The sequence below is a fragment of the Clostridium disporicum genome (assembly GCF_001405015.1).
GTDB lineage: Bacteria > Bacillota > Clostridia > Clostridiales > Clostridiaceae > Clostridium > Clostridium disporicum_B.
This window is the reverse complement of record NZ_CYZX01000002.1, coordinates 57672-115342: the sequence shown is the minus strand read 5'-3', so window position 1 is coordinate 115342 and position 57671 is coordinate 57672. Positions and strand designations below refer to the sequence as shown.

General features: G+C 29.9%; 59 protein-coding genes (2 of these 59 cut by a window edge). 4 read left to right on the top strand and 55 right to left on the bottom strand.

The features are described from left to right. From pyrH to ARA56_RS01710, 7 genes are all read right to left on the bottom strand, one after another. Positions 1 to 535: the 5' portion of a UMP kinase gene (gene pyrH / locus ARA56_RS01740; RefSeq protein ID WP_055263318.1), read on the bottom strand. The gene continues 176 nt to the left of window position 1, outside the view; the window shows 535 of its 711 coding nt (coding positions 1-535); it begins with the start codon at positions 533 to 535; its stop codon lies off the left edge, out of view. A 70-nt stretch (positions 536 to 605) separates the two neighbouring features. Continuing rightward, the gene (tsf, locus tag ARA56_RS01735) at positions 606 to 1517 is read right to left on the bottom strand and encodes a translation elongation factor Ts (protein WP_055263316.1); all 912 of its coding nucleotides are present in this window, start codon (positions 1515 to 1517) and stop codon (positions 606 to 608) included. A gap of 84 nt (positions 1518 to 1601) precedes the next feature. After that, a complete protein-coding gene (rpsB, locus tag ARA56_RS01730; RefSeq protein WP_055263315.1) occupies positions 1602 to 2303 on the bottom strand; it encodes a 30S ribosomal protein S2 in 702 nt (233 codons plus the stop codon). Positions 2304 to 2565: 262 nt separating this feature from the next. Continuing rightward, a complete protein-coding gene (gene codY / locus ARA56_RS01725; protein ID WP_055263313.1) occupies positions 2566 to 3342 on the bottom strand; it encodes a GTP-sensing pleiotropic transcriptional regulator CodY in 777 nt (258 codons plus the stop codon). A gap of 143 nt (positions 3343 to 3485) precedes the next feature. After that, on the bottom strand, positions 3486 to 5570 hold the full coding sequence (topA, locus tag ARA56_RS01720) for a type I DNA topoisomerase (RefSeq protein ID WP_055263311.1): 2085 nt from the start codon (positions 5568 to 5570) through the stop codon (positions 3486 to 3488). 52 nt (positions 5571 to 5622) lie between these two features. Beyond that, a complete protein-coding gene (dprA, locus tag ARA56_RS01715) occupies positions 5623 to 6678 on the bottom strand; it encodes a DNA-processing protein DprA (protein WP_055263309.1) in 1056 nt (351 codons plus the stop codon). Positions 6679 to 6700: 22 nt separating this feature from the next. Then, a complete protein-coding gene (locus tag ARA56_RS01710; protein WP_055263307.1) occupies positions 6701 to 8227 on the bottom strand; it encodes a YifB family Mg chelatase-like AAA ATPase in 1527 nt (508 codons plus the stop codon). Positions 8228 to 8337: 110 nt separating this feature from the next. On the opposite strand from ARA56_RS01710, the gene ARA56_RS01705 reads away from it, so the two are divergent. Then, the gene (locus tag ARA56_RS01705; protein WP_055263305.1) at positions 8338 to 8709 is read left to right on the top strand and encodes a YraN family protein; all 372 of its coding nucleotides are present in this window, start codon (positions 8338 to 8340) and stop codon (positions 8707 to 8709) included. On the opposite strand, the gene ARA56_RS01700 is transcribed toward ARA56_RS01705, so the two are convergent. The 19 genes from ARA56_RS01700 to pta all read right to left on the bottom strand — a co-directional run bounded on the left by ARA56_RS01700 (position 8706) and on the right by pta (position 25844). Beyond that, entirely contained in the window at positions 8706 to 9524 is an 819-nt protein-coding gene (locus ARA56_RS01700) for a ribonuclease HII (RefSeq protein WP_055263303.1), read from the bottom strand. The genes ARA56_RS01705 and ARA56_RS01700 overlap by 4 nt on opposite strands. Before the next feature lies 1 nt (position 9525). Continuing rightward, positions 9526 to 10398, bottom strand: a complete 873-nt coding sequence (gene ylqF / locus ARA56_RS01695) for a ribosome biogenesis GTPase YlqF (RefSeq protein ID WP_055263301.1) — start codon at positions 10396 to 10398, stop codon at positions 9526 to 9528. Between the two features lie 147 nt (positions 10399 to 10545). Beyond that, positions 10546 to 10896 (bottom strand): 50S ribosomal protein L19, encoded by a 351-nt coding sequence (rplS, locus tag ARA56_RS01690; RefSeq protein WP_055263299.1) that lies wholly within the window; start codon positions 10894 to 10896, stop codon positions 10546 to 10548. A 113-nt stretch (positions 10897 to 11009) separates the two neighbouring features. After that, on the bottom strand, positions 11010 to 11723 hold the full coding sequence (trmD, locus tag ARA56_RS01685; RefSeq protein WP_055263297.1) for a tRNA (guanosine(37)-N1)-methyltransferase TrmD: 714 nt from the start codon (positions 11721 to 11723) through the stop codon (positions 11010 to 11012). After that, positions 11713 to 12210, bottom strand: a complete 498-nt coding sequence (gene rimM / locus ARA56_RS01680; protein ID WP_055263295.1) for a ribosome maturation factor RimM — start codon at positions 12208 to 12210, stop codon at positions 11713 to 11715. The genes trmD and rimM overlap by 11 nt, the downstream gene beginning before the upstream one ends. Before the next feature lie 102 nt (positions 12211 to 12312). Beyond that, entirely contained in the window at positions 12313 to 12552 is a 240-nt protein-coding gene (locus tag ARA56_RS01675) for a KH domain-containing protein (protein ID WP_032118141.1), read from the bottom strand. Positions 12553 to 12596: 44 nt separating this feature from the next. Then, on the bottom strand, positions 12597 to 12842 hold the full coding sequence (gene rpsP, locus ARA56_RS01670) for a 30S ribosomal protein S16 (protein ID WP_032118140.1): 246 nt from the start codon (positions 12840 to 12842) through the stop codon (positions 12597 to 12599). 41 nt (positions 12843 to 12883) lie between these two features. Beyond that, positions 12884 to 14233, bottom strand: a complete 1350-nt coding sequence (gene ffh / locus ARA56_RS01665) for a signal recognition particle protein (protein WP_055263293.1) — start codon at positions 14231 to 14233, stop codon at positions 12884 to 12886. A 20-nt stretch (positions 14234 to 14253) separates the two neighbouring features. Beyond that, positions 14254 to 14583, bottom strand: a complete 330-nt coding sequence (locus tag ARA56_RS01660) for a putative DNA-binding protein (protein ID WP_055263291.1) — start codon at positions 14581 to 14583, stop codon at positions 14254 to 14256. A gap of 246 nt (positions 14584 to 14829) precedes the next feature. Further along, positions 14830 to 15738 (bottom strand): signal recognition particle-docking protein FtsY, encoded by a 909-nt coding sequence (gene ftsY / locus ARA56_RS01655; protein ID WP_055263289.1) that lies wholly within the window; start codon positions 15736 to 15738, stop codon positions 14830 to 14832. Between the two features lie 10 nt (positions 15739 to 15748). Continuing rightward, positions 15749 to 19306, bottom strand: coding sequence for a chromosome segregation protein SMC (gene smc, locus ARA56_RS01650; RefSeq protein ID WP_055263287.1), 3558 nt, complete (start codon positions 19304 to 19306; stop codon positions 15749 to 15751). Positions 19307 to 19550: 244 nt separating this feature from the next. Then, positions 19551 to 20585 (bottom strand): elongator complex protein 3, encoded by a 1035-nt coding sequence (locus tag ARA56_RS01645; protein ID WP_055263285.1) that lies wholly within the window; start codon positions 20583 to 20585, stop codon positions 19551 to 19553. Then, entirely contained in the window at positions 20578 to 21276 is a 699-nt protein-coding gene (rnc, locus tag ARA56_RS01640; protein ID WP_055263283.1) for a ribonuclease III, read from the bottom strand. Before rnc ends, ARA56_RS01645 begins: the two co-directional genes overlap by 8 nt. 112 nt (positions 21277 to 21388) lie before the next feature. Further along, on the bottom strand, positions 21389 to 21619 hold the full coding sequence (gene acpP, locus ARA56_RS01635; RefSeq protein ID WP_032118133.1) for an acyl carrier protein: 231 nt from the start codon (positions 21617 to 21619) through the stop codon (positions 21389 to 21391). A gap of 76 nt (positions 21620 to 21695) precedes the next feature. Next, positions 21696 to 22694 carry a phosphate acyltransferase PlsX gene (plsX, locus tag ARA56_RS01630; RefSeq protein WP_055263281.1) on the bottom strand — a complete coding sequence of 333 codons (999 nt, stop codon included), beginning with the start codon at positions 22692 to 22694 and terminating at the stop codon, positions 21696 to 21698. Positions 22695 to 22751: 57 nt separating this feature from the next. After that, positions 22752 to 22937 (bottom strand): 50S ribosomal protein L32, encoded by a 186-nt coding sequence (gene rpmF, locus ARA56_RS01625; protein ID WP_005213472.1) that lies wholly within the window; start codon positions 22935 to 22937, stop codon positions 22752 to 22754. Between the two features lie 12 nt (positions 22938 to 22949). After that, positions 22950 to 23450 carry a YceD family protein gene (locus ARA56_RS01620; RefSeq protein WP_055263279.1) on the bottom strand — a complete coding sequence of 167 codons (501 nt, stop codon included), beginning with the start codon at positions 23448 to 23450 and terminating at the stop codon, positions 22950 to 22952. Positions 23451 to 23618: 168 nt separating this feature from the next. Continuing rightward, entirely contained in the window at positions 23619 to 24818 is a 1200-nt protein-coding gene (locus ARA56_RS01615; protein WP_055263277.1) for an acetate kinase, read from the bottom strand. Positions 24819 to 24839: 21 nt separating this feature from the next. After that, complete coding sequence (pta, locus tag ARA56_RS01610; RefSeq protein WP_055263275.1) at positions 24840 to 25844, bottom strand: phosphate acetyltransferase; 1005 nt, start codon at positions 25842 to 25844, stop codon at positions 24840 to 24842. A 216-nt stretch (positions 25845 to 26060) separates the two neighbouring features. On the opposite strand from pta, the gene ARA56_RS01605 reads away from it, so the two are divergent. Together ARA56_RS01605 and ylbJ are read left to right on the top strand one after the other, a co-directional pair. Further along, positions 26061 to 27266 (top strand): nucleotidyltransferase, encoded by a 1206-nt coding sequence (locus ARA56_RS01605; protein WP_055263273.1) that lies wholly within the window; start codon positions 26061 to 26063, stop codon positions 27264 to 27266. A gap of 51 nt (positions 27267 to 27317) precedes the next feature. After that, positions 27318 to 28493 (top strand): sporulation integral membrane protein YlbJ, encoded by a 1176-nt coding sequence (ylbJ, locus tag ARA56_RS01600; protein ID WP_055263271.1) that lies wholly within the window; start codon positions 27318 to 27320, stop codon positions 28491 to 28493. On the opposite strand, the gene ARA56_RS01595 is transcribed toward ylbJ, so the two are convergent. The 6 genes from ARA56_RS01595 to ARA56_RS01570 all read right to left on the bottom strand — a co-directional run bounded on the left by ARA56_RS01595 (position 28479) and on the right by ARA56_RS01570 (position 34327). Next, a complete protein-coding gene (locus ARA56_RS01595; protein WP_055263269.1) occupies positions 28479 to 29015 on the bottom strand; it encodes a hypothetical protein in 537 nt (178 codons plus the stop codon). The genes ylbJ and ARA56_RS01595 overlap by 15 nt on opposite strands. Before the next feature lies 1 nt (position 29016). After that, a complete protein-coding gene (gene coaD, locus ARA56_RS01590; RefSeq protein ID WP_055263267.1) occupies positions 29017 to 29508 on the bottom strand; it encodes a pantetheine-phosphate adenylyltransferase in 492 nt (163 codons plus the stop codon). A gap of 12 nt (positions 29509 to 29520) precedes the next feature. Further along, a complete protein-coding gene (gene rsmD / locus ARA56_RS01585) occupies positions 29521 to 30075 on the bottom strand; it encodes a 16S rRNA (guanine(966)-N(2))-methyltransferase RsmD (protein ID WP_055263265.1) in 555 nt (184 codons plus the stop codon). Between the two features lie 139 nt (positions 30076 to 30214). Beyond that, the gene (gene recG, locus ARA56_RS01580; RefSeq protein WP_055263263.1) at positions 30215 to 32245 is read right to left on the bottom strand and encodes an ATP-dependent DNA helicase RecG; all 2031 of its coding nucleotides are present in this window, start codon (positions 32243 to 32245) and stop codon (positions 30215 to 30217) included. A 79-nt stretch (positions 32246 to 32324) separates the two neighbouring features. Further along, positions 32325 to 33965 carry a DAK2 domain-containing protein gene (locus ARA56_RS01575; protein ID WP_055263261.1) on the bottom strand — a complete coding sequence of 547 codons (1641 nt, stop codon included), beginning with the start codon at positions 33963 to 33965 and terminating at the stop codon, positions 32325 to 32327. An 11-nt stretch (positions 33966 to 33976) separates the two neighbouring features. Continuing rightward, the gene (locus ARA56_RS01570) at positions 33977 to 34327 is read right to left on the bottom strand and encodes an Asp23/Gls24 family envelope stress response protein (RefSeq protein WP_055263259.1); all 351 of its coding nucleotides are present in this window, start codon (positions 34325 to 34327) and stop codon (positions 33977 to 33979) included. A gap of 217 nt (positions 34328 to 34544) precedes the next feature. Between ARA56_RS01570 and rpmB the strand changes: the two genes are divergently transcribed. Continuing rightward, positions 34545 to 34736 (top strand): 50S ribosomal protein L28, encoded by a 192-nt coding sequence (gene rpmB, locus ARA56_RS01565; RefSeq protein WP_005213497.1) that lies wholly within the window; start codon positions 34545 to 34547, stop codon positions 34734 to 34736. Between the two features lie 276 nt (positions 34737 to 35012). Here the strand turns inward: rpmB and ARA56_RS01560 are convergent, their stop codons facing one another. The 23 genes from ARA56_RS01560 to ARA56_RS01450 form a co-directional block, all read right to left on the bottom strand. Next, the gene (locus tag ARA56_RS01560; protein ID WP_055263257.1) at positions 35013 to 35651 is read right to left on the bottom strand and encodes a thiamine diphosphokinase; all 639 of its coding nucleotides are present in this window, start codon (positions 35649 to 35651) and stop codon (positions 35013 to 35015) included. Position 35652: 1 nt separating this feature from the next. Next, positions 35653 to 36300: a ribulose-phosphate 3-epimerase gene (gene rpe / locus ARA56_RS01555; RefSeq protein WP_055263255.1), complete on the bottom strand. Its 648-nt coding sequence runs from the start codon at positions 36298 to 36300 to the stop codon at positions 35653 to 35655. Beyond that, on the bottom strand, positions 36300 to 37163 hold the full coding sequence (gene rsgA, locus ARA56_RS01550) for a ribosome small subunit-dependent GTPase A (protein WP_055263253.1): 864 nt from the start codon (positions 37161 to 37163) through the stop codon (positions 36300 to 36302). The genes rpe and rsgA overlap by 1 nt, the downstream gene beginning before the upstream one ends. 183 nt (positions 37164 to 37346) lie before the next feature. After that, positions 37347 to 39371, bottom strand: a complete 2025-nt coding sequence (gene pknB / locus ARA56_RS01545) for a Stk1 family PASTA domain-containing Ser/Thr kinase (protein ID WP_055263251.1) — start codon at positions 39369 to 39371, stop codon at positions 37347 to 37349. A gap of 2 nt (positions 39372 to 39373) precedes the next feature. Further along, positions 39374 to 40084: a Stp1/IreP family PP2C-type Ser/Thr phosphatase gene (locus tag ARA56_RS01540; protein WP_055263249.1), complete on the bottom strand. Its 711-nt coding sequence runs from the start codon at positions 40082 to 40084 to the stop codon at positions 39374 to 39376. Positions 40085 to 40101: 17 nt separating this feature from the next. Further along, the gene (rlmN, locus tag ARA56_RS01535) at positions 40102 to 41133 is read right to left on the bottom strand and encodes a dual-specificity RNA methyltransferase RlmN (RefSeq protein WP_055263247.1); all 1032 of its coding nucleotides are present in this window, start codon (positions 41131 to 41133) and stop codon (positions 40102 to 40104) included. Positions 41134 to 41144: 11 nt separating this feature from the next. Then, positions 41145 to 42461: a 16S rRNA (cytosine(967)-C(5))-methyltransferase RsmB gene (gene rsmB / locus ARA56_RS01530; protein ID WP_055263245.1), complete on the bottom strand. Its 1317-nt coding sequence runs from the start codon at positions 42459 to 42461 to the stop codon at positions 41145 to 41147. A gap of 10 nt (positions 42462 to 42471) precedes the next feature. Further along, positions 42472 to 43164 carry a zinc metallopeptidase gene (locus tag ARA56_RS01525; protein WP_055263243.1) on the bottom strand — a complete coding sequence of 231 codons (693 nt, stop codon included), beginning with the start codon at positions 43162 to 43164 and terminating at the stop codon, positions 42472 to 42474. An 18-nt stretch (positions 43165 to 43182) separates the two neighbouring features. Beyond that, the gene (gene fmt / locus ARA56_RS01520; protein ID WP_055263241.1) at positions 43183 to 44109 is read right to left on the bottom strand and encodes a methionyl-tRNA formyltransferase; all 927 of its coding nucleotides are present in this window, start codon (positions 44107 to 44109) and stop codon (positions 43183 to 43185) included. A 12-nt stretch (positions 44110 to 44121) separates the two neighbouring features. After that, entirely contained in the window at positions 44122 to 44565 is a 444-nt protein-coding gene (def, locus tag ARA56_RS01515) for a peptide deformylase (protein ID WP_055263239.1), read from the bottom strand. Between the two features lie 11 nt (positions 44566 to 44576). Then, entirely contained in the window at positions 44577 to 46784 is a 2208-nt protein-coding gene (gene priA / locus ARA56_RS01510; protein ID WP_055263237.1) for a primosomal protein N', read from the bottom strand. Positions 46785 to 46862: 78 nt separating this feature from the next. Further along, complete coding sequence (gene coaBC, locus ARA56_RS01505; protein WP_055263235.1) at positions 46863 to 48056, bottom strand: bifunctional phosphopantothenoylcysteine decarboxylase/phosphopantothenate--cysteine ligase CoaBC; 1194 nt, start codon at positions 48054 to 48056, stop codon at positions 46863 to 46865. A gap of 2 nt (positions 48057 to 48058) precedes the next feature. Then, the gene (gene rpoZ, locus ARA56_RS01500; protein ID WP_055263233.1) at positions 48059 to 48277 is read right to left on the bottom strand and encodes a DNA-directed RNA polymerase subunit omega; all 219 of its coding nucleotides are present in this window, start codon (positions 48275 to 48277) and stop codon (positions 48059 to 48061) included. Then, entirely contained in the window at positions 48258 to 48893 is a 636-nt protein-coding gene (gene gmk / locus ARA56_RS01495) for a guanylate kinase (RefSeq protein WP_084758926.1), read from the bottom strand. The genes rpoZ and gmk overlap by 20 nt, the downstream gene beginning before the upstream one ends. Further along, on the bottom strand, positions 48893 to 49162 hold the full coding sequence (gene remA, locus ARA56_RS01490) for an extracellular matrix/biofilm regulator RemA (RefSeq protein WP_032118106.1): 270 nt from the start codon (positions 49160 to 49162) through the stop codon (positions 48893 to 48895). The genes gmk and remA overlap by 1 nt, the downstream gene beginning before the upstream one ends. 13 nt (positions 49163 to 49175) lie before the next feature. Continuing rightward, the gene (locus tag ARA56_RS01485) at positions 49176 to 50057 is read right to left on the bottom strand and encodes a YicC/YloC family endoribonuclease (RefSeq protein ID WP_055263229.1); all 882 of its coding nucleotides are present in this window, start codon (positions 50055 to 50057) and stop codon (positions 49176 to 49178) included. Positions 50058 to 50227: 170 nt separating this feature from the next. After that, positions 50228 to 51613, bottom strand: a complete 1386-nt coding sequence (locus tag ARA56_RS01480; protein WP_055263227.1) for an NCS2 family permease — start codon at positions 51611 to 51613, stop codon at positions 50228 to 50230. 282 nt (positions 51614 to 51895) lie between these two features. Continuing rightward, a complete protein-coding gene (locus ARA56_RS01475; protein ID WP_055263225.1) occupies positions 51896 to 52867 on the bottom strand; it encodes an asparaginase in 972 nt (323 codons plus the stop codon). A 179-nt stretch (positions 52868 to 53046) separates the two neighbouring features. Beyond that, positions 53047 to 53448, bottom strand: coding sequence for a PBECR3 domain-containing polyvalent protein (locus ARA56_RS01470; RefSeq protein WP_055263223.1), 402 nt, complete (start codon positions 53446 to 53448; stop codon positions 53047 to 53049). A 153-nt stretch (positions 53449 to 53601) separates the two neighbouring features. After that, positions 53602 to 55080 carry a stage IV sporulation protein A gene (gene spoIVA, locus ARA56_RS01465; RefSeq protein ID WP_055263221.1) on the bottom strand — a complete coding sequence of 493 codons (1479 nt, stop codon included), beginning with the start codon at positions 55078 to 55080 and terminating at the stop codon, positions 53602 to 53604. 187 nt (positions 55081 to 55267) lie between these two features. Next, positions 55268 to 56260, bottom strand: coding sequence for an NAD(P)H-dependent glycerol-3-phosphate dehydrogenase (locus ARA56_RS01460; protein ID WP_055263219.1), 993 nt, complete (start codon positions 56258 to 56260; stop codon positions 55268 to 55270). Between the two features lie 5 nt (positions 56261 to 56265). Then, entirely contained in the window at positions 56266 to 57582 is a 1317-nt protein-coding gene (gene der, locus ARA56_RS01455) for a ribosome biogenesis GTPase Der (RefSeq protein ID WP_055263217.1), read from the bottom strand. Then, positions 57582 to 57671 carry the 3' portion of a DUF512 domain-containing protein gene (locus ARA56_RS01450; RefSeq protein WP_055263215.1) on the bottom strand. 1245 nt of this gene lie beyond the right edge of the window, so only the last 90 of its 1335 coding nucleotides appear in the window; the start codon falls outside the window, past its right edge; its stop codon occupies positions 57582 to 57584. Before ARA56_RS01450 ends, der begins: the two co-directional genes overlap by 1 nt.

Genomic DNA, 57671 nt, shown 5'->3' with positions numbered 1-57671 from the left:
ATTTTTTTGCATCTGCAAACTTATTTGGATCTTTATCGTATACACCATCAACATTTTTTGCTAATAGAATTACATCTGCTTCTATTTCTGCTGCTCTTAATGCTGCAGCTGTGTCAGTTGAAAAATATGGATTACCTGATCCTGCTCCAAATATTACAACTCTTCCTTTTTCTAAATGTCTAACTGCTCTTCTTCTTATAAAAGGTTCTGCAATTTCTTTCATTTCTATAGCTGTTTGTACTCTAGTTAAAACTCCAATTCCTTCTAAAGCATCTTGAAGTGCTAAAGCATTTATACATGTAGCTAACATTCCCATATGATCAGCGGTAGTTCTGTCCATTCCTTCACCAGTTCTACCTCTCCATATATTTCCTCCACCTACAACTAAACCAACTTCTACGCCCATATCTACTAAAGATTTGACTTCTCTAGCAATTCTTCCAACTGTTTCGAAATCAAATCCAAAACCATTTTCTCCTGATAAAGCTTCACCTGAAACCTTTAACATAACTCTTTTATAAGCACATTTCTCCATGGAAATACCTCCCGCAATCTGTATAATATAATTTCTAAAAAAAGAGAACACAAAAGTGTTCTCCTTGATATTACATACCCATAGTCTTAGCTACTTCTGCTGCGAAGTCTTCTTCAACCTTTTCGATACCTTCTCCTCTTTCGAATCTAGCGTATCTAGTGATAGCTATTGGAGAACCAACTTCTTTAGATTTTTCTTCTAAGAACTTAGCTATTGATTTATCTCCATCTTTAACCCATGCTTGATCTAAAAGACAAACTTCTTTATAGTACTTTTGAATTCTTCCCATAACCATTTTTTCAACGATATTTTCTGGTTTTCCTTCATTTAATGCTTGAACTCTGTAGATTTCTTTTTCTTTTTCTAAAGATTCGTTATCTACTTGTTCTCTGCTTAAGAATAGAGGATTTGCAGCCGCAACTTGCATACAAACTTCTCTAGCAACTTCTTCTAATATAGCGCTATCAGTGTCGCAAGAAACTTCTACCATAACACCAATTCTTCCGCCACCGTGTATGTAGCTAGCTATCGCACCATTTTCTATGTTAAATTTAACGAATCTTCTAACTGTCATGTTTTCACCTAATTTAGCGATTAAAGCTGTTAAAGCTTCTTGAACAGTAGTTTCTCCTTCAAATTTTTCAGCAACTAATTCTTCAACAGTTGTAGCTGAAGTGTTAGCAGCCATTTCTGCAACTTTAGTAGCAAAGCTAACAAATTCATCGTTAGCAGCAACGAAGTCAGTTTCACAGTTAACTTCTACCATACCAGCAGTTTTCTTATCAGCGCTTACGAAAGTCTTAACGATACCTTCAGCAGCAACTCTACCAGCTTTTTTAGCAGCAGCAGCTAATCCCTTTTCTCTTAAAAATTCAACAGCTTTTTCTATGTCACCTTCAGTTGCAACTAAAGCCTTTTTGCAGTCCATCATTCCTGCACCAGTCATTTCTCTTAATTCTTTAACTGATTTAGCAGTTATCATCCTAAATTCCTCCTTAACATTAAATGTAAACCATATTTTAGGCTAAAAGGTAAATGAAGTTTCCCTCACCTACCTTTTAAAATATTATTCAGCTAATTGTTCACCTTGTCTAGCTTCGATAATTCCATCAGCAAGTTTAGCAGTTATTAATTTAACAGCTCTTATTGCATCATCGTTACCTGGAATTACGTAATCTACTTCTTCAGGGTCACAGTTTGTATCAACTATAGCTACAACTGGGATTCCTAATATCTTAGCTTCAGATATAGCGTTCTTTTCTTTTCTTGGGTCTACTACGAACATAGCTCCAATATTGTTAACGTCTAAGTTTCTGATACCACCAAGGTTGTTTTCTAATTTTTCCATTTCACCTTTTAATTTGATAACTTCTTTCTTAGGTAAAACTTCGAAAGTTCCGTCTTCTTCCATTTTTTGTAACTTTTCTAATCTTGCTATTCTAGTCTTTATAGTCTTGAAGTTAGTTAACATACCACCTAACCATCTGTTGTTAACGTAGTGCATGTTTGATCTTATAGCTTCTTCTTGGATAGCTTCTTGAGCTTGTTTCTTAGTTCCTACGAAAAGGATATCTTTTCCTTCTGCAGATACTTCTCTGATGAAGTTATAAGCTTCTTCAACCTTTTTAACTGTTTTTTGAAGATCGATTATATATATTCCATTTCTTTCTGTGAATATATAAGGAGCCATCTTAGGGTTCCATCTTCTAGTTTGGTGTCCAAAGTGAACTCCAGCTTCTAATAATTGTTTCATTGATATAACTGACATTCTGTTACCTCCTGGTTTTTTCCTCCATAGTCTTCATTTTAATAAAGTTTCCTAAAAAGGCACCGACTTTATTTATTGGACTATGTGTGTATTTTGTTACCTAGGATAGTATAACACAAGCTATATATCCTAGCAATAAAAATTTTTCAACTTTTTTATCTTTATAAAATAATTCACTACGTTTATTATTATTACCTAAAACTTTTAAAAATAATTCTAAATAATTTAATAAAAAAAGCTGTGATTTTCACAGCTTTAACAATTATTTCATTTTTTTAAGTTCATGAATTAATTTTTCATTTAATATTTTTATATGAGTTCCCTTCATTCCTAAAGATCTTGACTCAATTACTCCTGCACTTTCAAATTTTCTTAACGCATTAACAATTACACTTCTAGTAATTCCTACTTTGTCAGCGATTTTTGAAGCAACTAATAACCCTTCATTTCCTTCTAACTCATTAAAAATATGTTCAATAGCTTCAAGTTCTGAATAAGATAAAGTTCCAATTGCCAGCTGAACTACAGCCTTCTTTCTTGCTTCTTCTTCTAATTCATCTTGTTTAGCTCTTAATATTTCCATTCCTACTACTGTAGCACTATATTCTGCTAAAACCAAATCTTCATCTGTAAATTCTTCACCAAATCTAGCTAAAAGTAGAGTTCCTAACTTTTCTCTATTTCCAATTATCGGAACAACAGTTGAAACTTTATCTTTCATTGGACATTGTCCTTCACCCTCAAAGACACATAATCCCTTATTTTTGATATTAGCTATAGTTTGTGATGCACTTAATAAGTCATCATTGTATATTCCAGGGAACATTTTATCATTAACTACATACTTTCTCATTATTTCACATTCGAAGTTTTCTAGAAATGTATGTCCCAAAATTTTTCCTTTTCTACTTATTATATAAACATTAGCACATAAAACTTCACTTAAAAGTGCACATATATCTTCAAATGCTACTGGTTCAGTTCCACCCTTTTGTAATATTCTATTTAGCTTTCTCGTTTTATCTAATAATGATGACATAAATATCATTCCCCTCATTTAACCTTTAATATTCAACATTTTCTAACCATTATAATTCTCATAGATATAATCATAGTATCATAAGCAATTAAAGATTTCAACATTTTTTACACTTTTTCGACATAGTTGAAATGAGGGTCTTTTTATTCTGTTTTTTCTTCTAACTTTTTAGTTTCATTGCATTCAGTATTAGAACACTGAGCATATTTACCTTTTGTTTTACTAAACTTTAAGACCATGTATGATCCACATTTATCGCATTTTTCATTTAAAGGCTCATTCCAACTTACAAAGTCACAATTAGGATAATTAGAACATCCAAAGAATTTTTTACCCTTCTTACTCTTTCTAGCCAAAATTTTTCCTCCACATTTCGGACACGGTACATCTAATTCCTCTACTATAGGCTTAGCATTTTTACATTCTGGATAACCAGGACAAGCTAAGAAATCTCCGTATCTTCCATGCTTTATAACCATCATTCTTCCACACTTATCACATGGAACATCACTTACTTTATCTTCAATTACTACTTTTGAAACTTCTTTTTCAGCTTTATCAATAGCAACTTTTAATGGTCCAAAGAATTCAGCTACTACTTTAGTCCAAGACTCACTGCCCTCTTCAATATTATCTAATTTATGTTCCATTTCAGCTGTAAAATCTACATCCACAATTTGCTTAAAATAATCTGAAAGTATATTATTAACAATAAACCCTAATTCAGTTGGTATTAAATTTTTCTTTTCTCTTACAATATATTCCCTACTTAAAAGAGTAGATATTGTCGGAACATAAGTACTTGGACGTCCTATTCCTTTTTCTTCTAACAATTTAACAAAAGAAGCTTCTGTATATCTTGCTGGTGGTTGAGTAAAGTGCTGATTTCCATCAACTGAATGAGAATCTAAAATCTCATTTTCCTCTAACGTAGGTAATAAAACATCACTTTCTTCATCTTCAGTAGTGTAATCATACACTTTCATAAACCCATCAAATTTCATCGTTGAACCAGTGGCTCTAAATTTATAATCACCATTAGTTATATCTATACTATTAGTATTTAATTCACAGCCTGCCATTTGACTTGCTACAAATCTTTGCCAAATTAGTGTATATAACTTATATTGTTCTGGAGTTAAATTATCTTTTGCAACTTCTGGTGTAATTTCAACATATGATGGTCTTATAGCTTCATGCGCATCTTGTATATTCTTTTTGCTTTTATAATTTCTTGGAGTAGCTGGTATATATTCAGCTCCATAACTATTTGTTATAAAGTCACGTGCCTTTCCTTGAGCTTCTTCTGAAATTCTTACAGAGTCAGTTCTCATATAAGTAATCAAACCAACAGTTCCATATCCTTTAACTTCAACACCTTCATACAGCACCTGTGCTATAGACATTGTTCTTTTTGTTACGAAGTTTAGCTTTCTAGAAGCGTCTTGTTGTAAAGTACTAGTTGTAAATGGCGGTAAAGGATTTTTAGTTTTTTTACCTTTTTTAACAGCTGTAACTTTATATTTATCATTTGATAAGTCTTCAATTATTTTTTCAGCCTCATCTTTAGAATCTATCTCTATCTTTTTATCTTTATATCTTAACAATCTAATAGGAAATTTCTTTTTATCTTTTTTTAGTACTACATCTACTGTCCAATATTCCTTTGGTATAAATGCTTTTACTTCCTCTTCTCTATCACAAATAAGTTTTAAAGCTGCTGATTGCACTCTACCAGCACTTAGACCCCACTTAACATTTTTCCATAAAATAGGACTTATTTCATAACCAACTAATCTATCTAACACTCTTCTAGCTTGTTGAGCATCAACTAGATTTTGATCTATTGCTCTCGCTTCTTTTATAGAAGATTTTACTGCTGTTTTAGTTATTTCGTTAAATACTATTCTACAATTCTCTTCTGGAGATATCTTTAAAACATTTGCTAAATGCCATGAAATAGCTTCTCCTTCTCTATCGGGGTCGGTTGCAAGATATATTTTATCTGCTTTTTTAGCACTCTTCTTTAATTTATCTAACAAATCACCTTTTCCTCGTATTGTGATATACTTTGGCGTAAAGTTATCCTCTATATCAACACCTAATTTACTTTTAGGTAAATCTCTTACATGTCCCATTGAAGCTTCAACAATATAATTTTTCCCTAAATACTTTCCTATTGTTTTAGCTTTAGCAGGTGATTCCACTATAACAAGTTTTTGACCCATTTCACAAACTCCTATTTCATTTATTTCAGGAGTTCTTCACCCCCATTTATCATTAATTTATTCTCGCATAATAATTGCCTGGTAAGCAAATTAGTTCATTTCTATTTTGCATTTCAAATAATAACTCAAACAAAGCCACTCTGTCAATATTTACACATTCTATTATTTTATCTAAATGAATCGGTTCGCTACTTATCACATCACTCAAAAGTAATTTTATGGTATTTTTTTCTATATTTTTTCCATCTTTTTTAATCACATTAAGAAAACAATATAAATCATCTAATTCTACAAATACCTTTGCTCCATCTCTTATCAATAAATTACATCCTTTGCTATTGCTATTTAAAACCGGTCCTGGTACAGCCATAACATCTCTTCCATATTGTAATGCGTAATTTACAGTTATTAAAGAACCACTTTTAACTGTTGCTTCTACAACTATTACACCTTTGCTTAAAGCTGTAATAATCCTATTTCTCCTAGGAAAGTTATATGGCATTGGCTTTGTCATAGGTAAAAATTCAGATATCAACAGCCCATTTTTTTCTATTTCTTTGTAAACCATCTTATTTACTTTAGGATATACTATATCTATACCACAGCCTAAAACTCCAATTGTTTTTATTCCTCTATCTAGACACTCTTTATGTGCTATTGTATCAATTCCATAAGCTACACCACTAACAACTCCATAATCTATATTCCTTAGTTCTCCAACTATTTGCCTTGTTACAGCCTCTCCATAAGTTGTATTTTTACGTGATCCAACTATAGCAACCATATTATAATTTAATAAAGATAAGTTTCCTTTATAAAACAACACATAGGGTGGTTCATTAATTTCTTTTAAAGATTCTGGATATTGATCTGAATTTATTGTGACATAACTAATGTTATTTTTATTAATATATTGAAATAATTCAGTTCCCTGACTTAGCGAAGTCGATTTCAATTTTGTATATTCACTACCTTTATAAATATAGCAATTATCTATACTATCAATATTATTATAAATATTTTCTTCGTTATTATACTTTTTAATTAATTCTATTTTAGTTTCGTTAGAAATATTCGCCACTATAAACCATAATTCATACTCTCTCATTTAACTACTTCCCCTTTAAACTTTATATTATTTCACCAAAAGCATTCTTTCTATATTGCAAAGCTTCAATTATATGGTAATCAGCAATCTCATCACTACATTCTAAATCAGCTATAGTTCTTGCAACTTTAATTATCTTTACATATCCTCTAAGAGTTATATTGTATTTATTATAATATTGTTCTAGTACTTTCTTTCCTTTAGAACTTATGTTACATATTCTAAATACATCTTTACCAACAATCTCTGAATTATAATTATAAATTGTATCCTTTAATCTAAAGCTTTGTCTTTCAACAGCCTCTAAAACTTTCTGTCGCATCTTGTCAGAATCAATATAGTCTTTTTTGTCAGTAATTTCTTCGTATTTTATTCTAGGAACATAATTAAATAAATCGATTCTATCCATTAATGGCCTAGATATTTTATTTAAATATCGCCTTTTTTCATATTCTGTGCATTCACACAAAGAATTATTTTCATCTTCCATAAATCTTCCACATTTACAGGGGTTAAATGCTCCTACAAGAATAAATTTACTTGGCAATGTATAATTTTCTCTTAACCTCGAAATATTTATAATACCGTCTTCTAAAGGCTGTCTCAATACTTCTAGTAACTCATTGCTAAATTCTAGAATCTCATCTAAAAATAAAACTCCATTATGAGCTAAAGTTATTTCTCCAACCTTTATTTCGTTACCTCCACCAATAAGCGCAGTTTTAGTTGTAGTATGATGCGGAGCTCTAAACGGCCTTTCTATAAAATATCCTTTATTCCATAATCCAGAAACACTATATATCTTAGCAATTTCCTTTTGCTCCTCAATAGTTAATGGTGGTAATATTGATGGTAATGCTTTTGCCAGCATACTCTTTCCAGATCCAGGAGAACCAAATAAAAATATATTATGTCTACCTACAGCAACTATTTCCATAGCTCTTTTTGCTGTATATTGCCCTATAATATCTCCAAAATCCAACTTGAATTTTTCTTTTCCTTTATTAATTTGTTTCCTATTCTTATAGGGAAGCAAATCTTCATTTGTTATGAAAGAAACAACTTGCTCTAATGATTTAAATGGATAGAAATTTCCTAGAGTAAAATGTCTCATTTCACTTAAATTATCTAAAGGGAATATGTAATTTTTCTTCTTTTTACTATCACCTTCAAAAATAATAGGGATAGCCCCTTTTATACCTACTAACTCTCCACTTAATGATAACTCACCAAAAACTATGAATTTCTCAAGATCTCTCTTAATAATTTGATTAGACTCCATTAGAATTCCTAATGCTATTGGTAAATCTAATAGTGTCCCATTTTTCCTTACATCAGCTGGAGATAGGTTTATAGTTATTCTTCCTAATGGAAATTCATATCCACTATTAACTATAGCTGCTCTAACCCTTTCTTTTGACTCCCTAACTGATGCATCTGGTAAACCAACTATATTAAATGTTGGTAGCCCTTTCATAATATCCACTTCTACACTTATTAAAACTCCATCAAGTCCACGATGTGTTGCACTTATTATTTTTATTGCCATTTTTATCACCCTTCTAGGATTATTGACATAGAATCTTATCTTAAACACATATGATTTGAATAATTTTCTTTTTGTTTGGATAATATTTTAAAATATATAGGAGTGATATAATGAATAATTATAATAAAAATATAGGGAATTATGGAGAAAATTTAGCTTCCAAATATCTTATAAACCTTAACCATAGAATTTTAGAAATGAATTATAGAAACAGATTAGGTGAAGTAGATATTATTAGTACAATTAATGATATTATAATTTTTACAGAAGTAAAAAGTAGGTACACAAATTCCTATGGATTACCCGTGGAATCTGTTACCTACTATAAACAAAGACAAATAATAAAAGTCTCTTCTTATTACATTTTAATTAATAAACTTAACAAGTATAATATAAGATATGATGTAATTGAAGTACTGTTTAATAAATTTAATCAAGATTTTGCTATTAATCACATCAAAGATGCCTTTAGACTCTATTAATCCTCTAATATATTCTTTAAAAATGACATTCTATGTATTTTACAAGGCCCATATTCTTTAATTCCATCAATATGTTTTGATGTTCCATAACCAACATTTTCTTCAAATGCATAATATGGATATTTAACAGCATACTCTTTCATAAGCTTATCTCTATAAACTTTTGCAACTATTGATGCTGCTGCTATATTAGCTGATTTAGTATCCCCTTTAATCACTGACTTATTTGGGATATCTATCCCCTTAATAGTATATCCATCAGAAAGAACTAAGTCAGGCTTAATTTGCAACGAGTTTGTTGCTTCAAGAAATACCGCATTATTGCATACTCCTATGCCTCTTTTATCTATTTCTTCCGAATCACAACTTGCTATATGATAAGCTAATGCTTTCTCTTTTATTATCTCTGCTAGTTCTTCTCTTTTCTTTTCATTTAATTTTTTAGAATCATTTATCCATAATAATAATTGTTCATCTAAAACATTTAAATCTAATACTACAGCGCAAGAAACTATTGGTCCGGCAAGTGGTCCTCTACCAACCTCATCTACACCAGCAATTATGTTAAAGTCTCCAAAAGATTTATCAAAATCATACATGGCTCTAACTCTTTTTATTTCATCTAAAATTTTATTTTTTTCTTTTAGAAGTTTATTTCCTAATGCATTTACATTTTTTCTTGAATCTTTTAGTAGTAAATCGACTATAGAATCAAACTCTGCTGTTTTATAAGAAGAGCTTACATCAATGTTTGCTACCTCTTCCTTTATATCTTTAAATTTTAACGCTACTATATCACTATTTAGTAACTTCATACTAGTTTTCTCCTTTAACTAATATATCATCTGGACGTTCTAGTGATATATTACCTATTACTCCACCTCTAAACTCGTCAAGAAGTATCGTTGCTATTCTATCATAGTTAATTCTTCCACCTGACATTAAGCATCCTCTCTTTCTTGCTATAGCACTTAGAGTATCATATGGATCTTCGCATACTTCTTCTAATTTATATCTAGTCATTAATTCTTTAGCATAATTTTCTTGAAGCCTTTTTACTAAAAGATATGAAAGTTCCTCTGTATCCATAATCTCATCTTTTATTGCTCCTGTGAAAGCAAGATTTAATGCAGTTGTTTCATCTTCAAATTTTGGCCATAAAACTCCTGGCGTATCTAACATTTCAATCCCTAATGGTGTTTTAATCCATTGTTTACTCTTTGTTACCCCTGGCCTATCTCCAGTTTTAGCTATATTATTTTTCGCCATCTTATTTATAAAAGTAGACTTTCCTACATTAGGTATTCCAACTACCATGACTCTAGTCATTATCTTGACTAATCCCTTAGCTCTTAATCTATCATGTTTTTCTTTTAATAGAGCTTCTAATGCAGGTTTAATTTGATTTAACCCTTGACCTTTTAGACAATTGACTTCTATCGCTGTTACATTTTCCTTTGATAATTCCTTTATCCAAGCTTTTGTAACTTTACTTTCTGTTAGATCACTTTTATTTAAAAGAATTACTCTTGGTTTATTTCCACACAATTTATCTATATCTGGGTTTGCTGAACTCCTTGGAATTCTTGCATCTCTTATCTCTATAATCGCATCTACTAACTTTAAATTTTCTTTTATTTCCCTTTGAGTTTTTTTCATATGACCAGGAAACCAATTTATTGTAGCCATATTCTACACCTCTTCCTTAAATATGCATAAATTTAACTGCAATTTACTTTTTTAATACTCCTATCTCTATTCTTGACATATAAAAGTATTTTATTACAAGAAAAAGGGACTTAATACTAAGTCCCTTAATATCTTTATTAACTTAAATTATCTAGTTAATAATTCCTTAACTTTAGCAGCCTTACCTACTCTATCTCTTAAGTAGAATAACTTAGCTCTTCTAACTTTACCTCTTCTAGTGATTTCCATCTTTTCGATGATTGGTGCGTTCATTGGGAAAGTTCTTTCAACTCCAACACCGTAAGCAACTCTTCTAACTGTGAAAGTTTCTCTTAAACCACCGTTTTGCTTTTTGATAACAGTTCCTTCGAATACTTGGATTCTTTCTCTGTTTCCTTCTTTAACTTTTACGTGAACTTTAACGTTGTCTCCAACTCTAAAGTTAGGTAAGTCAGTTCTGATTTGTTCTGCTTCTATAGCTCTTAAAATTTCGTTCATTGTGCATTCCCTCCTAAATGATAAATTGACGTTCTTAACAAATATTTTGACAGAGGACCGCCCGTACTAGCACAAAACATATTCTAACATAAGTATAATTATATTTCAAGCTATTATTTTTTGCTATTTAATAATTTTATATCCTCTTTACTTAGAGTGATTTTTTTAAATAAATCACTTCTTCTCTCCTTAGTTACCAACAAAGATTGAAGTCTTCTCCACTTTCTTATATTTTCATGATGTCCAGATAATAATACATCTGGAACTCGTTCATCTTCAAAAATTTCAGGCCTTGTATACTGAGGATATTCTAATAATCCATCAGAAAAAGATTCATCTTGATGGCTTTCTTCTTTATTTAAAACTCCTGGCACAAGTCTTAAAATTGAATCAATAACTGGAATTGCAGCCATCTCTCCTCCAGTCAAAACAAAATCACCTAAAGAAATTTCCATATCAACTTCCTTAAAAGCTCGTTGATCTATTCCTTCATAATGTCCACATAAAAATATAAGTTCATCTTCTTTTGATAATTCTTCAGCCATTTTCTGATCAAAAGTTTTACCTCTTGGCCCTAAAAATATGACTTTACCTTTATTATTTTTCTTTACCGCCCTTATAGAATCTACTACTGGTTGTGCAGACATAACCATTCCAGCTCCACCACCATAAGGATAATCATCTACTTTTTTATGCTTATTTAAAGTATAATCTCTTATATTAGTTGCTTCAATGCTAATCAAGTTTTTCTCTCTTGCTTTTCCTACAATACTATGATTAAAAATATCAAACATCTCAGGAAATAAAGTAAGAATATTAATCTTCATCCATCCATTCTCCTATAGGTCTAATGATAATTCTTCTATCATCTATATTTATCTCTGTCACTATATCTTTTAATGCTGGTATCAAAACTTCTTTTGGCTTTCTAATCCAATATACATCGTTATTCTTTGTTTGAATTATATCATATACTTCACCAATTTCTTTTCCATCTGTATCAAACACAGTACACTCTCTTAAATCTGCTAGAAAGTAACAATCTTCATCTAACTCTACAGCAAATTCTCTTGGAATTTCCATAAATTTATTTTTCAACTTTTCAGCTTCTTCTACTTTATTAACTCCTTCAAGTTTAACAATAACTCTATCTTTTTGATATTTACAACTCTCTATCTTTACTTCTTTATTATCTATTAAAACATAATCTAAATCATCAAATCTACGTTGATCATCAGTTAAAGCCATAACTTTAACTTCACCTTTTAAACCATGAGTATTTACTATTTTTCCTACCTTTAATACTTCGCTCACTATTTTCACTCCTGTTTTATCTATTTTTCTATCTTCATCTATTAGTTATATCAAACTTTTTATAAAATATCAAAGATTAATAAAAAAAGAGCTAGGAAAATCCTAACTCTTTGCATCGATAATTTCAACTGCTACTTTTTTTTCTTCGTTTAATGCTGCGGCTTTTACTACAGTTCGAATAGCTTTAGCTACTCTACCTTGTTTACCGATAACCTTACCCATATCTTCAGGAGCAACCTTCAATTGAAGAATTAATGATTGCTCTCCTTGAACTTCATTTACATGAACTTCATTAGGATTATCAACTAATGACTTAGCGATTACTTCTACTAATTCTTTCATTAGGCTCTGATGTTAAACTAACACCAGACTTCACCTCCTAAAAATTACTTGTTAAGACCAGCTTTATCGAAAAGTCTCTTAACTACGTCTGTAGGTTGAGCACCATTCTTTATCCATTTTGTAGCTTTTTCTTCATCAATCTTGATTTCTGCAGGTTCTGTTATTGGATTGTAGTACCCGATTTCTTCGATGAATCTTCCATCTCTTGGGCTTCTTGAATCAGCAACAACAACTCTGTAGAAAGGAGCTTTTTTAGCACCCATTCTTCTTAATCTGATTTTTACTGCCATGTTTATTTCACCTCCTTTAAAGGATTAAAATTTATCTCAACTTAAAAAGGCAATTTGCCAAACAGTCCTTTTTTAGACCTTTTAGTCAATGATTTCATCTGCTTCATTTGCTTTCTCATCATTTCATGACCTTTTATAAGTTTGTTAACTTCTTGAAGTGATGTTCCTGATCCTTTAGCTATTCTCTTCTTTCTTGAAGAAGAACCAGCTAACAATTTAGGATTTTTTCTTTCCTTTGGAGTCATTGAATATATAATTGCTTTAACTCTTCCTAGTTGTTTCTCACTAGCATCAAAGTCAATATCCTTCATTTCTTTTGGAACACCTGGTATCATCTCCATAATTTTACTTAATGAACCTAATTTTTTCATCTGCTCCATAGCAGTTAAATAGTCATCATAAGTAAAATCATTCTCCATCATCTTTTGGCCAAGTTCCTTAGCCTCTTTTTCATCAATTGCTTCTTGGGCTTTTTCTATTAATGAAAGAACATCTCCCATTCCTAAAATTCTTGAAGCCATTCTATCTGGATGGAATACTTCAAAATCGCTCATTTTTTCACCTACACCAATAAATTTAATTGGTTTAGATGTCATATGTCTTATTGAAAGTGCAGCTCCACCTCTAGTATCTCCGTCTAACTTAGTTAAAATAACACCAGTTAAATCTAAAGAATTATTAAAGTTTTCTGCAACATTTACAGCATCTTGTCCTGTCATAGAGTCAACTACAAGCAAAATCTCTGATGGATTTACAGCTTTTTTTACATCTTCTAGTTCAGTCATTAGAGCCTCATCAATATGAAGTCTACCAGCCGTATCAATAATCACTACATTATTTCCATTTTCTCTTGCGTGCTTTATACCTTCAGTTGCTATTTCTACTGCACTTACTTTATCACCCATTTGAAATACTGGAACATCAATTTGCTTCCCAACAACTTCTAATTGCTTAATCGCTGCTGGTCTATATATATCACAAGCTACCAAAAGTGGTTTCTTGTTGTGATTCTTTCTTAATTGTAGTGCCAGCTTACCACACATTGTAGTTTTACCTGCACCTTGTAGCCCTACTAACATAATTACTGTAGGTCCTACGCTTGCAAATTCTAATTTGCTCTCACTACCACCCATAAGATCAGTAAGTTCATCATTAACTATCTTAATAACTTGCTGAGCAGGTGTCAAGCTTTCTAAAACTTCACTACCAACACATTTTTCACTAACATTCTTAACAAAAGTTTTTACCACTTTAAAATTAACATCAGCTTCTAATAATGCAAGCTTTACTTCCCTCATGGCTTCTTTAATATCTTTTTCAGTTATTTTACCTTTACCTCTAAGCTTCTTAAACGTACTTTGTAGCTTTTCGCCTAATCCTTCAAAAGCCATGTTAACCTCCTAATATGCCTTTATAGCTCTTCTAGAATCTCTTTATACCTATCATAATCTATTTTGTCAATAGAATATTTCATATCAATATCATCTAAAAGTGAAGCTATCTTTTTTTCTCTTTCTAACGACTTTTTTAGCAACATCAATTTACCTTCATAAGTTAGAAATTGTTTATAGCATCTTTTAATAAGGTCATGGATTGCTTGTCGGCTCGTTTGATTTAATTCAGCAATTTCAGCTAAAGATAAATCTTCATTATAATATAAATCCATAATACTATATTGTTTCTCTGTTAATAATGCACCATATAGATCCATTAATAAAGAAATCTCAACCCTATCTTCCATGTAATCACCTTACCCACATATGAGATTTTAACAGAAGTATTTATATGTGTCAAGTATTTTTACTTAACACTTTTTACTAATGTTTTCTCTCATATTTAAAAACGCTAAAATAGCTATTTTACTAGCATTTCATTCACTAATCCAACTAAATTTAATGTTACAAATTTATTTTAAAATTTAATTTTTTATTTTATTTAAACTAAAGCCAGTCTTCACTGACTTTAGTCATTAACTATTAATTCTTAATTAAAATAGTGCTTCTACAAAACTTTCTGCATCGAACTCTTGTAAATCCTCTATTCCTTCACCTACACCAATATATTTTACAGGTATATTTAAAGAATTTTTAATAGAAATTACTACTCCACCTTTTGCAGTTCCATCTAATTTAGTTAATATTATACCATCAACAGGACACACTTCCATAAATTGCTTTGCTTGAATCACAGCATTTTGACCTGTAGTAGCATCTAAAACTAATAAAGTTTCTTTTTTCACCCCTGAATATTCTCTCTCAATAATTCTATTTATTTTTCCAAGCTCATCCATAAGGTTCTTTTTATTATGAAGTCTTCCTGCTGTATCACAAATTAATAAATCTACATTTCTTGCTTTTGATGCATTAATAGCATCAAAAACTACCGCTGCTGGATCTGATCCCTCTCCATGCTTAACTATATCTACTTTTGCTCTTTCGCTCCACACTACTAATTGATCAATAGCTGCAGCTCTAAAAGTATCTGCCGCTGCTAATAGTACTTTCTTACCTGCTTGCTTATTTTTAGCAGCTAATTTCCCTATTGATGTAGTTTTACCTACTCCATTAACCCCTATAACTAGAACTACTTTTTTTCCTGACTCATCTACTACTTCATCAGTGCCCTTCATCATCTCTGCTATAACTTCTTTTAAAGCAGGTTGTACCATTTCAACATCATTAATCTTTTCTTTTCTTATTTTATCTTTAAGCCTTTCAATTATGTCCATTGTTGTATCCATACCTATGTCAGCCATAATTAAAATTTCTTCAAGTTCTTCATATAAATCTTCATCTATTGTTACTGCAAGTTTTAAAGTTTCATTTATCTTGTCCGTTAACGCATTTCTTGTTTTAGTTAATCCTGTTTTTAAGCTATCAAATAATTTTCCAAACATAATCTTCCTCCTAATTCTCTGTTAAGTCTACGGAAACAACTTTAGATATACCCTTTTCCTCCATTGTAACACCATACATAACATCACTTACTTCCATAGTACCTTTTCTATGGGTTATTACTATAAACTGAATATTATCAGAGAACTGTTTTAAAAACTCTGCATATCTAAATACATTAGCATCATCTAAAGCAGCTTCAATTTCATCTAATATACAGAATGGAGTAGGCTTCATCTTTAATATAGCAAACAATAATGCTATTGCAGAAAGTACCTTTTCTCCTCCTGACATAAGATTTATATTTTGAAGTTTTTTCCCTGGTGGCTGTACATTTATGACTATATTAGCATTTAGTTCATCACCCTCACCTAATATAAGCTCTGCCGTTCCACCTTTAAATAACTCTTTGAATGTTTCTCCAAAGTTCTCATTTAATATTTCAAAGTTTTCTCTAAACATTTTTTGCATTTTTATAGTCATTTCACTTATAACATCTAACAGCTCATTCTTTGCTTGTTCTAAATCCAGCTCTTGAGATGACATAAATTCATACTTTTCTAAAACTTCATCATATTCTAAAATTGCAGATAAATTTACAGTACCTATGGCGCTTATCTTACCTTTTAATCTACTTATCTCTTCTTTAACTTTTAAGATATTATCAATTTCTATAGCGATTTCCATAGCCTCTGCTAAAGTTAAATTAATTTCTCCGTTTAACCTACTAAATAGTCCCTCTTCTTCACTATCTAATTTTACCTTTTGAATTGTTCTCTTATTTAGTTCAGCTTCTAAAACCCTTACATCCTCTATTATTTCATTGGCTAAAGTCTCTTTTACTTTTAGTTCTTCTTTATATGAAATCTTTTTAATTTCATCTTCTTTAAAAACTTCCTCTAAAGATCTAATATTATCATTAATTTTTTCAATTATAGCTGTCTTATTTTTTATTCCATCTTCTAAAGCTTTAATATTATCTTGTTTTTCATTAATTTCCCATAAAAGATTTTTTATATTCTGTTCTCTTTCCGCAATATTTGTTTTTTTAGAATATAACTCATTTTTCTTACCTTGAATGCTTTCATCTAAGGTTGCTCTAGAAATTTTCATTTCTGTAGCCTTCTCTTTTAATAAATCTAATTCTCTTTTCTTAATATCATATGATTCTTCAAGAAGCTTTATTTTTTCTTTACTTTCAAAATTCTTTATACCTAATGATTTAAGTTCTTCATTTTTTACTTCTAATTGCTTATTTAAACTATCAATAAATATTGCTTTCTTTTTTAAATCATCATTTGAGTATTCTAGTGATTTTTTAATTTTTTCTCCTTCAATTACAAGGTTTTTTGTTTCTCCATCTAAAATAGTTAAATCAATATTCTTTTGATGAATTTCTTCTCTTCTATCAATTATATCTTCATCAATCTTTTTAATGTCTTCTTTTATCTGTTGTAAAAGTTCACTTTCTTTTTTATACTCACCTTTTAATTTTTCTACCTTAACTTCAATTTCCTCTATTTCTCTTTTTCTTCCTAAAAGATTACCACTCTTCCCTTGGATACTTCCTCCTGTTAAGGCTCCTCCTGGATTTATAACTTCTCCTGTTAAGGTTACAATTTTATAATTATGATTTCCAGCCTTTGAAATAACTAAAGCTGAATCCATATCTTTTGCTATTATTGTTCTACCAAGATTATAATCAACAATATCTTTATAATTCTTGTCTACAATTATCAAATCAGATGCTATCCCTATGTATCCATCAATCTTCTTTAAATTTTCAGGAACATTAAGCCTCTTACCTTTTATTATGTTAAGCGGCAAGAATGTAGCTCTTCCTAAATTTCTTGATTTTAAATATTGAATTAAAACCTTAGCATCTCTATCACTTTTAGTTATTACATTAGAAATAGCTGCACCTAATGCAATCTCAATAGCTATTTCATATTGTTTATCAACATTAAATATTTCACCTAATACTTTTATATCTCCAATATTTTGTACTTTCCCATCTGAGATATGTTCCATTAAATTTTTTACAGTTCTATTATATCCTTCATAATGTTTCTCCAAATTACTCAATGCGGAGTGAGTAGCTTCTAAACCGTTTATGTTTCTTGTAAGAACTTTTATTTGAGTTTCTTTTTGATTTAACTTGTTATGTGTTTTAGATAATTCTCTCTTAAGCTCTATTACGCCTTCTTCAAGAAGTTTTATATCATTTTTTGTCTTTAAAACATTCTCTCTTAACTTTTCAATAGTTGCTATATTAATAGTTAAATTACTCTTAAGATTATTAATAGATAGAACCAAAGCTTCCTTTTGTTCATTTGTGTTTAATATATCTTTTTCTATGGATTTTATATTATTTTTTATTTCAGAGTTTTTAGATAAGAATTCATATTCACTATCTTTTAATCTATTTAATTCTGCTTCTATTTTAGAAATATCTCTATTATTCTCCGAAATATTTCTTTCTACTTCTCTTATTGATAGTTCTTTCTGTCTTCTTTCTTCAAGCTTATCATCTATCTCTTTTTCTAAAAGTTCTTTTTCTTTATTTAAATCATTTAATTTAACTCTTATATCATTTATTTCTTTTTCTTCTTTTGCTATTAGGCTTTTAAAGTTAGATATTCTTTCTTTAAATAAATCTATGTCTTTTGAGTTTTTAGCCATAGATTCTTTTTCGCTATAATATCTTTCCCTCTCTTCTTTATTCTTTCTTTCTATTTCCTCTATAGCCTCTTCTAAAGAAACAATTTCACTCTTATATCTTGATATATTTTCTCTTTTTGAACCTATTTCACGTTCTCTTTCTTCAATTTCTTTTACTAGTATCTCTAAGTCTGCTTTTACTTTATTTAAATGATAAATTATTAAAGAGACCTCTTTAACCTTTAACTCATCTGCTAAAGATTTATATTTTATAGCTTTCTCTTTTTCTTCTTTTAAAGGTCCTAATCTTTCTTCGTAAGTTGATATTATATCTCTTATTCTTACAAGATTATTTTCTGTATTTTCTAATTTTTTTTCAGCTTCTTCTTTTCTAGCCTTATATTTAACAATACCTGCTGCTTCTTCGAATAAAGCTCTTCTTTCTTCAGGTCTTCCACTTAATATAGCATCTATTTTACCTTGCCCTATTAATGAATATCCTTCTTTACCTATACCTGTATCCATAAATAATTCTACTATATCTTTTAATCTACACTTTTGTTTATTTATTAGATACTCTGTCTCTCCAGATCTAAATATTCTTCTAGTTACTATTACCTCATTATATTCAATAGGTAATGAACCATCTGAGTTATCTAAACAAAGTGAAACTTGCGCTAGTCCTACCGGTTTTCTAAATTGAGTACCTGCAAATATAACATCCTCCATTTTTCCACCTCTTAGGCTTTTAACACTTTGTTCACCTAAAACCCATCTAACCGCATCTGATATATTACTTTTTCCACTTCCATTTGGTCCTACTACTGCAGTTATTCCTTTTTTGAAGTTTAGCTCTGTTTTATCTGCAAAGGATTTAAATCCACGTACTTCTAGTGACTTTAAAAACATTGGCACACTCCTTATCTATTTATATAAGTGCTGGTAATAATCCTAATATAAATGCTACCAACATAAATATCGAAATAATATAAACTAACTTTTCTCTAGTCTTCTTTTTCATTATTATCACTCCATTCATTCTTAGTTTATAGCAAAGATATAAAAATTTCAATAAATAGACTTATATCTTTATATAATAAAACTTTAGGAGTTAGGCAAATAAGCTAACTCCCTTATAATGATTGAAACTATACTAAATTTTAAACTCTTCTTTCTTTTCGATTACAGTTAATCTAATTCTATTTCTTTTAACTTTATTTTCAACTTTAACAAAAACTTTTCCACTTCTATTATTAGTGAATTCTTTAAAATATTCCTTTTTATTTGTATATAGCTTACTTACATCTTTAGGATTAATTTCTATAATAATATCCTTATCACAAGGCGCTTTCTCTTTTAAGCTACTACATATTAAATTTCCTTCAACAAGTTCTCTAAATGCTGGATGGAAAGGTCCATCGATAATATCTTGCCCCCATGTTATAGATTCTGTTGGTTGAAGTCCTATTCTTATCACTTTAATTTTAGCTTCTTTATAAAGCTTTAACATCTCAGTAGATATATCTACTGCTTCTTTCAAGGAATATGGTATATACTCTCCTCTTTCATACATCTTCTCCATCGGAGTATCTTTGATTATAAGTGCTGGATATATTCTACATATATCAGGCTTCATACTAATAGAAGCTTTTGTTGTATATATATCCTTCTCAAAAGTATCTCCAGGTAATCCTGGCATAATTTGATGACCTAATGTAAAATTATACTCTTTTATAAGTATAGATGCTTCTTTTACTTGTTCTGCAGTATGTCCTCTACCAGCTTTTATTAGAACTTCATCATCTAAAGATTGAACTCCAAGTTCAATAATATCAACTTTATATTCTTTTAAATAATCTAAGATGTATCTATTTATAGCATCTGGTCTAGTTGATAGTCTTATATTATGAATTAAACCTCTATTTTTATATTCTAACGCTACACTTAGTAATTCTTTTTGCTTTTGTACCGGTATTGCTGTAAATGTTCCTCCAAAAAAAGAAACTTCTAAAGTTGCTCCTTTTGCATCTATAGTTTCTAAGTAATCATCTATTGTTTTTCTAACATCACTTTCTGTAACTTCATCCTCAACAACTCTAGCTATTCTATCTTGATTACAAAATACACATTGATGTGGACAGCCTTGATGAGATATAAAAACAGGTATAATATAGTAGTTCTTACTCATTTATATCCTCCAAAATCTTTAGAGCTGACTTAGCTGCATTTTGTTCCGATTCCTTTTTGCTATAACCTTCGCCTTTACTAAACTCTTTATTATCTATTATTAATTGAGTAAAGAATTTTCTTCTATGAGGTGGTCCCTCATGTTTAATTAATTCATATACTATAGATATTTCACCATTTCTTTGCAATAGTTCTTGAAGTTTAGTTTTATAATCTAATATTATGTCATTATTAATTGCTCTTTTAATTATTTTTTCAAACCTACCTAAAATATAATCTTTAGTAAATTCTAACCCCTTATCTAGGTATATTGCAGCAATTAAAGCTTCTACAGCATCAGCTATAAGAGATACTCTCTCTCTTCCTCCTGTAAGCTCTTCACCTTTACTCATTCTTAAAAAATATCCTAAATTCAGTTCTCTTCCAATTTCATACAGTGAATTTTCACAAACTATTAAACTACGAATCTTTGTTAATTCACCTTCAGTTTTATCCTTATAATTTAGAAATAGATATTCAGTAATACATAATTGTAAAATAGAATCACCTAAAAATTCTAATCTTTCATTGTATGCTTCATCTCTATGTTGATTAGCATATGAAGAATGTGTCAATGCAGTCATTAATAAACTCGGTTCATTAAATTTTATCCCTACTACATCCTCCACTTCTTTTTGATAAAAGTTATTCATCTTGTACAGCTCCTTACAAGTATATTCTTCAACTTGCTTCTATTTCTAAACAAATTCAAGAATAGACTAATTTTGTTTTAAACATTAAATCCCGCAATATTGCGGGATTTAATTATTCCTCACCATGTTCTTTCATAAACTTAACTATATCAGCCACAGTTACGAAAGTTTCAGCTTCTTCATCTGGAATTTCCATCTCTAATTCATCTTCTAAAGCCATAATAAGTTCAACTATATCTAATGAATCTGCATTTAAATCTTCAATAAAAGCAGATTCCATTGTGATTTCTTCTTCATCGATACCTAATTTTTCAGATATTATTGATCTAATCTTTTCAAACATATTCTCACCTCCTAAATTCACCCACTTAGATAATATTATATATTAAGTTACTCGTCAATATTAAAAGCAATATAAATTACTTGTTTTCTAAACCTTCTTTTATCTTATCTAGTACCTTACTATCATAAAAATTCTTTGTTTGTCTTATTGCACTTTTGAAAGCTTTAGCATCAGAACTTCCATGAGCTTTTATACATATACCATCTACACCTAAAAATGGTGCTCCACCATATTCTTTATAATCAAACTTCTTTTTAATATTTGAAAAAACAGGCTTTAATAAAACTGCTCCAATTTTTGATTTTATTCCTGTTGATAAAATCTCTTCTTTAATTATATTTAAAAGATTTGATGCAGTACCTTCATACATTTTCAATACTGTATTACCTACAAATCCGTCACATACTAAAACTTGAGTGTCTCCATCTGAAATATATCTAGGTTCTACGTTACCTACAAAGTTTAATCCATCCTCTTGCTCTAATAAACTATAAGTAGCTTTAGTTAATTCGTTTCCTTTTTCAGCTTCAGCACCTATATTTACAAGTCCTACCTTAGGATTATTATTTCCCATAACACCCTTATAATACTCTTTTCCCATATACGCAAAATTAATTAAATGCTCTGGCTTACAATCAACATTAGCACCACAATCAACTATCATAAATGGCCCATTTTTTCCTGGCATTATTGGCGCAAGTGCTGGTCTCTTTATTCCTTTAATTCTACCTACGACAAAAGTACATCCAGCTAAGAAAGCTCCTGTACTTCCTGCAGAGATAACAGCATCACATTCTTTATCTTTAACAAGGTTTAAAGCTTTACAAATGCTTGAATCCTTTTTCTTTCTGATAGCCATAACTGGATGCTCATTATTAGTTATAACTTCAGTAGCATTTACTATCTTTATTCTATCTCCAATATAATTACACTTTTGTAACTCTTCTTTAATCTGTTCTTCTGGTCCTGTTATGAAAAATTCTATATCCTTAAATTCTTCTGTAGCCTTTACAACACCTTCTACTACAGCCTTAGGTGCATGATCTCCACCCATACCATCTATAGCTATTTTCATTTGGTTCACCCCTTTATTTCTTTATATATAAAAGAAAAGAAAGTCATATGACTTTCTTTATTCTTCAGTTGAAGCAACAACTTCTTTACCTTTGTAGAATCCACAGTTCTTACAAACTCTGTGAGCCATCTTCATTTCGTGGCATTGTGGACATTCAACTATTCCTGGTAAGCTTAACTTAAAAGTTTGAGCTCTTCTAGAATCTCTTTTTGCTCTATATGTCTTTCTCGCTGGATTTCCCATTATTACACCTCCTTATTCCCCAAACAACTCTTTGAGCTTTGCTAGCCTAATATCGACATCATAATTGTTACAACTACATTTGTCAACATTTAAATTGGCTCCACAATTGGAACAAAGACCCTTACAGTCTTCAGCGCAAAGTCTCTTGATAGGTAAGGTTGAAATAATACTATTTTCAACAATTAGGGATAAATCTAAAGTATCCCCTTCTACAAATATAATCCCTTCTTCATCTTGAAGTTCTTTATTATTTGTAAACCTTTCTTCTATATCAATATCTATTGGATAGATAAAGGTATCTAAGCACCTTGAACAATTAAGTTCTAATTCTGTCTTGATAGTGGCTTCTAATTCAAGAACATCATTTCTTGATACTATTTGTCCCTCTACCTTAACAGGTTTGATTGCTTTAATGATTTCTCCTTCAAACTTTATAGGTTCTAAATCAAGTGAGAAATCAACCGCTTTCTTTCTTCCATCTTTGACAAGTAAATCTAAAAATTGTACTTCCATAATTATAAGCTCTGGATTTTACTCCTCATATCTTAAAGAAGATATATTATACATTACGTATAGCTTGAGCAAAGCACCATTTTCACTCCTTAGGCTTTAATTTACCCATTTCAAACACAATTTATTATATCTACGCCGACATTAAAAGTCAAGCTATTTATATAATAATTACTTTGATATTAATTCTAAAGTATCTCTTGCAATCATTAACTCTTCGTTAGTTGGAATTATAAATGCTTTAACAGTAGAATCTGCTGTAGATATTTCTCTTACTTTTCCTCTAACTTTATTTGCTTCTGTATCACATTTAACACCTAAGAATTCTAATCCTTTAAGTATTTCTTCTCTTGTTTCTGGTCCATTTTCACCAACACCAGCTGTGAATACTATAGCATCAACTCCACCCATAGCAGCAGCGTATGCACCTATAGTAGTTCTTACTTTGTAGTGGAATATATCTAAAGCTAATTGAGCTCTGTGAACTTTTTCTTTATAAGCAGCATCTTCAATATCTCTAAAGTCTGAGCTTATTCCTGAAATTCCTAATACTCCTGATTTTTTATTTAATAAATCTGTAACTTCATCAGCAGTTAATCCTTCTTCTTTCATTAAGAAAGTAACTATAGCTGGGTCTATACTACCTGATCTAGTACCCATTGCTAAACCTTCAAGTGGTGTGAATCCCATAGAAGTTTCAACTGATTCTCCATTTTTAACTGCACATACACTTGATCCATTTCCTAAATGACAAGTTATAATCTTAAGATCTTTTATATCTCTACCCATAACTTCTGCAACTTTTTGAGAAACGTATTTATGAGAAGTTCCGTGGAATCCATATTTTCTAATTCCGTGCTTTTCATATAATTCATATGGTAAAGCATATAGGTAAGCTTCTTCTGGCATTGTTCCGTGGAAAGCAGTATCAAAAACAGCTACCATTGGAGTGTTTGGCATTAATTCTTCACAAGCCTTGATACCTATCATATTAGCTGGATTATGTAATGGAGCTAACTTAAAGCATTCTTCAATATAGTTTTTAACTTCATCGTTTATAACAACTGACTTGTTGTATTTTTCTCCACCGTGAACAACTCTATGTCCTACAGCATTGATTTCTTCCATAGATGAAATAACTCCGTTGTTTTCATCTACTAAAGCTGCTAAAACTAATCTTATAGCATCTTTATGATCTTTCATAGCTTCTTTAACTATATATTTTTCTCTTCCTTCAACTTTTTGAGTTAAAACAGAACCTTCGATTCCTATTCTTTCAACTAATCCTTGAGCTAAAGATTCTTCTGTAGCCATATCGATTAATTGATATTTTAATGATGAGCTTCCGCAATTAATTACTAATACTTTCATTTATAAACACCTCTTAATATATTACTTATTTTGAGCTTGAGCCTGAACAGCTGTTAGCACAACTACATTAACTATATCTTCTGAGCTACATCCTCTTGATAAGTCATTTATTGGTTTAGCAAAACCTTGACACATAGGTCCTATAGCTTCAGCACCAGCAAATCTTTGAACTAATTTATATCCAATATTTCCTGATTGTAAATCTGGGAACACTAATACATTTGCTCTTCCAGCAACTTTGCTATTTGGAGCTTTTTGAGCAGCAACTTTTCCAACTATAGCTGCATCTAATTGCATTTCTCCATCGATCATTAAATCTGGTCTTAATTCTTTTGCAAGTTCAGTAGCTTTTCTTACCTTTTCAACTAGCTCATGATCAGCACTTCCCATAGTTGAGAATGATAACATCGCAACTCTTGGTTCTACCTTACATAAATTTTTAGCAGTATCTGCAGTAGCTATAGCTATTGCTGCTAATTGTTCATATGTAGGATTTGGATTAACAGCACAATCTGCAAATAATAACATACCATTTTCTCCATATGGTGAATCTGGTACCATCATTATGAAGAAGCTTGATACAACTGATACCCCTGGAGTTGTCTTGATGATTTGAAGACCTGGTCTTAAAAGATCTCCTGTAGTGTGTATAGCACCTGATACCATACCATCAGCATCATCTAACTTAACCATCATAGTACCAAAATATAGTGGATCTCTCACTATTTTTTCAGCTTTCTCCATTGTCATACCTTTATTTTTTCTTATTTCATAAAAGGCTTTTACATACTCATCAATCTTTTCATAACTGTTAGGATCAATTATTTCAACACCAGATAAATCAACATTAAGCTCTTTAGCCATATTCATTATATTTTCTTGATTACCAATTAGTATTGGATAAGCTAACCCTTGGTTCTTAATTTCTTCAGTAGCAATTATAGTTCTTTGCTCTTCACCTTCTGGTAAAACTATTCTTTGCTTATTTGCTTTTGCAGCTTCGAATAATTTATTCATAAGTTCCATTTTAATTTCTCCTTTCGTAGTCACAAGGACGAATCATTCATTATCTAATATACTCCTATATAGCTATATTTTTCAATAGAAATTTACTTTAAATATTTAATTCTTTATATTATTAATTTTCTGAATATTATGTATTATATCATTTTACTATAACTTATTTTACTTTTTTTATCTTATGTTATAATGATTTTATATTTCCCTAAAAGGAGCGCTAATATGAATATTACAGGTATAATTACAGAATATAATCCATTTCATAACGGTCATTTATATCATATTACCGAGGCAAAGAAAGCTACAAACTGTGATGGAATAGTATGTATAATGAGCGGAAATTTTGTACAAAGAGGTGGTCCAGCGATAATCGATAAATGGAAAAGAACCGAAATGGCTCTAGAAAACGGAGTAGATTTGGTACTAGAGTTACCGACTTTTTACGCAGTTTCTTCTGCTGAAATTTTCGCTAGAGGTGCTGTCTCTATTTTAAATTCTCTAGGAGTCGTAGATAATCTTTACTTTGGTTCTGAATGCGGAGACGTGGATTCACTTTATAAAATTGCTAAAATTTTAACTACAAATAATGACTCTTTTAACAATATGTTAAAAAACAATCTTAAAGAAGGAATTTCTTTTGCTAAAGCTAGAGAAAAATCACTAATAGATTTTTCAAAGGATGATTCTATTAAAGATGTTATTTCATCTTCAAATAATATATTAGGAATAGAATATATTAAAGCTATTCTATTAGAAAAAAGCAAAATAAAACCATATACTTTAAAACGTGAAGGCAGCAATTACAATGAAACTAATATAGAAAGTACTTTCTCTTCTGCTACATCTATTAGAAAAGCACTTTCTGATAATGAATACTCTATTAACACTTTGAGTTCAGTAATGCCAGAACCATCATATAATATTTTAAAATCCCTAAAAAACGATGGATACACTTTTTCTTTTGATGAAGATTTATATAAATTTTTAAGATATAAAATCTCAACTAATTGCGTAAATTTTAACAATCTTTATGAAGCATCAGAAGGTTTAGATAAGAAAATATTAAAAGAAGTTATAGACAGCACTTCTTATGATGATTTAATTCTTAGAGTAAAAAGCAAAAGATATACTTACACAAAAATTTCAAGATTACTTACTCAAATCTTTATCGGCTTTGATAATTATAACTTTGATAAAAACACTATAAGTCAATATAATTTTGGACGAATTTTAGGGTTTAATTCAAAAGGAAGAGAAATTTTATCTTCAATAAAAAAGACCTCTTCTATACCTTTGATTACAAAAGTTCCTAAACACCCTAATAATCCATTATTGGAATTAGATATTTTAGCAACAAAAGCTTATTCTATTCTTAACCCAAATTTAAATCCAAAATCAGATTATTTAAAAAATCCGATAATAAAATAATAATATTATAAAGTCATAAGCATATAAATACTATAGATGGGAGGAGTTTCTATGCATAGTATTATATTCTTATGGCTTTCAATTTTTATTCTTATATTTGTATTACTAAAACTTCTTAATATAAATAAGAATTATTTTGTAAGCTTTTTAATTTCATTTTGTATTATTTTATTTGTATTAAATCTGAAAGATTGTATAAACGCTTCTTTAGTCGGTTTAAATTTAGTTATAAAAACTATATTACCAACTATATTTCCTTTTTCTTTTATATGTAATCTTTTAATTTGTTATGATGGGATATCATTATATTCAAAAATCCTTGGACCTTTATTATGTAGACCTTTAAAACTTTCAAAGAATTCTTCATTTCCTATAGCAGCAAGTGTGCTATGCGGTTATCCATTAGGTTGTAAGTATTGTTGCGATTTATACAATTTAGGATATATTAATAAGAAAGAATTCGAAAGATTATTAAATATAGCATCAAATGCTAGTCCTATGTTTTTAATAGGTTCTGTAGGAGCTACCATGTTTGGAAATACCAAATTAGGCTTTATACTTTTAATAGCTAACTATCTTTCTCCACTAATCATTGGAATTATTACTATTCCTAAAGGAGATTTTAATAAAAATTCAAAGGTTATGCATTCCGAATTCAAAAAAGTATCTATAGGCTCTGCTTTAAAAACTTCTATTGAAAACAGTGTAAACACAACATTACAAGTTGGTGCGTTCGTTATCATTTTTTCAATTATTATAAGCATAATAAAAAGTAATGCTTATATAAGCATTACTTTTAAAAATATAGAAGATTTTTTAAATATACCTTCATCTTCTTTATATGGAACTTTACTAGGTAGCATCGAATTCACTAACGGTTGTAAGCTTATCAGTTCATCTACATTACCGTTAATATTAAAGCTATCTATAATAAGTTTTATTTGTTCTTTTTCCGGATTATCTGTTATAGCACAAATAAGTTCTTTTATTGGAGACTTAAATATTTCATTATTTAAATACTCATTTTTAAAATTTATTCAAGGAATAATAAGTTTTATAATTACATTTATAGCATGTATCTTTTTTGTAAAAGATACCCCAGTATCAACTTTTCCAATTCAAACTTTTTATATAGATAATAAAATACTTCTTATTATCTACTGTATATTGATATTATCACTTATATGTACTTTTATAAGATATAAAAAGAATTTACATGTTTCTTAATTCAGCAATATTTTCTTTTATAATCTTACCAGTATCACTTAATTTTTCATCAATTTCTTTAGCAGCTTTTTCAAAGGATTCTTGCATTGCTGTTATAAGTTCAATCTTTTTATTTTCAACCTCTTTATCAAGTTCTAAAAGAATTTCATTAGAATATTCTCTTGAACCTACTCTAATAGCTTTGGCATCTCTTTGTGCTAAAGCTATTATTTCATTTGCACGAATTTTAGCTTCTTTAACTAAATCATGATTTTCAACTTTCTCTTTCATAAGTTGAGCACTTTCTCTTCTTGCAATCTCAAATTCCTTTTGAGCTTCTGAAAGTATTCTATCTTTTTCATTCATTACCCATTCAGCTTTTTTTAGTTGATCTGGTAAATAATTAATAACTTGGTCTATAACTTCCTTAAATTCTTTTTTATCAACCATAACCTTGCCAGTAATAGGCATTTTTGCAGAACTATCTAACATCTCTTGTAAATATTCTAACAAATCAATAATATTCAATTCTAGCTTATTCAAGCTACTCCCCCCCTAAATCTCTTATCTTATTATACACTTCTGTAATTATCTCATCAGGCACTAACCCACTTATGTTCCCACCAAACTTAGCTACCTGTTTTACAGATGATGAACTTAAATAAGAATACTCTGATGAAGTCATCATAAATAAGGTCTCAATATTCGGATCTAATTGAGAGTTCATAAGAGCCATTTGAAATTCATATTCAAAATCCGAAACCGCTCTTAACCCTTTTAAAATAACTTTAGCTTCATACTTCCTTGCTAAATCAACTAAAAGTCCATTAAAACATATAACTTCAACATTTGGCAAATGCATAGTTACTTTCTTTATTAACTCAACTCTCTCCTCTATACTAAATAAACCTTTTTTATCTATATTCACTAGTACTCCTACTATAAGTTTATCATATATTTTGGAGCCTCTAGTTATAATATCTAAATGCCCATTTGTAATTGGATCAAAGCTACCTGGATAAATTGCTACTTTCATTTTCTTTCTTTTTTACTCCTCAATTTTATATAAACATATTGTTGTATTACCATATTTTCTACTTTTAAATAAAGCTATATTATCATTTCCTTCATATATTTCCTCAATAGAATCAATTTTAGTTACTATAATTCCATCTTCATTTAATAACTTTCTATCATGAATTATCTTCATTGCCTCTGGTATCATTTCTCTACAATATGGTGGATCTATAAAAATAACATCAAAAACTTTATTTTTATCAGCTAGATACTTTAAAGCTTCATACGAATCTTTATTCAATGCATAACATGTATCCTCAAACTTAAGATTTTCAATATTCTGTTTCAATAAAGAAAATGCATCTTTGCTTCTATCTACCAAATAAACTTCTTTAGCACCTCTACTTGCAGCTTCTAATCCTAAACTCCCTGTTCCTGCAAAAACATCCACTACTACAGCATCTGGAATATGATTTTGTATTATGCTAAACATAGATTCCTTTACTCTATCTAGAGTAGGTCTTGTTTCCATCGTTGCTGGAGGTATTAATTTACGTCCTCTTGCTTTTCCTGCTATAATTCTCACTGTAATTCCTCCTTTTTTTTAACATTTTAATTCTATCATATAATTTTCCACTTAACAATTTATTTATTTAATCAAACACCTTCTCGTAACGTCTATTGTACGAGCTCGATTATCTCTAAATTAAAATTTGAACTCTGCTTTAATTAAAGCAGATATACTGACTCCATCTATCAAGTGATTCAGCTATCTCATTGCAAAGTCGTATCTTTTCTGGATCAGTTGAATTTAATAATTGCTTACCCTCTTCTCTTGCGCACCTTAAAATCGCTAAATCCTCATATATATTAGCTAATATTAATCCTTCATCACCACTTTGTCTCATCCCAAACATTTCACCTGATCCTCTTAACTTCAAATCTTGTTCTGATATATAGAATCCATCAGTTGATGAAGTCATGATTTCCATTCTTTTTTTAGTTACTTCACTTTTAGCTTTACCGATTAAAATGCAATAAGATTCATACTGCCCTCTTCCAACTCTTCCTCTTAATTGATGTAGCTGAGCTAAACCAAACCTCTCAGCATTTTCAATTATCATAACCGAAGCATTAGGAACATTTACTCCTACTTCAATTACTGTAGTTGAAATAATCACCTTTGTCTCATTTTTCTTAAATCTATTTATTATATCGTCTTTTTCCTTAGGCTTCATTTTACCATGCAAAATCTCAACTTCTACATTTCTAAAAATTCCTTCCTTTAGTTCTCTATATAACTTTTCAACAGAATTAAGCTCCATCTTTTCATCTTCTTCAATTAACGGACATACAATATACACTTGTCGCCCTTTATTAATTTCATCCATAACTAAAGAATAACCAGCATCCCTATCATTTTCTAAGAAGAATTTTGTTTCAACTGGTTTTCTTCCAGGTGGTAACTTATCAATAACCGATATATCTAAGTCAGAGTACACATATAAAGCCAAGGTTCTAGGTATAGGGGTAGCAGTCATAACTAATACATCAGGTCTTCTCCCTTTATTAATAAGTTTATTTCGTTGCTCAACTCCAAATCTATGCTGCTCATCTGTTATTGCTAGACCTAAATTTGCAAAATCTACATCTTCTTGAATTAATGCATGCGTTCCTATTACTATCATAGGAGTATCTGTTGCTATAAGTTCTTTTATTCTCTTTTTTTCCTTTAGCGATGTACTACCAGTTAAAAGTTCTATATGTACATTAAATGGTTCTAATAACTTTCTCGCTTCCAAATAATGTTGGTTAGCTAATATCTCTGTAGGCACCATCAAAGTAGCCTGATACCCATTTTTTACAACATTAAACATTGCTATAATAGCTACTACAGTTTTACCACTTCCAACATCTCCTTGTACAAGTCTATTCATAGGAAATGGGCTTTTTTGATCTCTAAGTATTTCTCTAACTACTCTTGTTTGAGCTTCAGTAAGACTATATGGGAGAGATTCTTTAAGATCTGTTAACTCCTTTGCCCATTCAAATTTTATTCCATTTTTACTCTTTAGCTTTCTTTTTAATATAAGCAACTTCATAGAATAATTAAATAACTCTTGAAATTTTAATCTTGTTATAGCTTTTTCTAATGCTTCTCTACCTGAAGGAAAATGAATATTTCTTATAGCAAAATCTAAATCAGTAAGCTTATACTTTTCTATTAACTCTTTAGGAAGATTATCTTCAATTTTCAAATCCTCTATACATTGATTTATAAGCTTTATTAAAATTTTATCTGTCATATCTCCTTTCAAGCTATATTTTGGTACAATTTCATTTTCTTTAGCAACTTTTACTCCAACAATAGGATTAACTATTTCTAACCTATTGCCTATCTTTTTATATTTCCCCAACAAATCATAACTTTCTCCAACTTTAAATGAGTTTTTTATAAATCTTTGATTAAACCATTTTCCATCTACAATATGCCCTAAATAATCAAATTTTATAGTAGTTATAAATTTTCCTGTTCTCGTCTTTACATCTCTTTCTATACTAGTACACTTACAAGTCAAAACCTGCTTTTCTTTTTCATCAATTTCATCAATTGATATATTACTTCTTAAGAACTCATAATCTCTAGGAAAATATAAAAGCAAATCAAAAATAGTAAAAATTCCACATTTATTAAGCTTCTCTTTAAGCTTTGGCCCCACACCTTTTAAACTTCCTATATCTTTAGTAACATCCATAAATACACCTCATCCCAAATTAAGTATATTTTAATAATTATACGCAAAAAGGCTGTGCATTTGCAACAGCCTTTTATTATTATTCTACTGACATTATGAAGTAATATAAAGGTTGATCTCCTTTATAGCATTGTACATCGAAGTCTTCATATTTCTCTTCTAATTCAGCTACAAAATCTTCTATTTTACTTTCTTCAACATCACTACCATAGAAAATAGTTATAAGTTCACTTTCATCATCTATCATAGACTCAAGTATTTCTTTAGCAACTTCAAAATAGTCATCTCCAACTTTTTTGATTTTACCTTCCACTAAACCTAACATATTTCCTTCTTTTATTTCGATACCATCCATTTCAGTATCTCTTACAGCATATGTTACAGAGCCTGTCTTAACCATATCAAGAGCTTCCATCATATTTGCTTCATTTACTTCTGCATCTTCCTCTGGATTAAACATAGTTATACAAGTTATACCTTGTGGAATACTCTTAGTAGGTATTACTCTAACATCTTTATCCGCTATTTCAGCTGCTTGATTTGCTGCCATTATTATATTTTTATTATTTGGAAGTATGAATATATGCTCAGCATTTAACTTTGAAATACACTCCATCATATCTTGAGTAGATGGATTCATTGTTTGACCACCTTCAATAACATAATCAACACCTAAATCTTTAAGAACACTAGTGATTCCACTTCCCATTGCAACAGATACAAAAGCATACTTCTTCTTTTCTACTTCTTCAGTTTCTTCAAGCTTATCTGCTAATAGTTCTTCTTTCTCAAGCATTTCTCTATGCTCTTCTCTCATGTTATCTATTTTAATTTTAGATAATTCACCTACTGCTACTGCTTTTTCTAAAACTAGTCCTGGATTATTAGTATGAATATGTACTTTTATTACATCATCATATCCAACTACTATCATAGAGTCACCTAATGGCTCAATTTCATCTTGGAATGCTTTAGCTTTCTTAGCATCACCTAATATAATAAATTCTGTACAGTATCCAAACTTAATATCTACATCATTAGCAGATCCAGCTCCAGCACCTGACATATTTGCATCTTTTACAACTACATCTTTTATTTCAGCTTTTATATCATCCTTAAGGGCATCATACATTCCTTGTAAAATTATATATAATCCCATACCACCTGAATCAACTACTTTAGCCTTCTTTAAAGCTGGTAAAAGATCTGGAGTCTTATCAAGCATTACCTTTGATGCATCAACAACAACTTTTAATAACTCTACCACATCTTGTTTTTCTTCTTTTACAGCTGCTTCAGCTGCTGCTCTTATAACTGAAAGAATAGTTCCTTCTGTAGGACGCATTACTGCTTTATACGCAGCTTTGCTCCCTTCTAAAAATGCTAACGCAAGTTCAGTAGAGTCTACATCATTTTTTCCTTCTAATCCTTTAGATATTCCTCTAAGAATTTGTGATAAAATAACACCTGAGTTTCCTCTAGCACCCATTAGGGCACCTTTAGCTAACTTTTTAGAAGTTTCTCCTATAGATTCTGAGTTTAAATTTTCAATTTCTTTAACTGCAGCCTTAAATGTCATAGACATGTTAGTTCCTGTATCTCCATCTGGAACTGGGAAAACATTTAAAGCATTTACAAAATCGCTTTCCTCTACAAGTCTATTGCTAGCATTAACAACCATATTATAAAAATCATGGCCGTTTATTCTTTCATATTTCATTATGTTACCTCCTAGACTCTAACCGCTTGAACGTTTACTGTTACTGAAGCCACACTTAATCCAGTATAATTTTCAACGCTATAACGAACCTTTTGTATTATATTATTTGCTATAACAGAAATCTTAGTTCCGTATTCAACCATAACAAATAATTCTATTTCTAATTTATCATCATCATTAAATTTTAATTTTACACCTTTACTTAAGTTTTCAACTCTTATAAGTTCCCAAAATCCTTCTGTAGCATTTTTAGAAACCATTCCAACAACGCCATAGCACTCCATAGTAGATAAACCTACTATTTTAGCAAGTACTTCCTCAGAGTAACGTATATTTCCAAGATTGTTTACATATCCAACCATATAGAATCCTCCTTATAATTATCCTTATAAAATATTGTATATTAGTTAACCTATTAATTCAAGTAAAATTATCCTTATATAGGTTTTCATAAAAAATATTATTAGTATATTTCTATTTTTTTTTATTTTCGCTTGCAAATTGTATATATTTTATGATAGAATCTATTTTGTCCTATTGAAGAGAATTTATCTTCACATAATAAGGAGGTGTTTTCAAGTGGCAAGAAGATGCGAAGTTTGTAACAAAGGTGTTGTATCTGGAACTCAATACTCACACTCACATCGTCAATCTAAGAGAACTTGGGCTCCTAACATAAAGAGAGTAAAGGCTTTAGTTAACGGAACACCAAAAACTGTTCATGTATGTACAAGATGCCTTAGATCTGGTAAGGTTGAAAGAGCAATATAAGTTCAAATAAAAAATGCAATTGATTAACTCAATTGCATTTTTTATTTTTTAATTTTATAGGTATCATTATATCCCTATGTAATTATTTTTTTCTTGTAAAAAACTTAATAATAGATGATAAAAACTTCGGTAATTTTATTGCTATTATCTTCATTAGAATCCCTCCTAAAAAAAATCACCTTTCCTACATATTCATATTATGCATTAGTAAGGAATTAGGTGATTAATTTTTAAGAAATTTTAAAATAAATATTATTTTATTTTTAGACAATTTATTTAATCATTAGAGTAAATTACTAAAAGTTTACCTGACTTAAATTCTACTTCTATATTTTCATCTATAAATTCATTAGACACTGTCATAGTATCTCCTATAAAAAGATCATAATTTTTTAAATTATATTTTGCATTTCTTATAGTTAGCCCTTTTACTACATCTCCATAAGATAAAAATGATATGTACTTGTATCTTATATCTTTATTTAAAGAAACACTATTTCTAACGATAAATATTTTATTATTTTCATTTATAATGGTAGCCTTAACATTTTTATTCAACGCGCTAATTAGTAATCCTAAATTTCCAAAGGTATGATCTAATCTACTACCTGTAACCCCTAATAATATTATATCATTAGCACCTTCTTCTATTGCTAAATTTAGTGCACTATCTGAATCAGTAAAATCTTTTTCCGGGTTAAATTCTAACTTTATAGCTCCATATTCTTTTAAATAATTGACTTTTTTAATATTAGCAGAATCAAAATCTCCTACTATATATTTAGGTATTATTTTTGAATCATATAAAGAATCACAACCTTTATCAGCACCAATAATTAGCTCTGATTCAGCCGCTATTTCTTTTAACAGCTCTATAGATGGTCTTTCTCCTCCTGAAACTATTAAAGCCTTCATACTATCTTCCTCTTAATAATGAAATATTCTTTTCTATCTCTCCATTTTTAAACACTGCTGAACCTGCTACAATAACGTTTGCTCCTGCTTCAATAACATCTAAAACATTAGAAGGGTCAATTCCTCCATCAACTTGAATAAGCAAATCTTTATTAACCTTTTCACTCATAGCTTTAACTTCTTTTATTTTATCTATAGAATATTTTATAAACTTCTGCCCACCAAATCCAGGATTTACAGACATTATAAGCACCATATCTAATTCACTTATTATATCCTTTAAAACAGTTGTAGGTGTTCCTGGATTAAGCGCTACAGCAGCCTTAACACCTTTAGATTTAATATACTGTATAGCTCTATCTATATGCTTCTCTGCTTCATAATGTATAGTGATTAAATCTGCTCCTGCTGCTATAAAGTCATCAATATATTTTGATGGTTCTTCAATCATTAAATGAACATCAAAAACTTTATCTGTTCTATTTCTTATAGCTTTTATTATTGGCATACCAAAACTTATGTTTGGAACAAATCTTCCATCCATGACATCAATATGAATGAAATCAGCTCCAGCATTATGAAGTTTCTCTATATCCTCTCCTAATTTCGAAAAATCTGCTGATAATATTGACGGTGCAATCTTTATCATTAATATTTCCTCCCATCCATTTTCTCTTCTAATGTTCTTATATAAAAATCATATCTATATTTGTTAATTTTGCCTTCTTCAACTGCTTTTTTTACTGCACAGTTAGGTTCTTTATAATGAAGACACCCTCTAAATTTACACAAATTATTATACTCTTCAAATTCCGGAAAACTATATCTTAAATCTTCTTTTTCAATAAAGTTTACTTCTAACGTTGAAAATCCTGGAGTATCTACTATATATCCACCAACTACATCTATTAATTCACTATGCCTTGTTGTATGTTTACCTCTTCCTATCTTTTCTGATACTTCCCCTGTTTCCATATGGAACTTTTGAGTTAATGTATTAATTAGTGTTGATTTACCAGCCCCTGACGGCCCACATAAAACTGTTTCATTATTATCTAACTTCTCTCTAAGCTTTTCTACTCCAATTCCCTTTTTTGCATTTATGTATAATACTTCATAGCCTATATCTACTATTCTTTGCCTTATAGCTTCTTTCTCTTCTTCTGAAACTAAATCTACCTTATTTAAACATACTACTGCTTTAATATTATTATGTTCGCATAAAATCAAAAACCTATTTAATAAATCAAAATTTATATCTGGATTTTTGACAGCAAAAACAACAAAGGCCTGAGTTACATTTGCAACAGTAGGTCTAATCAATTGAGATTTCCTCTCAAATATATCTTCAATTACCCCTTTACCATTACTAACTTCTATTTCTACATCATCTCCAACCATAGGTTTCATATCTTTATGTCTAAATTTCCCTCTGGCTTTACATTCAATAAGTCCTTCTGATGTTTTTACATAGTAAAAACCACCAATTCCCTTAATTATTTTTCCTTTCATATTTCCTCCAAAGAATTTGTTCTCTTATTATAATAAACACCTTTTAATAAAAAATGCAATATATTTAAGCTATTACCTATAAATATAATAAGAATACCCCTTTTATAGAAGCAATTTTATCTATGAAACTTCTACTATAAAGGGGTATTCATTATATAAATTAGTCTAATACCATTTAGTATTTTAATTTGATCCTTCGTTATTTGGCGATTGATTTTCTGAAGGTTGATTTTCTGAAGATTGACTTTCTGGAGATGTATCCGTAGGTAATGATTCTATCTTTTCTACTTGTATTTTAACAAGTTCACCATCTTTTATGCTTGGTGTAAATCCTACCACCTTATATTGGTTAGTTTCTGCTGCTGGAGGCATTCCTCCATCTACGCTATACTTAATATTATTAGAATCTAATACAACAATTGCATCTGATAGTAGCATTCCTTCTGATATAAATTGATTTATATCTGTTGTAGGTTCAACGTATTTTCCTACATAAAGATCAATAGATGTTCCCTCTTTAACTTCAATATCTTTAACAGGTTGATCTATTACTTTTCCATCTTCATTTTGTCTATCTGTTTCTTGTTCAATAATATTAACTATAAACTTTTGATTTTCTAAATCTGATTTTGCATCATTAACATTATATCCAATATAGTTTTTAACTTTAACTAATTTAACCTCAGGGCCCTTACTTATAGTTACATAAATAGTATCACCTTTAGGTATTTCAGTTCCAGCCTTAGGATCTTGACTGACATAATATCCTTTTTCAACATCATCATTAAATTCATAATTTAATTCATATTTAAACCCTTTAGAATCTAAATATTGCTTTATTACATTTTCTTCATAATCTCTTAAATTTGGTACAACAACTTTTTCTAATCCACCTGAAACAACAACTTTAATAATTGATCCTTTATCTATCATTGCATCAGCTAACGGATTACTACTTAAAATTTCACCATCTGGTTTATCACTATTTTCTGTTTTCTCTACCTCAAGTTTTAAACCTAATGCTTCAATTTCTTTTTTTGCTTCATCGAAATTCTTACCTACTATATTAGGAACTTTAATTTGTTCAACTTTATTTCCACTAAGAAATATAGTTGTAAAGATTCCTACTAGTAATAAAAGAACTACTATTATTCCACCAACTATTAATCCTTTACCTTTTTTCTTATTTTTCTTCTTAAAATAATCATCATCAAAATCTTCTTCATCTTCTTCATCTTTTTCATAATCTTCATTATCTATTCGATTTTGGTGTTGGCTTACTTTATCAACTTTTTTAGGTTTTGAATTAACATCAGCCTTAATAGGACTCATCACAATAGTTCTTCCACCATCATTTTCAGAAGGTGGTTGTATTCCTACCATAGGATTTTCTTTTATTCTTTGTAAGTCACTAATCATTTCTTTTGCAGTTTGATATCTTAAAATAGGATCCTTGCTAATAGCTTTAAGAATAAAATTATTTAAACTTTCTGGTATTGCATCATTTAACTTTTTAGGCTCGATTGGATCTTGCTGTATATGCTTTAAAGCAATAGTAACTGGTGATTCTCCATCAAAAGGAAGCTTAGCTGTTACCATTTCATATAATACTATCCCTAAAGAATATAAATCTGTTCTATAATCTATAAATGTACCTTTAGCTTGTTCTGGAGATAAATAGTGAGCTGATCCCATAATTGTTGTTGTATTTGTAATAGTAGAAGATGTTGCACTTTTTGCAATTCCGAAATCTGTTACTTTAACATCACCATGCTCAGTTATTAGTATATTTTGTGGTTTTACATCTCTATGAATAATTCCATTTCTGTGAGCACAGTCTAAAGCTTTAGCTACTTGAATTGCAATTGTACTTGCTGTAGACCAACTAATCTTTCCATTTGATAATATTATCTCTTTTAATGTTTTTCCTTCAACTAATTCCATTACAAAATAGTCTATATTATCTTCATCTTCATGTCCTACATCTAATACATTAACTATATTCATATCAGATAAATTAGCTATAGCTGTAGCTTCTTTTTTAAACTTCTCAGATATATCTTTATTATCAGCAAATTCTTTTTTCAGAATTTTTACTGCTACTAGTCTATTAAGCTTTTTATCTCTAGCCTTGTAAACTACAGCCATACCACCTTCACCTATTACTTCTAATAACTCATATCTATCCCCTAATATCATCCCGATCATTTCTACACCTCTCCTCCAAACAGCAAGACAGTAATATTATCTCTTCCCCCTTGTTCTTTTGCTAAAGAAACCAGCTCATTAGTAGCCTGATCTAAATCTTTACTATTAGTAATAATATTAAAAATTTCTTCTTTAGATACTTCATTAATTAATCCATCTGAACAAAGTAAAAAGACTTTAAACTTATTCTTTTCAATTTTAAATATATCTACTACTACATCTTTCGAAGTACCTAATGCTCTTGTTATTATGTTCTTCTTAGGATGATTTCTACCTTCCTCTTCTGTCAAAGATCCTGAATCTATAAGTTCTTGTACCAACGAGTGATCTTTCGTTAATTTAATTATTCCTTTTTCATTCAAACCAAAACAGCAACTATCTCCAACATTTGCAATCTCAATTATATTATCTCTTACAAGACAAGCGGTTAATGTTGTTCCCATGCCACCATAACTCTTTTCTTTTATTGAAAGATCATATATTTTTCTATTGGCATATAAAATAGCTTCTTCTAAAGAGTGTTCTAATAAGTCCTGCTTATTTATATATTCAATTACTGATTCCACAGCCATTTTACTTGCTACTTCTCCAGCATTATGGCCTCCCATTCCATCAGCTACAACATAAATCTTATAGTTATTTCCTTCATAAAAATCAGCATAGTCTTCATTTAAATTTCTAACTATACCTTTATCACTCTTCATACTAACCATACAATAACCCCTTCCTTTTACTTAGCAGACTCTATGTAACTCTTTCTTAACTGTCCACAAGCAGCATTTATGTCTGCACCCATTTCCCTTCTTACAGTAACTTCAATACCATTATTCTTTAATATCTCTTCAAATTCCTCTATAACCTTTTTAGATGGTCTTTTTAGCGTATTTTCTTTTATCTCATTTACAGGAATTAAATTAACATGACATAACATACCTTTTAAAATTCTTCCTAGCGATCTAGCATCTTCTTTACTATCATTTACTCCTGAAACTAATGAGTATTCAAAAGTAATTCTTCTTCCTGTTTTTTCTATGTAATATCTACAGGAATCTAAAATTTCAGATATAGTATACTTATTTGCTATAGGCATTATTTCTTTTCTCTTCTCATCGCTAAATGCATGTAATGAAATCGCTAATGTTATGCTCATCTCTTTATCTGCTAATTCAATTATTTTAGGTACTATACCACATGTAGATAAAGTAATATGTCTTTGGCCAATATTTAATCCATAATCAGCATTTACTAGTTTAAGGAACTTCATAACATTATCAAAATTATCTAGAGGTTCCCCACTTCCCATAAGTACTATATTTGAAATTCTATCACCACATACTTTTTTACCTATAATAACTTGTGCTAAAATCTCTCCACAAGTTAAATCCCTAACACGCCCACCTAAGGTAGAAGCACAGAACTTACATCCCATTCTGCACCCTACTTGTGTTGAAATACATATTGAATTTCCATGTTTATATTGCATTATTACTGATTCTATTATGTTTCCATCTCTAAATCTTAAAAGCATTTTTTTAGTTCCATCTAAAGAAGACTCATATACTTCTTCAATTTTAGGTATTCCTATATAAAAGTTATCTTTTAGTTTATGCTTTAAAGAATTAGGAATATTCTTCATATCATCATAATCCCATACTTCATTGTATATCCATGAAAAAACTTGCTTTGCTCTAAAAGCACTTTCCCCATTTTCCTTCATCCAATTTTGTAATTCTTCTAATGTGAAATCTAATAAATTTTCCATAGGTTCACCTACTACTTTTTCTTAAGCTTTGCTACAAAGAATCCATCCATATATTGATTTGGTAATATTGTTAAAGAACCATTATCATTATATATAAAGTTTTCCATATTACCTAAGAATATTTTCTCTATTTCTGCATCTTTATATTTATTTAAGAACCAATTTATATTATCTTCATTTTCTTCTTTATTAAGAGTACATGTAGAATATACTAAAGTTCCTCCACTCTTTAAATAATGCCATGCATTATCCATTATTTCTCTTTGAACTGGAACTAATTCTTTAAGTGAATTTCTTGTTTTATTCCACTTTATTTCTGGTTTCTTTCTTATTATACCAATACCTGAACATGGTACGTCTATTAAAACAGAGTCAGCAGATGCTATTAATTTACTATTTAACTTTGTTGCATCCATAACATCTACAGTTACATTGTTTAATCCTAATCTCTCAACATTTTCAGTAATTAGTGATAACTTATTTTCATGTAAATCAAAAGCTAAAACTTTTCCTGTATTATTTAATAACTCTGCTATATGAGTTGTTTTTCCTCCAGGAGCAGCACATAAGTCTAAAACTGTATCCCCTTCTTTTACATCTAATAATGGCGCTACAATCATCGCACTTTCGTCTTGAACAGTTATATATCCTTCTACAAATAAAGGATTATTCTCAACTGACTTTCCTCCTGAAATTATTATAGCTTCAGGACAAGCATATCCTTCTTCTATGTTATATTCCATTTCTTCAAGTTTGTCATAAACTTCATCATAATCAGCCTTATTATTATTTACTCTTACAGTAACCTTTGGAGTTTGATTTAATCCAGCAAGTATCTTTTTACCGTAATTTTCACCATATTGCTTATATATCATTCTTATGAACCAATCTTCATATGAATAGATATACGCTAATTCATTAACTTTTCCACTTTTAACCTCTATATCATCTGGATTTTTAGTGTAACTTCTTAATATTCCATTAACTAATTTAGCATCTTTTTCAGATATCTTTTTAGCTAGTTCAACGGCTTCATTACATGCAGCGAACTCTGGAACCTTATCTAAGAAATGCATTTGATATATTGCAATTCTTAATATATTTAATACTTCTCTATCCATTTCATTTATATCTCTTATAAAATTTGAAATTATAGTATCTAAAGTATTTTTTCTTCTTAATGTTCCATAAACAAGTTCTGTTACTAAAGCCTTATCTTTATCACATAAATTAGACTGATTTAGTTCTTTAGAAAGAACTAAATTTGAATAAGCTCCTTCATTTAATACTCTATTTACTACATTTAATGCTATTTCTCTACTATTCATACTTTACCTCTTAATCGTTATTTCTATTGCTTAATGCAATTAATCTTAATAATTGTGTTATTGACATTAATGCTGCTGCTACATAAGTCATAGCTGCTGCACCTAATACCTTTTTTGCCCCATCTACTTCATTTCCTAGTAAAATTCCTCTTCCTTCTAACACCTTTAACGCTCTACTAGATGCATTAAACTCAACCGGCAATGTAACTAGTTGATAAATTACTGATGCAGAAAAGAATATAATTCCTATAGTTGTAAGTCCAGGAATGCTTAAAAATATCCCTAAAACAAATAAAATCATAGACATTTGACTTGCAAAATTAACGCCTGTAGCTATTGATGTACGTAAAACAAGTGGTTTATAGTGCTCTTTATGTTGTATTGCATGCCCAATTTCATGAGCTGCTATTCCTGCTGCAGATATAGATGTTCCGTAAAACACATCTCTCGATAATCTTACAATTCTACGAGTTGGATCATAATGATCCGATAACTCCCCACCTGTTTCTACAACTGGTACATCATAAAGTCCGGCTTCATCTAACATCATTCTAGCCACTTGCTCACCAGTATATCCATTCATAGTTCTTATAGCTTTATATTTTCTATAAGTACTACTTACCTTACTTTGAGCCCATAAAGCAATTAATATCGCTGGTATTAGCATTAACATTGTTCTATCTGGATAAAATCCAAAAGGCATATTTCCCTCTCCCTTTCTTTATACTAATTTAGTTCCTACTTCAATCTCTTTACCATTAATATATTGTTCAATTGTTAATGGCTTACCATTTGGAAATTGAATCTTCTTTATTAATATTATTCCATCTGAAGTGTTTACCTTCATACCACTTTTGTTAACACTAATAATAGTTCCTGGTTCTTTAGAACTATTTTCATTTATAACAATACTTTCATAGATTTTCATACTTTCACCTTTATATGTAGTATGAGCTATAGGCCATGGATTAAGTCCTCTTATTAAATTGTGAATATCTTTAGCCGATTTTTCCCAATCTATTTTTCCTGTATCTTTATTTAACATTTTAGCATAACAAGTTTCGCCTTCTTGCTTTATTGGAGTTATTTCTCCTTTTGACATTCCTTCAATAGTTTTTATTAAAAGATCAGCTCCACTTATCATAAGCTTATCATGCAATTCACCTGCTGTCATATTTTCAGTTATTTCTACTTCATCCTTTAATAGCATATCTCCAGTATCTAAGCCAACATCCATAAGCATAGTTGTATTTCCAGATACTTTTTCTCCATTTATCACTACCCAATTAAGAGGTGCTGCTCCTCTATACATAGGTAATAATGATGCATGTAGGTTTATACATCCTATACTAGGTATATCTAAAACCTCTTTAGTTAATATTTGCCCAAAAGCAACTACTATTATAAAGTCTGGTTTTAAATCTTTTAAATATTCTATAGCTTCTCTATCTTCCTTTAGCTTTTCTGGTTGAAAAACTTTTATATTATGCTTTACAGCAACCTCTTTTACTGGTGAGTAAGCCATCTTTTTACCTCTTCCTTTTGGTCTATCAGGTTGAGTAAATACAGCTTCAACTCCATATTTAGAAATAATTTTTTCTAATGAAGGTACAGCAAAATCTGGAGTTCCCATAAATACAATCTTCATTCTAATCTCTCCTTATTTTCTGTAGTCTACGTATAAAACACCATTTAAATGGTCATTTTCATGAAGCACAGCTCTTGCAAGTAGTCCTTCTGCTTCTAAAATAAATTGCTCTCCTTTTTCATTGAAAGCTCTTACCTTAACATAATTTGGACGCTCTACTTCACAAGATTCACCTGGAACACTTAAGCACCCTTCATCATCAATTTGAGATCCACTAGTTTCTAATATTTCTGGATTAATAAATACCATTAGCCCTTCTTCATCTCTTATATCAATTACAAATAATCTTTTTAAAATTCCTACTTGAGGAGCTGCTAACCCAACACCATCAGCAGCATACATAGTCTCAGCCATGTCTTTTATTAAAACTAAATCTCTTGGTGTTATTTCTGTAATCTCTTTACATTTCTTTCTTAAAACATCATCACCAATTTTTCTTATATTTCTAATTGCCATAATTATTCCTCCTAAATTAGACTGTTTGGATTAATATCTATACTTATTCTTATTTCATTATAATTGCTCTTATTATTATCATAAAGTAATTCTTGAATTTTTTTTGCAAATTTTAAATCAAATTCCCCTTTTAGAACTATTTGCCACCTAAAATTTTCCTTGATTTTCTGAATCATACATGGAATAGGACCTAATATATCAATTTCATCATAATCTTTTACCACCATAGATATCTTAGTTGCTATATCATTCATAAAATCTTTTAGTATTTTTTCATCTTTTGAACTTCCATTTATTAATAATATTTTCCCAAAAGGAGGATAATTCATTAATGCCCTCACTGTAAATTCTTTTTCATAGAATCCTTCATAATCATAATTTTTAGCATATTGTAAGCTATAATGTTCTGGAGTATATGTCTGTATAATAACCTTTCCTTCTTTAACCCCTCTACCTGCTCTTCCTGCAACTTGAGTTATTAATTGAAAGGTTCTTTCTGCTGATCTATAATCCGGTATATTGATAGACATATCAGCCGCTAAAATGCCAACTAAAGTTACATTCGGGAAATCTAATCCTTTTGAAATCATTTGGGTTCCAATTAAAATATCTCCCTCTCCTCTTTTAAAGGCATTATATAATCTCTCATGAGAATCCTTTGCTCTTGTAGTATCTACATCCATTCTTATAACTCTTGCATCTTTAAAGTACTTTTTTATTTCGTCTTCAACCCTTTGCGTTCCTGCTCCAAAAAATTTCACATATTTACTTTCACATTTTGGGCATTTACTAGGCTCTCTTTTAGTTTTACCACAATAATGACATACTAGAAAACCATTTTTATGATATGTCATAGAAATTTCACATTCATCACATTTAAAAACATATCCACAACTTCTACATGATACAAACGTTGAAAAACCTCTTCTATTTAAAAACAAAACTATTTGTTCTTTTTTCGCCAGCACTTCTTCGATGCTCTTAAATAGCTTCCTACTAAATAATGATCTATTACCTACCTTCAACTCTTCTCTCATATCAACAAGTTCCATTGTAGGCATAGGTTTACCATCGACTCTTTTAGTAATCTCAACTAAATCAATTTCACCTGAAATAGCTCTATAATAACTTTCAATAGTAGGTGTTGCTGAGCCTAAAACTAATTTAGCTCCCCTTTTATTTACAATATATTCAGCAACTTCTTTTGCTTGATATTTAGGATTTTGCTCTGACTTATATGTATTTTCATGTTCTTCATCTATTATAATAAGCCCTAAGTTTTTAGCAGGTAAAAACAGTGCGCTTCTTGCTCCTACAATTACTCTTGCTTTTCCTTCTTTAACTCTATGCCACTCATCAAATCTCTCTCCATCTGAAAGCTTACTATGAAACAACGCTACATCTTTGCCAAATCTTCCTTTAAATCTTTCTATCATCTGCGGTGTTAAAGCTATTTCCGGTACTAAGATTATAGCTGATCTATCATTTCTCAATTCCCATTGAACTAATCTCATATATATTTCTGTTTTTCCTGATCCCGTTACCCCTTTTAACAAAAAGATATTTTTATCAGAATTCAATATTTTTTCTATAGCATTATGTTGCTCATAAGTTAATTTTTTATCTTCATCTTTTATATATTCTCTTTCATTATACCTAAATACAACTTCTTCTACGGATTTTAAAATTCCTTTTTTTATCAAGTTGTTAAGTTTATATTGAGATATAGAAAAGTTCTTTATTAGTTCACTTTTAGAATATTTACCTGAATACTCTTTTAAAATATTTATAATTTCTTTATATCCATCTGGATTTTTTATATCATCTAAATCATCTTTAACTAATACTATAACATTTTTAACTTTGTTTTTAGCACCTTTCATAATCCCTATAGGTATTAAAAGCCTAAAAGCATCTATATATTTACAAAGATATTTTTCCTTCAAAAAATAAATTAATTCAATGTCATCTGGGGTAATGATTGGTTCCTCTGTTTCAATAGATAGTAATTCTTTCACCTTGTATTCAAATTCTACTTCATCCTCTTTTTTTATACTTATTATAAACCCTTCTACTGGTTTATTTCTAAAGCCAAAAGGAACTTTTACAATCTGCCCTACACTAACCTTATCGTTAAGACTTTCAGGAATTTTATAAGTAAAAGGTCTATCAATTTCTACAGCTTCGCTATTTAATATTATTTCACCATAAAGAATCAAAAAATCACCCTCATATTACTAATATAATCCATATAATATTTATTTTTAATGACCCTTTCAATATAAAGAAAAGCGCAATTAGCGCTTTCCTAGAATCATATCAAATATATTTGTAGCTACCTGCTTTTTACTCATCTTATCAAGATTTATAACACTACCATCCTTAGACAGTATAGTCACTTTATTATCTTCACTTGCAAAACCAGTATCACTTGCAGTAATATCATTAGCTACAATAAAATCTAAATTCTTGTTTTTAAGCTTCTTTTCTGCATTATTTAAAACATTATTACTTTCTGCTGCAAAACCAACAAGAATTTGCTCTTTTTTTCTTTCTCCTAAAATTTTTAGGATATCACTATCTCTAGTAAGTGTTAACTGTAAGTCACCCTCACCTTTTTTTATCTTTTCATTACTATATTCTTTAGGTTTATAATCAGCTACTGCTGCTGACTTAATTACTATATCAGCAAAATCATAATACCTTAAAACTGCATCTTTCATTTCACTATTAGTTTTTACACTTATAAAATTAATATCTGCTATTCTAGGTATATTTGTCGGGCCAGATACTAATGTTACTTCAGCCCCTCGCTCTTTTGCCTCTTGTGCAATAGCATATCCCATCTTTCCTGTAGATTTATTTGTAATATATCTCACTGGATCAATAGGCGCTATAGTAGGTCCTGCAGTAACTAATACTTTTTTACCTAAAAGATCTTGTTCTTTTTCTTCAAGTTCTAACAATACTCTATCAACTATATCAGATACATTAGCTAATTTACCTTTTCCAAGATCTCCACAAGCTAATCTTCCACTAGCTGGTTCTATAAATTTATATCCGTAATTTTTCAATTTATTAATATTGTCTTGAACTATTTTATTTTCATACATTTTTGTATTCATAGCTGGCGCAAAAATAACTTTTGCTTCTGTTGCCATTATCGTTGTAGAAAGCATATCATCTGCTATACCATTAGCAACTTTACCAATAATATTTGCAGTGGCTGGTGCAATCAACATTATATCTGCCCACTGAGCTAAAGATATATGTTGAATCTCCCATGCCTTAGGTTCTGCAAACATATCGGTTATAACCATATTTTGGCTTAACGATTGAAACGCTAAAGGTGTAACGAATTCTTGTGCAGACTCAGTCATTATAACTTTAATTTCAACATCTTGTTTTCTCAAAGCACTTATTATGTCTAAAGCTTTATATACTGCAATTCCTCCAGTAACACCTATTACCACTCTCTTTTTGTCTCTCATGACTATTTTGTACCTTCTTCTACCTTATGGTAGCTAACTGAACCTTCATTAATTTCATTAATAGCTAATGTTAAAGGTTTTTTTGATTTATTTGTTGTTAATGGATTGCTTCCATCTATAATTTGTCTTGCTCTTCTAGAAGAAACGATAACTAACGAATATCTATCTTCTACCTTTTTTAATAAGTCTACTATTGATGGATTAATCATAGAGTTGTTCATGAATTAAGCCCTCCTTAGAATCTAATATTGTATCTTTTATTCTATCCACTCTACATTTTTCAGCTGTAATAATTCCTTCTATTTTAGAAACTGCTACATCAACTATATCATTTACTACTGCATAATTATATTTTGATATATAATTTATTTCTTGATATGCAGATTTAAATCTTCTCATTAAAGATTCAGGTGTTTCACTGCCTCTTTTAATTATTCTTTGTTTTAATTCTTCCATTGATGGAGGAAGTATAAATATAAATACACCTTCTTTAAAGTTCTCTTTAACTTTAAGTGCACCTTGAATATCTATTTCTAGAATTACATTTTTGCCACTATTAAGCATTTCTTCAACTTTTGACTTTGGTGTCCCATAATAATTTCCATATACTTCAGCATATTCTAGGAAATCTTTTTGTTCTACTCTTTTAATAAAATCTTCTTTTGTTATAAAGTGATAATTAACACCATCTACTTCACCAGCTCTAGGCTGTCTCGTAGTAGCTGAAACAGATATAAATAAATCATCATGTTTTTCTAATAACGCTTTACATATTGTACCTTTTCCAGCTCCTGATGGTCCTGATACCACTATTAATAATCCCTTATTATTAGTCATTATTCATCAACCTCATCTACAGTTTCATCTTTAGTTGATAATCTATGTGCAACAGTTTCTGGTTGAACTGCTGATAAAATTACATGATCACTATCAGTTATACAAACAGCTCTTGTTCTTCTTCCATAAGTTGCATCGATTAACATACCTCTGTCTCTAGCTTCTTGGATTATTCTTTTAATCGGTGCTGATTCTGGACTTACTATTGCTACAAGTCTATTTGCTGAAACAATATTTCCAAAACCAATGTTGATTAACTTAATTCCCATTGCTCTCCTCCTATTATTCTATATTTTGAACTTGTTCCCTTATCTTTTCGATAAGATTTTTTATATCAATGACTATATTAGTCATATGAATATCACTTGATTTAGATCCTATAGTATTAGTCTCTCTATTCATTTCTTGAATTATAAAATCTAATTTTCTTCCTATAGGTTCATTTAAGCTTAAAGTTTTTCTAATTTGGCTAATGTGACTTCCTAATCTTGTTATTTCTTCATCTACAGTTGCTTTATCTGCAAATATACATACTTCTGTGGCTAACCTATTTTGATCAATATCCGCACCACTTAAAAGTTCTGATAATCTTTCTTCTAATTTAACTTTATAAGCTTTTGGAACTGTATCAGCTACCTTTTCGATTTCTCTAACTAAATCTTCTATTACACTTACTTTATCTAATATATCTTCTTTTAATTTTTCCCCTTCAACAATTCTCATATTTATCATCATTTCAATTGAAGTTGAAATTAAAGGTTTTAATTCTTCGAATATCTCCTCTACCTTCTCTTCTTCTTGAACTACTGTTATAACTTCTGGGAATCTTGCAAGTTGCATTACTGATACATCATTTTTAAGTCCAAAATTTGTTTCTATTTCTCTTAAACAATTTAAGTAGTCTTCAGCAAGCTTTAAATCAACCTTTGGTGTTCCTTCATTTTGAGAATAATTTTTTAAGTTAATAAAAACATCAACTTTTCCTCTTGATAAAGAGGATGAAATCATCTTTCTCACTTCTTCTTCTAATGAAATTAAAGCTTTAGGCATTCTGATATTTATATCTAAATATCTATTATTGACACTTTTCATCTCAACAGTAAAAATACGTTTTTGTCCTTCTTCACTACTACTTCTACCGAAGCTAGTCATACTTTTTACCATAATTCATCCCTAACTTTCAATATTTATCTTATATACTTTTTTGACAATATAAACAGTTTATATTCTCAACTTACTAATGTCAACTTTTTGTTAACAAATTGTTCATAATTAAATTAAAAAAGTCTACCTCCTAAGAAGTAGACTTTCAAACGTCTATACTCTATTTAATTTTATAAGAATGCAATCTTTAAAATAAATACTACTAATAGTAAATACATAACCCAAGAAATCTTTGTCTTTTTCTCCTTGCTTTTAGCAAAGAAGATGTTATATATTAGGTTAATTACTACGTATGAAATTATTCCTAAAGTTAATCCATCACCTATACTATATGTTAATGGCATTGCAGCTATAGTTAAGAATGCTGGCACTCCTTCAGTAATATTTTCAAACTCTATTTCTTTAACAGCTTCAAGCATTAAGTATCCAACATAAATAAGCGCTGGTGCTGTAGCACATGACGGTATAGCTACAATTATTGGTGAGAAGAACATTGCAATAAGGAATAATATACCTACTGTTATTGATGTATATCCTGTTTTACCACCTTCCGCAACACCTGTTGCACTTTCAACATAAGTCGTAACTGTTGAAACTCCTAAGCAAGCTCCAGCAGTTGTTCCTATAGCATCAACCAAAAGCGCTCTTCCCGCATTAGGAACATTACCATCTTTATCTAACATTTTAGCCTTTGAACAAACTCCAACTAAAGTACCAACTGTATCAAAGAAATCTACGAATAAGAATGTACAAACTACAGTTATAAACATCTTTAAATTATCTGGATGGAACGCATGAGCTAAATCAATTTTTCCAGCTATTTCTCCTATACCTTCAAACTTAAACACTCCACTAGGCAGATAAATTCCTAAAGCTGCAGCTGCTTCTGTGTTTATTAAAGCATATCCCCATCCAATTAATGAAGAAATCAATATTCCCCAAAGAATAGATCCTCTAACACCTTTCTTATTTAAAACAGTTATTATAACTAATCCTATAAGCGTAATTATAACCGCTGGAGTAAATTCACCTAAAGCAACCATCGTAGCCTCATCTGAAACTACAAGCCCTGAATTAACTAATCCAATAAACGCTATAAATAATCCAATACCACCTGTAACAGCTAATTTCATATTTTTAGGAATAGCATTTACTACTGCTTCACGAACTTTAAATATTGATAATAATATAAATATGATACCTTCAATAAATACAGCTGTCAAAGCCACTTCCCATGAAATTCCCATTCCTAAGACAACAGAATAAGCAAAGTAAGCATTTAATCCCATACCTGAAGCTAATGCAAATGGTAAGTTAGCAAATAACCCCATCATTATGCAAGCAAGTGCAGCCGCTAAACAAGTTGCTGTAACTAATGCTCCAGCAGGCATACCAGTAGCTGATAGTATATTAGGATTAACTGCGATAATATATGCCATTGTCAAGAAAGTAGTTAACCCTGCAAGCATTTCTTTCTTAATATCAACATTCTTATTTGTTAATATCGGTAAAAGTTTTTCTTTTGTTGATAGTTTTTTCGTTGATAATTCCCCCATTTTCAACACTCCTTATAAATAATATGTAAATAAATTAAAGCTATGATAAGTTAATTAAGACGACTCACCATAGCTTAAAAATTCAAATCTATGCGTATAAATCAACAATAAAACATTTCTTTTCCAAAGAAACATTCGTGTTTGTTTATCCCAATCGAATCACCTTACGAATATTATTGTATCACTTTTAACTCTTTTGGTCAACTGTTCCGAATATTTTTTATATGTTTTAAATCAATTTTCGCACATATTATTTATTATGTAGTTTTTCCCTAACATTCTTTATTCAAACTGCTTTCTTATTTGTTCTAAATCTAACTCTGAATTTATTGATAAAAGAAGTTTTATTCTTGCTTTTTGACCTGGTAGTGTATCTCCGAATATTATCCCCAAATCTAGCAACATCTTTCCTCCCCCTTCGTACCCATAAGATTCATGAACTCTTCCTTCAAAGCATCGTGACACTATTACCACTGGAATATTATTCTCAATAGCTCTCTTTATTCCAGGAACCATTCTAGGTGGAACATTTCCTCTTCCTAAAGCTTCTATTACAATTCCACCATAACCTTTTTCAATAATAAAATCTATAAATGTAGAATCCATGTCTACTGCACATTTAATCAGCGCTACTTCTTTATCAATTTTGTTAACTTTGTATTTTGAAGTATTTATAGTATTTCTATAAAAGATAACCTTATTATTATCTACAATTCCAATTGGCCCAAAATTAGGAGTTCTAAATGCATTTAAAGCCATAGAATTTGCTTTTGTAACTTCTGCTGCTGAATTTAATTCTCCATTAAAGCAGACTAAAACTCCTCTTCCAATAGAATCATCAGATATAGCAGTACAAATTGATGTTGCTAAATTAAAAGGGCCATCGTATCCCAATTCTGAACTACTTCTCATAGCTCCAGTTATTACTATCGGTTTAGATGTATCTATTGTTAAATCTAAAAAATATGCTGTTTCTTCTAAAGTATCAGTTCCATGTGTAATAACTATCCCATCTATATCACTTCTATTTACTAATTCTGTTACGAAATTACTTAGTTCTAATATTGTCTCAAAAGTCATGTGAGGTGATGGCATACTAGAGAAAGTATATGATTCTATTTCTGCATAATTCTCTATTCCAGTCACCATAGACATTATTTCTTCCCCTGTTAAACTTGGAACAGCTGCCTTAATCCTTTCATCTACTTTCATAGATATTGTCCCACCATTAAAAATAACTGCTATCTTCTTCATTTTATCACTCCATCTCAATATAATTTATCCTATAACCTAAACAAACAAAAAGTGGCAAAGCCACTTTTTTATATAAGCAATAATTTAATTCAAAACTTAATTTAATAGCTCAAGATTATCAACAAATATTTCTTGAGTTTATTATACAACCCCACTCCATTTCTTTCAATAAATATATTTTAGCCACAATTCACTTTAATTAGTTCACCATAATCTAATCTATTTTTTATTTTATTATCATTTATAGGGTACATAGTAGATACATAAATATACTGGTTCATTTCGTCCACCTCCACTCCTAACAACAAATAATTATACATTTTCTTTACAAACTGAATAGAAGTAGTTCCCTCCTCACTTTTGTAAAGTCCGATATAATCCGGTTCTTCCAGTATAACTTTCATAAACTCAAATATATTTTTCTTTATATTCTTGTCTAATTGTTTACCATGTCTTTTAATAATATGCTTTAGCACTCCAGGGCAGGCATATATCGCTCCAGTAAACTCTATACCTAACTCATCTGCAACACTCCGCCTCAAATAACCCACTCTTTTATAGGTACAAAATCTGCTATTCATATTATCCCTCTTTACTATAATATATTAAGCACATATTACTTGCTTAATATATTATATTCTACATTCCCTATATATTTCACACTTAATATATATAATTATAAAGTTAACTAAAATTTAAAAGCACCTATCTAAAAAGATAGGTGCCAAATATTGTTATAAAATTATACAGATCAATCCGCCATTACCTTCATTAATTATTTTTTGAAGTGTTTTTTGGATCTTAACTTGAACATCTTCTGGCATCTTATAAAGTTTATTTTGTAAGCCTTCTTTAACTAATACTTCTAATGACTTTCCAAACATATTACTTTGCCATAAAGATTCTGGATCACTATCAAATTTTTCCATTAAAGCTTTAACTAATTCTTCACTTTCTTTTTCTGATCCCATTATTGGACTTATTTCAGTCTTTATATCAGCCTTTATAAAATGTAGTGATGGTGCACTAGCTTTAAGTTTAACTCCATATTTACTTCCTTGAGTTATCATTTCAGGTTTTTCAAATTTCATTTCTGATAATTGTGGTGCAACTAATCCGTAACCTGTTTCTCTAACATCATAAAGAGCATCTTTGATTTTATCATACTCTTTTTTTGCTACATTAAGCTCTTTAATTAAAGATATTAAATCACTCTCACAGCTAACCTCAACTCCACAATCTTCACTTAACACCTTATAAAAAATACTTTCACTTGGCTTTAATAATATTTTTGCAGTACCCTCTCCAAGTTTAATCTCACTTAATTCTGAAGCATTGGCATTTTCATCTTCTTTAAATGAGTTAAATGAAGGTTTTATGTCTTTTATCTTTTCTACATCGTCACACATTCCCTTTACTATTTTAAAGAATTCTTTCTTTAACCAATGTTCTGGATCAAGCTTTTCTACCCATGTAGGCATATCTATGTTTATTTCTTTTACTGGGAACTCTTTAAGTACATGTACAAATAAATTTTCAATATCTTTTTCAGTCATATTATAAACATCCATCACTTGAACTGTAACATCATATTTAGCTTCCATTTGTTTCTTCAATGATTCAGTCTCTGGTGAATTTATGTTCTTTGTATTAAGTACAACTACGAAAGGTTTTTTTATTGATTTCAATTCATCTATTACCCTTTCTTCTGCTTCTAAGTACTCAGATCTCTCTAAACCAGTTATACTACCATCAGTAGTTACAACTAAACCTATAGTAGAATGATCTGTAATAACCTTTCTTGTTCCAATTTCTGCTGCATCTTCAAAAGGTATCTCATAATCATACCATGGTGTATTTACCATCTTAGGTTCATCTTCTTCTAAATACCCTAATGCTCCCTTTACAATATAACCTACACAATCAACTAATCTTACCTTAAAACTAATATCGTCATCCACAGTAATTTCTACAGCCTCATTTGGTACAAATTTTGGTTCTGTAGTATGAATAGTTTTTCCTGATCCACTTTGTGGCAATTCATCTTTTGCTCTCTCTTTCTTAAAAGAATTTTCAATTTTGGGTATAACCATTAGGTCCATAAACTTTTTAATAAAAGTAGATTTACCTGTTCTAACAGGTCCAACTACTCCTACATATATGTCCCCTTGAGTTCTTTCTGCTATATCTCTGTATATGTTGAAACCCTCCACTAATTTTCCCTCCTATATATTTTTAACAATATATATATATTCTCACGCTAGAAAAAGTATACTGGTTTTTCTGCTTATAATTATTTCAAATCAAAAAATTTAATTCTTTCTTTTGCAACACTTTGTTTATGTATAGTATATATAAATACAAAAAATGCACGTATATTTATATACGTGCATCAAACTATTAATAAACTTCAGACTTTTTGTCTCTTTTTAAAAGTTCATCTACTACATCTTTAGCTTTTCTATTTTCAAATAAAACTCTATATAATCCATCTGTAATCGGCATCTCAACATCTAGCTGTTCTTTTAATTTATAGAATGCATTACACGCAGTAATACCTTCTACTACCATACCTACTTCTTTTACAGCATCATCTTTGCTCATACCTTTTCCTATTAAAATACCAGCTTTTCTATTTCTAGAGTGCATACTAGTACAAGTAACTATAAGATCACCCATTCCAGTAAGGCCTAAAAATGTTTCAATATTTCCACCTAACTTTGTACCAATTCTAACTATTTCAGCCATTCCTCTAGTCATTAAAGCAGCTTTTGTATTATCACCATATCCTAATCCATCACAAACTCCGGCAGCTAATGCGATAATATTCTTTACAGCTCCACCAATTTCTACCCCAACTAAATCACTATTAGTATAAACTCTAAATTCTTTAGTCATAAATAAATCTTGAACTTCTTCTGCCACTTTCATATTTTTAGAAGATGTTACAACAGTAGTTGGTATATTGAAAGCAACTTCTTCTGCATGACTTGGACCAGATAAAACAACTACAGGATTATCTATTTCATCATTAATAACTTCTACTAAAGTTTTATTAGTACCTTCTTCTATTCCTTTTGCTATGCATATAACCGGTATATCAGAAGATATTTTTCCTTTTAAAGTTTTAGCTCCTATTCGTATAATCTGAGATGGTAATGCTAAAACAACATATTCTGCTCCTTCTAAAGCTTTATCTACATCATTATAAGCTGTGACATTCTTAGGCACTTCTAATCCTTTTATATACCTATCATTTTTTCTATTTATATTAATATCGTTAACCACAGATATATCTCTATCATATATAGATACATCATTTCCTTTGTTACCTAATAATATAGCTAGTGATGTACCAAAACTCCCACCACCTACAAAAGTCACTTTACTCATATAGATTATTCCTTTCTTTCTCTATACTCTATTTGAATTCCTGTACCACTAAAATCGAAACTATCTCTTAATTGATTTTCTAAATATCTTTCATAAGAGAAATGTCTCGCATTTGTATCATTAACAAAGAATACAAACTTTGGTGGTTTTGTAGCAACTTGTGTTGCATAATAAATCTTAAGTCTTTTTAATGCTACTACTGGTGGCTCTTTCATTAATATTGCTTTACTAATTACATCATTTAATACACCAGTCCCAACTCTCTTACTGTAATTATCATAACATTCTTTAGCTACTTCTAAAACTTTATGCGCTCTTTGCCCTGTTAATGCAGATATAAATAGATACTTAGCATAACTTATAAATTTTAAATTTGATTGTAAGTCTTTCTTATATACATCCATAGTCTTACCATCTTTTTCAATAAGATCCCACTTATTTACAACTACCATTATAGCTTTGTTTAACTCATGAGCAAATCCTATTATCTTTTCATCTTGGTCTGTAACACCTTCTGTAGCATCTATCATAAGTATACATACATCAGCTCTTTCAATTGCTGTAAGAGTTCTTATAACTGAATATCTTTCAATCTCTTCTTTTACCTTACTTTTTCTTCTAAGACCAGCAGTATCTATTAAAGTAAACTTTCCAAAATCAGTTTCTATTTTACTATCTATTGCATCTCTTGTAGTTCCAGCTATCTCAGAAACTATTAGTCTATCCTCACCTAATAATCTATTTATTAATGAAGACTTACCTACATTAGGCTTACCTATCATAGCTATTTTTATATCTTCTTCTTCTTCATCTGCTTCACCTATTGAATCAAAGTGACTTACAACCATATCAAGCATATCTCCAAGTCCTTTTCCTTGACCTGCAGATATAGCTACTGGATCACCTATCCCTAAGTTATAAAATTCCCAAGCATTTTCTTCATCTTTTAAGTTATCTATCTTGTTAACAACTAATACAACTGGTTTCTTAGACTTTCTAAGCATAGTTGCAACTTCATTATCAGCCGCTGTTAATCCTTCTTTACCATCAACAACAAACATTATAACATCAGCTGTTTCTATAGCAATATTCGCTTGTCTTCTCATTTGTTTTACAATAATATCTTGATTTTCTGGCTCAATCCCACCTGTATCTATCATTGTAAATACATGATTTAACCACTCTGCTTCTGCATAAACTCTATCTCTAGTTACTCCTGGAGTATCTTGTACAATAGAGATTCTTTTCCCTGCTAATTTATTAAATAATGTTGATTTTCCTACATTTGGTCTTCCAACTATAGCTACTATTGGTTTTCCCATTATTTTTCCTCCTGACATACATCGTTTATAATATCTATTAAGTCTTCTCCTGTGTGGTCAGCAACAAGAACCTTAACTCCTAATTCTTT

Coding starts and splice junctions, on each gene's coding strand:
- trmD (WP_055263297.1), bottom strand. CDS start 11,723: ATGAAGATTAATATTCTTACTTTATTTCCTGAGATGTTTGATATTTTT.
- tsf (WP_055263316.1), bottom strand. CDS start 1,517: ATGATAACTGCTAAATCAGTTAAAGAATTAAGAGAAATGACTGGTGCA.
- rlmN (WP_055263247.1), bottom strand. CDS start 41,133: ATGGAAAATTTATTAGATTTCACATTAGAAGAATTACAAAATTGGATG.
- rsgA (WP_055263253.1), bottom strand. CDS start 37,163: ATGAAAGGAAAAATAATTAAGGGAATTGGTGGTTTTTACTATGTAAAA.
- ARA56_RS01615 (WP_055263277.1), bottom strand. CDS start 24,818: ATGAAAGTATTAGTAATTAATTGCGGAAGCTCATCATTAAAATATCAA.
- ARA56_RS01705 (WP_055263305.1), top strand. CDS start 8,338: ATGAATAATTATAATAAAAATATAGGGAATTATGGAGAAAATTTAGCT.
- ARA56_RS01575 (WP_055263261.1), bottom strand. CDS start 33,965: ATGAAATATGAAAGAATAAACGGCCATGATTTTTATAATATGGTTGTT.
- rnc (WP_055263283.1), bottom strand. CDS start 21,276: ATGAATAACTTTTATCAAAAAGAAGTGGAGGATGTAGTAGGGATAAAA.
- ARA56_RS01660 (WP_055263291.1), bottom strand. CDS start 14,583: ATGGAAGATAGGGTTGAGATTTCTTTATTAATGGATCTATATGGTGCA.
- dprA (WP_055263309.1), bottom strand. CDS start 6,678: ATGAGAGAGTATGAATTATGGTTTATAGTGGCGAATATTTCTAACGAA.
- ARA56_RS01540 (WP_055263249.1), bottom strand. CDS start 40,084: ATGGTTAGTATGAAGAGTGATAAAGGTATAGTTAGAAATTTAAATGAA.
- rpoZ (WP_055263233.1), bottom strand. CDS start 48,277: ATGAACAACTCTATGATTAATCCATCAATAGTAGACTTATTAAAAAAG.
- coaD (WP_055263267.1), bottom strand. CDS start 29,508: ATGAAAGTAGCAATTTATCCAGGTAGCTTTGATCCAATTACAAATGGG.
- ARA56_RS01570 (WP_055263259.1), bottom strand. CDS start 34,327: ATGGTTGGATATGTAAACAATCTTGGAAATATACGTTACTCTGAGGAA.
- topA (WP_055263311.1), bottom strand. CDS start 5,570: ATGGGTCAAAAACTTGTTATAGTGGAATCACCTGCTAAAGCTAAAACA.
- ARA56_RS01480 (WP_055263227.1), bottom strand. CDS start 51,613: ATGGGGGAATTATCAACGAAAAAACTATCAACAAAAGAAAAACTTTTA.
- rpmF (WP_005213472.1), bottom strand. CDS start 22,937: ATGGGAAATCCAGCGAGAAAGACATATAGAGCAAAAAGAGATTCTAGA.
- ylbJ (WP_055263271.1), top strand. CDS start 27,318: ATGCATAGTATTATATTCTTATGGCTTTCAATTTTTATTCTTATATTT.
- codY (WP_055263313.1), bottom strand. CDS start 3,342: ATGTCATCATTATTAGATAAAACGAGAAAGCTAAATAGAATATTACAA.
- ARA56_RS01710 (WP_055263307.1), bottom strand. CDS start 8,227: ATGGCAATAAAAATAATAAGTGCAACACATCGTGGACTTGATGGAGTT.
- ARA56_RS01485 (WP_055263229.1), bottom strand. CDS start 50,057: ATGGTAAAAAGTATGACTAGCTTCGGTAGAAGTAGTAGTGAAGAAGGA.
- ARA56_RS01460 (WP_055263219.1), bottom strand. CDS start 56,260: ATGAGTAAAGTGACTTTTGTAGGTGGTGGGAGTTTTGGTACATCACTA.
- recG (WP_055263263.1), bottom strand. CDS start 32,245: ATGGATGTTACTAAAGATATAGGAAGTTTAAAAGGTGTGGGGCCAAAG.
- rpsB (WP_055263315.1), bottom strand. CDS start 2,303: ATGTCAGTTATATCAATGAAACAATTATTAGAAGCTGGAGTTCACTTT.
- ARA56_RS01475 (WP_055263225.1), bottom strand. CDS start 52,867: ATGAAGAAGATAGCAGTTATTTTTAATGGTGGGACAATATCTATGAAA.
- plsX (WP_055263281.1), bottom strand. CDS start 22,694: ATGAAAATAGCTATAGATGGTATGGGTGGAGATCATGCACCTAAGGCT.
- rplS (WP_055263299.1), bottom strand. CDS start 10,896: ATGAACGAAATTTTAAGAGCTATAGAAGCAGAACAAATCAGAACTGAC.
- ARA56_RS01525 (WP_055263243.1), bottom strand. CDS start 43,164: ATGCCTTTTGGATTTTATCCAGATAGAACAATGTTAATGCTAATACCA.
- ARA56_RS01605 (WP_055263273.1), top strand. CDS start 26,061: ATGAATATTACAGGTATAATTACAGAATATAATCCATTTCATAACGGT.
- acpP (WP_032118133.1), bottom strand. CDS start 21,619: ATGTTTGAAAAGATTAGATCAATAATATCTGAAAAATTAGGTATCGAT.
- smc (WP_055263287.1), bottom strand. CDS start 19,306: ATGTTTTTAAAGTCACTAGAAGTACGTGGATTTAAATCCTTTGCAGAT.
- def (WP_055263239.1), bottom strand. CDS start 44,565: ATGGCAATTAGAAATATAAGAAAAATTGGTGATGATGTTTTAAGAAAG.
- ARA56_RS01470 (WP_055263223.1), bottom strand. CDS start 53,448: ATGAATAGCAGATTTTGTACCTATAAAAGAGTGGGTTATTTGAGGCGG.
- pta (WP_055263275.1), bottom strand. CDS start 25,844: ATGGAACTTATGAATAAATTATTCGAAGCTGCAAAAGCAAATAAGCAA.
- fmt (WP_055263241.1), bottom strand. CDS start 44,109: ATGAAGATTGTATTTATGGGAACTCCAGATTTTGCTGTACCTTCATTA.
- pknB (WP_055263251.1), bottom strand. CDS start 39,371: ATGATCGGGATGATATTAGGGGATAGATATGAGTTATTAGAAGTAATA.
- rpsP (WP_032118140.1), bottom strand. CDS start 12,842: ATGGCAGTAAAAATCAGATTAAGAAGAATGGGTGCTAAAAAAGCTCCT.
- der (WP_055263217.1), bottom strand. CDS start 57,582: ATGGGAAAACCAATAGTAGCTATAGTTGGAAGACCAAATGTAGGAAAA.
- rsmB (WP_055263245.1), bottom strand. CDS start 42,461: ATGAATAGTAGAGAAATAGCATTAAATGTAGTAAATAGAGTATTAAAT.
- ftsY (WP_055263289.1), bottom strand. CDS start 15,738: ATGTTTGGAAAATTATTTGATAGCTTAAAAACAGGATTAACTAAAACA.
- ARA56_RS01620 (WP_055263279.1), bottom strand. CDS start 23,450: ATGGAAGTACAATTTTTAGATTTACTTGTCAAAGATGGAAGAAAGAAA.
- coaBC (WP_055263235.1), bottom strand. CDS start 48,056: ATGAGAGACAAAAAGAGAGTGGTAATAGGTGTTACTGGAGGAATTGCA.
- ARA56_RS01560 (WP_055263257.1), bottom strand. CDS start 35,651: ATGAAGGCTTTAATAGTTTCAGGAGGAGAAAGACCATCTATAGAGCTG.
- ffh (WP_055263293.1), bottom strand. CDS start 14,233: ATGGCTTTTGAAGGATTAGGCGAAAAGCTACAAAGTACGTTTAAGAAG.
- gmk (WP_084758926.1), bottom strand. CDS start 48,893: ATGACTAATAATAAGGGATTATTAATAGTGGTATCAGGACCATCAGGA.
- ARA56_RS01645 (WP_055263285.1), bottom strand. CDS start 20,585: ATGAGTAAGAACTACTATATTATACCTGTTTTTATATCTCATCAAGGC.
- rpe (WP_055263255.1), bottom strand. CDS start 36,300: ATGATAAAGATTGCACCGTCAATATTATCAGCAGATTTTTCGAAATTA.
- ylqF (WP_055263301.1), bottom strand. CDS start 10,398: ATGGCTACAATAAATTGGTTTCCTGGTCATATGAAAAAAACTCAAAGG.
- ARA56_RS01700 (WP_055263303.1), bottom strand. CDS start 9,524: ATGAAGTTACTAAATAGTGATATAGTAGCGTTAAAATTTAAAGATATA.
- remA (WP_032118106.1), bottom strand. CDS start 49,162: ATGGGAATTAAGTTAATCAACATTGGTTTTGGAAATATTGTTTCAGCA.
- ARA56_RS01675 (WP_032118141.1), bottom strand. CDS start 12,552: ATGAAAGAATTAGTAGAAGTAATCGCTAAGTCATTAGTTGATAATCCT.